Origin of the sequence: Enterobacter sp. BRE11, from assembly GCF_031844285.1 — a bacterium.
Lineage (GTDB): Bacteria > Pseudomonadota > Gammaproteobacteria > Enterobacterales > Enterobacteriaceae > Pantoea.
Window position 1 is genome coordinate 1 of record NZ_JAUZUX010000004.1, and the last position, 56537, is coordinate 56537.

Sequence of the window (56537 nt, forward strand, 5' to 3'; positions counted from 1 at the left end):
TCCGTAATCATCCATGAGAGATTACGGATTTTCACACAGCCACCGGATCGTTCAACCGATCATTTCTGCCTTAACTGATCGGCATTAGGCCAGGCGCCCGGTTTTTTTATGGCTGCAAAAGCGGATCAGTGGTGCGGCGTGCGGCGGCAGCGCTCGTCATAATGGCGGTGCCAGAAGTAGCGGTCTTCGATTTTTTCGCGCCCGCTGACGCGCGCACCGGCGAGCCACAGCAGCGCGCCGATAAAGATGCCGAGGATGGCACCCTGTGCCAGCAGCGCCGGCATCTGAATGCTCGGCAATTGATTCAGCACGGAAAAGATGATGCTGGAGACCATCACGACCAGTCCCACGATCATCAGGGCGTTTCCTGCTTTGCGACAATGTTGATGTTTCATCATTCACCTCTGTCCATATGAACAAGCCAGACAAACCGCACATAATGTTAACTTGTCATAAGCTTAGGCAATGACCCGCGGACAAATTGCGTCCAGGATCACAAACTCTACTAAATGCTGGCCTGCATTCACCTTCAGAAGCTTGATTTAAATAACAAAATAGTTAATCACGTGACGTAACCATATCGCTTTAGCTAAGTTTGTTCTCTTCCCTGCCGCGAAGTACACTAACGCCTTTTCACCACCTGAGCAGGATAATCATCGTGAGCAGCATTAAACTGATTGTGGGCCTGGCCAATCCCGGCGCGGAGTACGCCGCCACGCGGCATAACGCAGGCGCCTGGTATCTCGATTTACTGGCGGAGCGTCATAATCAGTCGCTAAAAGAAGAGGCGAAATTCTTCGGCTATACCGCGCGTATCAGCCTGGCGGGCGAAGATGTGCGTCTGCTGGTGCCGACCACCTTTATGAACCTCAGCGGCAAGGCCGTGGCGGCGATGGCGACCTTTTTCCGCATCGCGCCGGAGGAGATTCTGGTGGCGCACGATGAGCTCGATCTGCCGCCTGGCGTCGCGAAGTTCAAACAGGGCGGCGGTCATGGCGGCCACAACGGCCTGAAAGACATCATCAGCAAGCTGGGCAACAACAATAACTTTCACCGCCTGCGCATCGGCATCGGCCATCCGGGCGATCGCAACAAGGTGACGGGATTTGTGCTGGGCAAGCCGCCCGCCAGCGAGCAGAAGTTGATTGACGACGCCATTGATGAAGCGGCGCGCTGTACCGAAGTGTGGCTGAAAGAGGATCGCCTGAAGGCGATGAACCGGCTGCACGCGTTCAAGGCGAGCTAAACGCCCTGCCCGCGCGATTTCTGTGTATAATGCGCCAAATTTTTCGTTTCCGGCAATGCCTGCAGCAGGCGTTGCACCTCAAGTTAGAAGGGTAACCAACCATGGGATTCAAATGCGGTATCGTGGGCCTGCCGAACGTCGGTAAATCCACCCTGTTCAACGCGCTGACTAAAGCGGGCATCGAAGCGGCTAACTTCCCCTTCTGCACCATTGAGCCCAACACCGGCGTGGTGCCGATGCCGGATCCGCGCCTTGATCAGCTGGCGGAGATCGTCAAACCGCAGCGCCTGGTGCCGACCACCATGGAGTTCGTCGACATCGCGGGCCTGGTGAAAGGTGCGTCGAAAGGTGAAGGCCTGGGCAACCAGTTCCTGACCAACATCCGCGAAACCGAAGCGATCGGCCACGTGGTGCGCTGCTTTGAGAACGAGAACATCATTCACGTCGCGGGCAAAGTGGATCCGGCGGAAGATATCGACGTCATCAACACCGAACTGGCGCTCTCCGATCTGGAAACCTGCGAGCGTGCCATTCAGCGCGTGCAGAAAAAAGCCAAAGGCGGCGATAAAGACGCGAAGGTCGAGCTGGCCGCGCTGGAGAAGTGCCTGCCGCATCTGGAAAACGCCGGTATGCTGCGCGCGCTGAAGCTGGACGCCGATGAGAAAGCGGCAATCCGCTACCTGAGCTTCCTGACGCTGAAGCCGACCATGTATATCGCCAACGTCAACGAAGACGGTTTCGAGAACAACCCTTACCTCGACCAGGTGCGCGCCATCGCCGAAGCGGAAGGCTCCGTGGTGGTGCCGGTTTGCGCCGCCGTTGAGTCAGATATCGCCGAGCTGGACGATGAAGATCGCGCCGAGTTCATGGCCGAACTGGGTCTGGAAGAGCCGGGCCTGAACCGCGTGATCCGCGCCGGTTACGCCCTGCTGAACCTGCAGACCTACTTTACCGCGGGCGTGAAAGAAGTGCGCGCCTGGACCATCCCGGTTGGCGCGACCGCGCCGCAGGCGGCGGGCAAGATCCATACCGACTTCGAGAAAGGCTTTATCCGTGCGCAGACCATCGCGTTTGAAGACTTTGTCGCCTATAAAGGCGAACAGGGCGCGAAAGAAGCGGGCAAGATGCGTTCTGAAGGGAAAGAGTACATCGTTAAAGATGGCGATGTGATGAACTTCCTGTTTAACGTCTGAGCCGCGGTTGTCTGATGAGGGGCCAGCGCCTCTCATACAAACCGCTCGATATAAAAATCCACGCCTGCGCGTGGATTTTTTTGCCCGCAAAAGAGACCGACCAATCAGTATGCTGTAACTAAGTAGAGCTATACTCTATCCCCCTCACCCCGCTTCGCGCTAAAACCCTTTGCAAAGCCCACCAGAAAGGGATAATACCCCACCGCTTTCCGACAAAGGACCGACGATGCGCGATACCCCGCAAGGCTACCGGACCCGCAAAAAACCTATGAAGCTCAGCACGCTGGTGACGCTGATGATCGGCGCGGTCGTCACCTTCGTGCTGCTCAGCGTGCATTTGCTCTACTTTTTTCAGATCGGCAACGCCACGCAGAAGCAGCTGGAGGATAAGGCGATGGCCGTGGCGCGCACCCTGGCGGACGTGCCCGCCATCCAGCAGGCGCTGGGCGGGCCGCCGGACGCCGGCATTATCCAGCCTATTGCCCGCGCGGCGCAGCAGCACAATAATCTGCTGTTCGTGGTGGTGACCAATATGCAGGGCATCCGCTACTCTCACCTCAATCCGGCGCTGATTGGCCAGCACTTTATCGGCGACGATATCAATCCGGCGCTGCAGGGCAAAGAGAACGTCTCGGTAAATCGCGGCTCGCTGGCGGAGGCGCTGCGCGTCTTTACGCCGGTTTATAACGCGCAGCAGAGGCAGATAGGCGTGGTGTCGATAGGCATCTCGCTGGAGGCGGTCAGCGATCAGATCAACCAGAGCCGCTGGAGCATTATCTGGACCATCCTGATCGGCGCGCTGGCGGGCGCGCTGGGCACGCTGGCGCTGGTGAAAACCCTGAAGCGCATCCTCTTCGGGCTCGAACCCTGGGAGATCTCCTCGCTGTTCGAGCAGCGCCAGGCGATTCTGCACTCCGTCAAAGAGGGCGTCATCGCGGTGGACGCTCATGCAGAGGTGTCGCTGATCAACGAGGCGGCGAAAAAGCTGCTGACGGAGGAGAGCTCCGGCAGCATGGAGGAGGCCAGCGTTATTCACGCTCAGCTGCAGGAGACGCTGGCCACCGGCCGCGCGCGGCGCGACGAAGAGCTGAATATCAACGGCCACGTGCTGCTGAGCAACACCGTGCCGGTCTACAGCCAGCAGCGGCTTATCGGCGCGGTCTGCACCTTCAGAGATAAAACCGAAATCACGCGGCTGCTGCAGCGCCTGAGCGGCATGGTAAACTACGTCGACGCGCTGCGCGAGCGCTCGCATGAGTTTATGAATAAGCTGCACGTGATCCTTGGCCTGCTGCACATGAAAAACTATGCGCAGGTCGAAGCCTATATTTTAAAAACGGCGAACAACTACCAGACCGAAATCGGTTCGCTGCTCGACAAAATCAAGTCGCCGGTGATCGCCGGCTTCCTGCTGAGTAAAATCAATCGCGCCTCGGACAGCGGCCATCGTCTGACGCTGAGCGACGCCAGCTTCCTGCCCGATATCGGCAACGAGCAGCAGATCGCCGTGCTGATCACCGTGCTCGGCAATCTGATCGAGAACGCGCTCGACGCGCTGGGCAGTGAACACAACGGCGATATCCATGTGATGCTGCACTACCAGAACGGCTGGCTGGCGTGTGAGGTCAGCGACGACGGGCCCGGCATCCCGACCAACCAGCTGGATGCTATCTTTGACAAAGGCTTTTCAACCAAAGGTGAGGAGCGCGGCGTCGGGCTTTATCTGCTGAAGCAGCAGACGGAAAGCCTCGGCGGCAGCGTCAGCGTGGAGTCGGAACCCGGCGTATTTACCCAATTTTTTGTACAACTTCCCTGGGATGGAGGCAACAAAACCGCATGATCAATGTGTTAGTGGTCGATGATGACGCTATGGTCGCCGAGCTGAATCGCGTTTACGTCGGGCAGGTGCCGGGCTTTCACTGCGTCGGCACGGCGTCGACGCTGCAGCAGGCGAAAGAGATGATCCTTCACAGCGAGCCCGCCGTGGATCTGGTGCTGCTCGATATCTACCTGCAGCATGAGAACGGACTGGATCTGCTGCCGGAGCTGCGCGAGGCGAAGCAGCCTGTTGAGGTGATCATTATTTCATCCGCCGCCGACGCCGCCACCATCAAAACCTCGCTGCACTACGGCGTGGTGGATTATCTGATCAAACCCTTCCAGTTCCCGCGTTTTGAAGAGGCGCTCACCAACTGGCGGCAGAAGAAGTCGCTGATGGATAACCATCTCTACTACCAGCAGGCGGAAGTTGACCAGCTGATCCACGGCAATCCGCCCACCACCAACGACAGCAAGCGGCTGCCGAAAGGGCTGACGCCGCAGACGCTGCGCACCCTCTGCCAGTGGATCGACGCCCATCCCGGCAGCGAATTCTCTACCGACGAGCTGGCGGCGGAGGTGAATATCTCGCGCGTCTCCTGCCGCAAATACCTGATCTGGCTGGCGCAGATCAATATCCTCTTCACCAGCATTCACTACGGCGCGACCGGCCGTCCGGTCTATCGCTACCGCCTGCAGCCGGAATACCATTCGCTGCTCAGGCAGTACTGCCAGTAGTCAGCCGGTAGCGGCGGTCGTACAGACGAAACGCGAACTGACGCGACGAGGAGCAGAGCACCTGCTGGTCGCGCGTCACGAATATCGCCTCAATGTGCGGCGCGTCGCGCAGCGCCGCGAGGCTCTGCTCCACCCCCAGCCCGTAGAGCAGCGTGGTGTAGATGTCGCCATCTATCGAGCGGTCGGAGATCATCGTGACGCTCAGCAGTTCATTGTCGAGCGGATAGCCGCTACGCGCGTCGAGGATATGGTGATAGAGACGCCCGTCCAGCTCGAAGTAGCGCTCGTAGACCCCAGAGGTCACCACCGATTTTCCCGCTACCTCGATCACGCCGATTAACTCGTCAGCCTGGCCGAACGGCGCTTTCAGGCCGACAGCCCATCCAGCGGCCTGCGGCGGCGCGCCGAGCGTCTGTACGTTGCCGCCAAGGTTAATCAGCGCCCTTTCCACCCCCTGCTGGCGCAGAAAACTGCGCACCAGGTCGGCGATATAGCCTTTGGCGATGGCGCCCAGGTCAATCTCCATGCCAGGCTGGCGCAGAAACACGCTGCACCGCGCGGGATCCAGCACCACCTCGCGCGGATCGGTCAGCGCCATCAGCGTTGCCAGCTCGCCCTGCGGCGGCACGCTGCGCCCCTGAAAGCCGATCTTCCAGCGCTTGACCAGCGGTCCGATGGTGAAATTGAACAGGCTGTGCGGCAGCAGGCTCACCTGGTGCGCGCACTGGATGAGGTCGAACAGGTCGCGGCTGACGCAGACCGGTTCTTTGCCAGCGGCGTGGTTAATCGCCATCACCTCGGAGTGGGCGCGGTTGACGGTGAGGATATTCTCCTGATGGCGGATAAGGCGGAAGACCTGCGCGGCCAGCGCCGCATTATCCTCGAAAAGCTTAAGCAGAATGGGCGAACCCATCAGAACTGCGGAATAGGCGTAAACGCCTTCGTCGGCTGACATACTCGCCTCGACTGTTGAAGTGGGCCGGCAACGGCGTGCCGGGTCTGTTACCCGGTGCGCCGTCACCGACAGCGGACTAGCCGCGCGCCAGCGCCGCCGCGTTACGTCCGGCAAGGATACCAAAGATGATAATATCCGCCACGGCGTTGCCGCCGATACGGTTGGCGCCGTGGATGCCGCCGACCACTTCCCCCGCCGCCCAGGCGCCGCGAATCACCTGTTTGTTGCTGTCGAGCACCGCGGTGTCGGTATTAATGGTCACGCCGCCCATGGTGTGATGCACCCCAGGCGCGATGCGGATGGCGTAGAACGGCCCCTGATTTAGCGGATGACGCAGCGCGGTGGTGCGGCCGAAATCCTCATCCTTCTGATCCACCACGAACTGGTTGTAGCGCGCCAGCGTCTCCTCAAGGGTGGTGTGCTCCATATTCAGCTTCACCGCCAGCTCGCCCACGGTCGGCGCGCTGATCACAAAGCCTTTGGCGAGATACTCATCGGCCGCTTTATTGTTGGCCCGCACCTGCTCGTCGAAGAGCACCCAGGCGCTTTTCTCCGGCAGCGCGATAATCTGCGCGGAAACCTTGTCGCGGGTCTCCATCTCGTTGAAGAAGCGCCTGCCCGCCTGCGACACCAGGATGGCGCCGCCGCCGCGAATCGATTCAGAGATCAGATAGGAGGTGGTCTGCTCGACGGTCGGATGGATCTGGATTTCGCCCATATCCACGGTATCCGCGCCCAGCTTCTGCAGCATGGCGATACCGCTGCCGGTCGCGCCTTTGTGGTTGGTGGTCACGAAGCCATCCAGCTCAGGGCGGTATTTCACCACCATCTCGCGGTTGGCGCTGAAGCCGCCGGTGGCGACAATCACGCTTTTCGCATAGAGGATGCGGCTGTCGTAGTACTCATCCACCACCTTCACGCCGGTTACCGCGCCGTTCTCGGTGAGGATCTCAGCGACCGACGTATCCAGCAGCACCTCGATATTGCGCTTGTTGATGTTTTTCACCAGCCCGCTGATCAGGTAGCCGCCTACCGCCGAACGGTCCGCCGGGCGGTGGGTGCGGTCGATGCTCATGCCGCCGGTGATGGTGATATCGTTCAGCTCGATGCCGTGATCCGCCAGCCAGTCGATCGCCTCCGGCGCCAGCTCGACGAACTCGCGCAGCAGCACCGGGTTATTTTTATGCTGGCCCCCTTTCAGCGTCTCCTGATAGAAGAGCTCTTTGCTGTCTTTGATGCCCTTCATCGCCTGGAAGCGGGTCTCCGCCGCGTTCATGCCCACCGAGGCTTTGATGGTGTTGCCGCCGATGGTCGGCATCTTCTCGATGATCACCACGCGCGCGCCTTCGTCGTGCGCCTGGATTGCGGCCGCCAGGCCAGCGCCGCCGCTGCCGATCACCACCACGTCGTAGTTCTGCGGCGCAGCGGGGTTGCCGCCCTCTTCAATCACATACTCTTTGCTGGAGGTGGAGAGCGCGCGCGATACCGCTTTTTTCAGCGCCTCGCTCTGGGTGGTGGCGCCGCTGATGGCGTCGACATGCGGGCTGTTAGCCACCAGAATACGGTTACGCAGGCTTTCAAAGGTCTCGGTAAAATCGACGTCCAGCGTATCGTCCGGCACCATCGAAATATCGGTGATGCGGTCGGTATCCAGGGTGACGTTGATTTTGAGCTTCAGCGCTTCCGCCTCGACTTTCTCCTGATAGACGCCCGCCTTGTATTTGCGGCCCGGCGCGCTGACTTCGCGGATCATCGCGTCCACCAGCGAGAAGCGCCACAGCGGCTCCGGGATCATCAGCGCTTCGCGCTGGGTGCTGTCGATATAGAGGTCGAGATGCTCGTTGTTCAGCACGCGATCCGCCCAGTCCGGATAGGCGATGCAGGCTTTGCCGATCGCCACTAAATCGTAGCCGTGCTCCAGCGCCCCCTCTACGTCGGCTTTGTTCACCACGCCGCCGACGCCGATCACCGGCACCTTCGCCAGGCGTTCGGAGCGCTGCGCAATATATTTATCGATCAGCGGCGTCGGGTCGCGGGTATCGACGATAGAGGGACGCAGCAGCTGGCCCATGGAAAAGTGCACGTAGTCGAGGCCGCGCTCCGCCAGTTTTTCCAGCAGATAGAGCGTGTCGGCAAAGCGAATGCCGGGCACTTCGATCTCTTCCGGCGAGAAGCGATAGCCGATGATAAAGGTGTTGTGCGCGATGCGCTCCGCCATTTTATGGGCGATATCCAGCACCGCCAGCGGGAAACGGGCGCGGTTTTCGCGGCTGCCGCCCCACTTGTCGTCGCGCTGGTTAGAGTTAGGGGAAAAGAACTGCTGAATCAGATAGGTGTTGGCGCCGTGCAGCTCAACGCCATCGAAGCCCGCCTTGATGGCGCGGTTTACCGCGTCGCCAAATTTGGTAATCATCACCTCGACGTCATCGGCGGTCAGCGCCTGTGGCGTGGTGGCGCCTTCGCGCGGTGCGGCAATGGCGCTGGGACCCACCGGCGTTTTGCCGCCGATCAGCCCCGGTTCCACCATACGACCGCCGTGGTAAATTTGCAGGATAGCGGTTGAGCCCTGCGATTTAATCGCGTCGGCGATTCGCGCAAGCCCAGGGATCTTGTTGTCGCTGTCGATGCCGATAGCGCCGGGAAAAGCGGGACCTTTGTTATCGATAAAGCAGGACTCGACGATAACCGTACCCAGCGTGCCTGCGCGTGCGCGATAGTACTCCACAAGCTCGCTGGTCACGGTGCCGTCGTAGAATCCTGTACAGGTAGTCATTGGCGCCATGACCAGCCGATTTTTTAATACCGCGCCGTTGGGCAACGTCAGCGGATTTAAAAGCGGGGTGCGAGTATTCATTTAGATTAACTCCGGAAATTAAAAGCTGAAGAATTCTGCGGACGGGGCACTCTGGCGATAATTAAAAGGTCCGGCTTGATGCCACTAATATACCAGTAACTTTGGCTACACAAGTAATGAATATAGTTTTAAAACTTTTTGAATTAGCAGGGCTATTTATTTTGCAAAGGCGACTATTTTAGTTATAGTAATGTTAGCGAAAGCGCTGAAAAAATCAAATTAGTGTTAAATTAAAAAATTAACCTATACTTTTCAGAGAGGTAAAAGGCGCAGGATTTGCAGAAAAAAACGCCATCACCGTTATTTTTCACTTAGGATTCTTCTTAAGAGCTCAGAATGAATTTTAACGCCGTTAATGCAATTAAAAGCCAGACTCACTCTTTGATCTAGATCAAAATTTACTATTATGGCTGGCGCATCATATAGCCATTAAGCAAAAGTTTATTTAATAAAGTTGTCACATGAAGACGTTATTCAATAAGGTTTTGCTGAGGCGTTCTCCGCGCGAGAATAATAAACAGCGCATCAACAAAGCCGACACCCTCTTCTTTTTAACTTGCAGACCTTCACTATGAACATGAAAACGACGCTGAACGAAGCCGCGCAACCTGCGCCCGTCCCGCCGCCGGGACAACATAAACGCTGGATCATGCTGGCCCTGCCTGTCGTGGTCGCCGCCCTGCTGCTGCTGGTGCCCACACCCGCCGGACTTGAACCTTATGCCTGGCACTTTTTCGCCATTTTCGTCGGCGTGATTGTCGGCCTGATCTTCGAGCCGCTGCCGGGTGCGGTCATCGGCCTGACCGGCGTGGTGGTTATCGCCCTCTTCAGCCAGTTCGTGCTGTTTAGCCCCGCCGAGCTGGCAAAGCCGGGCTTTAAGGTCGCCACCGAGGCGTTTAAATGGGGCGTCAGCGGCTTCGGCAACTCCACCGTCTGGCTGATTTTCGGCGCCTTTATGTTTGCCGCCGGCTACGATAAAACCCAGTTCGGCCGCCGTCTGGCGCTGATTCTGGTGAAGTATCTTGGCCGTCGCAGCCTGACGCTCGGCTACGCCATTACCTTCGCCGATCTGCTGCTGGCGCCATTTACCCCGTCGAACACCGCGCGCAGCGGCGGCACCATCTACCCGATTATCGCCAACCTGCCGCCGCTCTACGGCTCTAAACCCAACGACCCGAGCGCGCGCCGCATCGGCTCCTATCTGATGTGGGTCGCCATTACCGCCGCCTGTATCACCAGCTCTATGTTCCTGTCGGCGCTGGCGCCGAACCTGCTGGCGCTGGCGCTGGTGAAAAGCGTCGTGGGCTTCGATATCTCCTGGGGCATGTGGTTTCTCGCCTTCCTGCCGCTCGGCGTGCTGCTGATCCTGACCATGCCGCTGCTGGCGTACTGGCTCTATCCGCCGGAGGTGAAGGTCAACGACGAAGTGCCGCGCTGGGCCACCGCCGAGCTGCAAAAGCTGGGCAAACTGTCGCGCAACGAGATTCTGCTGCTGATTTTCGTGGTGTGCGCGCTGCTGATGTGGATTTTCGCCACCGCCTGGATCGAGCCTGCAATGGCTGCGCTGCTGGTTATCATACTGATGCTCTGGACCGGCGTGCTGAACTGGAGCGACATCACCAGCAACAAAGCGGCGTGGAACACCTTCGCCTGGTTCGCCACGCTGGTGGCGCTGGCGGATGGCCTGGCGCGCGTCGGCTTTATCGCCTGGCTGGGCAAAGAGGGCGGCATGCTGCTGCAGGGTTACGACCCTCAGGTCTCCGCGGTGGTGTTGCTTATCGCCTTCTATCTGCTGCACTACCTGTTCGCCAGCACCACGGCGCACACCACCGCCCTGCTCCCCGCGATGCTGACTATCGCCGCGGCGATCCCAGGCATCAATATGCCGGTGTTCTGCCTGATGCTCTGCACCTCGCTTGGCGTGATGGGGATTATCACCCCTTACGGCACCGGCCCCAGCCCGATTTACTACGGCAGCGGCTATCTGCCGACCAAAGACTACTGGCGTCTGGGGACCATTTTTGGCCTGCTGTTCCTGGTGCTGCTGATGCTGATCGCCTACCCGTGGATGGTATTGATGTTCTAAAGCAGGCGACGAAACAGGTTAATAAAGTGTAAAATCCTTTCCCTGCAGCTTACGCCAGCCGCGTTCCGCGCGGCTGGCGGAATAAAAACCAACAATATTTGCGGCTGTCTGCCTCGCGCTGCGCGAGTCGTCGCCGCCGCATAAGTGAGCCGAGATGTCGAACAAACCTTTCTACTATCAAGAGCCCTTTCCGCTGTCCCACGATGATACCCAGTACTATCTGCTGACGCGCGAGCACGTCTCCGTCGCCCGCTTTGAAGGCGAAGAGGTGCTGAAGGTCGATCCCAAAGCGCTGACCCTGCTGGCGCAGCAGGCATTTCACGACGCCTCTTTTATGCTGCGTCCGGCGCACCAGCAGCAGGTCGCCGCTATCCTCGCCGACGATGAAGCGAGCGAGAACGATAAATATGTCGCCCTGCAGTTTTTGCGCAACTCAGAGATCGCCGCCAAAGGGGTGCTGCCGACCTGCCAGGATACCGGCACGGCGATTATTATGGGCAAAAAAGGCCAGCGCGTCTGGACCGGCGGCGGCGACGAAGCCGCCCTGTCGCAGGGCGTCTATAACACCTTTATCGAAGACAACCTGCGCTATTCGCAGAACGCCGCGCTCGATATGTATAACGAGGTGAACACCGGCACCAACCTGCCGGCGCAGATCGATATCTACAGCACCGACGGCGACGAATATAAGTTCCTCTGCATCGCCAAGGGCGGCGGCTCAGCCAACAAAACCTATCTCTACCAGGAGACGAAAGCGCTGCTTTCGCCCGGCAAGCTGAAGAACTATCTGGTGGATAAGATGATGTCGCTCGGCACCGCCGCCTGTCCGCCCTATCACATCGCGTTCGTGATCGGCGGCACCTCGGCGGAGGCGACGCTGAAGACCGTGAAGCTCGCCTCGACGCACTACTACGATAGCCTGCCGACCAGCGGCAACGAGCATGGCCAGGCGTTCCGCGATCTGGCGCTGGAGCAGGAACTGCTGGCGGCGGCGCAGCAGCTCGGCCTCGGCGCGCAGTTCGGCGGCAAATATTTCGCGCACGATATCCGCGTGATCCGCCTGCCGCGCCACGGTGCCTCCTGCCCGGTGGGCATGGGCGTCTCCTGTTCGGCGGACCGCAATATCAAAGCGAAGATCAACCGCGACGGCATCTGGATTGAGAAGCTGGAGGACAACCCGGCGCAGTATATTCCGGAAGCGCTGCGCCAGCAGGGCGAAGGCGGCGTCGTGAGCGTCGATCTTAACCGACCGATGAAAGAGATTCTGGCGCAGCTCTCCGCTTATCCGGTCTCGACGCGTCTGTCGCTGAGCGGCACCATTATCGTGGCGCGCGATATCGCGCACGCCAAACTGAAAGAGCGTATCGACAGCGGCGAAGGGCTGCCGCAGTACGTGAAAGATCACCCGATCTATTACGCCGGTCCGGCGAAAACGCCAGAAGGCTACGCCTCAGGCTCGCTCGGCCCGACCACCGCTGGCCGCATGGATTCCTACGTCGATCTGCTGCAGTCGCACGGCGGCAGCATGATTATGCTGGCGAAGGGCAACCGCAGCCAGCAGGTGACGGACGCCTGCCATAAGCACGGCGGGTTTTATCTCGGCAGTATCGGCGGCCCGGCGGCGGTGCTGGCGCAGCAGAGCATCAAAAAGCTGGAGTGCGTGGAGTATGCCGAGCTGGGGATGGAGGCGATCTGGAAGATTGAGGTTGAGAATTTCCCGGCGTTTATCCTGGTGGACGACAAAGGCAACGACTTCTTTAAGCAGATTCAGGACAGCAGCTGCGCGCGCTGCGTGAAATAGCACTGAAGCACACTCTTAAAAACCGCACCACGTTTTGATAAGCGGGCGGCAGGGTCTGAAGAGCAAAGCGTCCCGCGACAAGGATGTCGCGGGCCGAGCGAGCATGGATGCCTTGAGCGACTTTGCGATCAGACCCTGCCGCCCGCGTCTGCGCAACGGCCAAAGGCGCCCTTACTGCAAACTATCTTTACCAGAAACGCGGCACTTCCGCTGCATCGCTCGCTTCTCCCGCCCGCAGTCGAGCGGCACCCTCGCCATCGCGCAGCGAAACCGGCAGATTAACCGCAATGATGCTGTACTCCAGTCCGTCCAGCACCTCGTCATGTTCAGTCAGCACGTTATAAAATTCGTTCATCAACATTCCTTATTCAGTTCGGCCTCAGGCCCGTCAGGAACCACCGTCCTGACCATGCCATTGCAATCTTACAGGGCGATGACAGTTAACAATGGGTCGAAAAAACGCGAAATGCGCCGGGATTAATATGAAACAAAAACGGCGCGTTGCCCAGAGAGCAGCGCGCCGCAGATTGCGAAATCAGAAGAAACCGAGCGGCTGAACGCTGTAGCTCACCAGCAGGTTTTTGGTCTGCTGATAGTGGTCCAGCATCATCTTGTGCGTCTCGCGTCCGATGCCCGATTTTTTATAGCCGCCGAAAGCGGCGTGCGCCGGATAGAGGTGATAGCAGTTGGTCCAGACGCGCCCCGCCTTGATGGCGCGACCGACGCGGTAGGCGCGGTTGATATCGCGCGTCCAGACGCCGGCACCCAGCCCGTAAATCGAGTCGTTGGCGATAGCGATCGCTTCCGCCTCATCCTTAAAGGTGGTGATGCCGACCACCGGCCCGAAAATCTCCTCCTGAAAGACGCGCATGCTATTGTCGCCCTTCAGCAGCGTCGGCTGAATGTAGTAGCCGCTGGCGAGCGAGCCTTCCAGCGTCTCTACGCCGCCGCCGGTCAGCACCTCTGCCCCTTCCTGACGCGCAATCTCCAGATAGGAGAGGATCTTGTCGAACTGCTGCTGCGACGCCTGCGCGCCGACCATGGTTTCGCTGTCCATTGGATCGCCGCGCTTGATGGTTTTGATGCGCTTCATCACCGCCGCCATAAAGGGCTCGTAGATGGACTCCTGCACCAGCGCGCGCGACGGGCAGGTACACACCTCGCCCTGATTCAGGAAGCCGAGCACCACCCCTTCAGCCGCCTTCTCGATAAAGCTCTCCTCCGCCTGCATGATATCTTCAAAGAAAATATTCGGCGATTTGCCGCCCAGCTCGACGGTCGAGGGGATCATGCTCTTCGCCGCCAGCTCGAGAATATGGCCGCCGGTCGCCGTGGAGCCGGTAAAAGCTACTTTGGCGATGTCGGGATGAGAGGCCAGCGCCTCGCCCGCCTCTTTGCCGTAGCCGTGCACCACGTTCAGCACGCCGGGCGGCAGCAGATCTTTGATCAGCTCGACAAACAGGGTAATGCTCAGCGGCGTCTGCTCGGCGGGCTTCAGCACCACGCAGTTGCCCGCGCCCAGCGCTGGTGCCAGCTTCCATGCCGCCATCAGCAGCGGGAAGTTCCAGGGGATAATCTGCGCCACCACACCGAGCGGCTCATGGAAATGGTAGGCGGCGGTAAACTCGTCGATCTCGGCGGCCGTGCCCTCCTGGGCGCGCACGCAGCCGGCGAAATAGCGGAAATGATCCACCGCGAGCGGCATATCGGCGGCCAGGGTTTCGCGCACCGGCTTGCCGTTATCCCAGGTCTCATTCACCGCCATATATTCCAGATTTTGCTCCAGCCGATCGGCGATCCTGAGCAGCGCCAGCGATCGCTGCTGCGGCGAGGTTTTACCCCAGGCTTCGGCGGCGGCGTGCGCGGCGGCGACCGCTTTATCCACATCCGCCTTGTCCGAGCGCGGGAATTCCCCCGCCACCGAACCGTTGACCGGCGACGTGTTGGTAAAGTAGTTGCCGTTCACCGGCGTCACAAATTCGCCGTTAATGAAGTTGCCGTAGGTTTTCTGCAGCTGAATCAGAGAACCCTGTTCCCCGGGAGAGGCGTAACGCATGGTGAATCTCCTTAACATGGCTGGAATCGAAACAACAATGAAACTTGCTGTTAACAATGAATGAACAAACCCAGCCTGTCAGATGTTGCAGTCGGAAACTGTGACCGCCGCAAAGGAAAAGCGCGCCGTCCGTGCGCACGGATAATTCTGAGAATAAGCCGAGGCGGCAAAAAAAAGCGAAACCTCAGGCCGAAACAGGGTCAACAGAAAAGGTTAATCACAGGAGAGAGTGACATGCTGGCTTCGGCTTTTACCCTTATGCGCGCAAAAGCAGACTTTATACATCAGTTTATTCGCCATCCGCGCAAGATGGGCAGCATTACGCCCTCGTCGGCGGCGCTGTGTCGCGCCATGAGTGACAGCGTCTGCTGGCGCAGCGCGCTGCGCGTCGCTGAACTGGGTGCGGGCGACGGCGTGCTGACGCGTCATCTGCTGGCGCGCATGCAGCCGCAGGCGACACTGGATGCGTTTGAGATCAGCGCGCCGCTGGCGGATAAGCTGCGCGCGCTGGAGGATGCGCGCCTGCAGGTGCGCAACTGTTTGGCGGCCTCTCTGACCGGCGAATATGACGCGATCTTTTCCGGCCTGCCGCTGCTGTCGCTGCCGCCGACGCTGCGCGACGAGATTCTGCGCGCCGCGTTCAATGCGCTCGGCCCGGGCGGCCTCTTCGTGCAGTTTCAGTACACCTCGATTACCCAGCCCGATCTCTCGCGCTACTTTATCTGGCAGCGTCAGCGGGTGCTGAAAAACGTGCCGCCCGCCTGGGTTTATCGCTGTCGGCGCAGCTACGCGCCCTGAGCCTGGCTCGCCTGCGGGCGCGTCTGCAGCCAGAACGCCGTCAGCAGCTGCCGCGCCCAGTCCGCGCCCTCAATATCCGCGCCGCTGTCGCTGACGCCCGGAGGCAGGCAGGCGCTCATAATGCGGCGTGAGAATTCCGGGTGAAACTGCACCGACAGCGCCTGCGGCGAGTAGCGCAGGATCTGACAGGGATCTTTCTCCGAGGTGGCCAGCACCTGCGCCTGCGGCGGCGGGGCGATCACCGACTGACGATGCGACAGCCAGGCGCTGAAGCGTGCCGGCAGCGCCGAAAGCAGCGCATCGCGCTGCATCGCCGGGTTGCACGTCAGCGGCAGCAGGCCGCGCTCCCAGCCGTTAGGGTTGTCCGCCACCTTCCCGCCCAGCGCGTAGGCCATCAGCTGGTGTCCGTAGCAGACGCCCAGCAGCGGCAGCTCAGCGTCGATCGCCGCCCTTACCCACGCCGCGCTGCGCTCGCTCCACTCGGCGTGGTCAGTTACCATCGCCCAGGAGCCGCTCAGGATAGCACCGCTGATCTGGTCAAACTGCGGCAGCGATTCGCCAAGGTGCGGGCGCACAATGAGGTACTCATCAGGTTGCAGATCAAGCGCGTCAATAAACCAGCGCGGCTGCTCGCCGATACGTGCGGCAACCTCGGCAGGCGGGACTTCTAACTGAATCAGGGCAAGGGGCAAAACGGAAGTGGATGTCATACCGAATCGGATCCTCTACGGGTGAACGTCTCGGTGAGTCAGTCTGACAGCAAAGCGGCGCCCTGTCTTATGATTTTCCTGCTGCTGTCATAACAGAAAAATATTTGTCATCGCCTGTCGGCCTCTCCCCCCTTCGTGCCATCATTAGAGCGTGGCGAAAAACAACAGCGAAGGACGGGATTGTGGCTCTGCGGCATTTTTTTCTTATCTTGATGGTGGTTTCTATCTGGGCATTCAATAACGTGGCGGTGAAGTGGGGCCTGCTGGAGCTGCCGCCGCTGTTTCTCACCTGCATGCGCTTTGTGGTGGTGGCGATTGTGTTGATCCCCTTCTGCCGCATCACCCGCCAGCAGCTTCCCTGGCTGCTGGCGCTCGCCTTTACCTTCGGCTTTATGCACTTCTCGCTGCTGTTCGTCGGCATGCGCTATACCGACGCCGGCACCGGCGCGATTGTGGTGCAGCTCGGCACGCCGATCGCCATGCTGCTGGCGATGGCGGTGCTGAAAGAGCGGCTGAGAGCGATTCAGCTGGTCGGCATTGCCATCTCCCTGTGCGGCGTGGCGGTGCTCTCCGGCAGCCCGACCATCCCCGCCTGGTGGGTGCTGGCGATCCTGCTCTGCAGCGCCACCGGCTGGGCGGTCAGCAACCTGATTGTGAAAAAATCGCCGCCGATCAAGCCGCTGACCATGACCGGCTGGATCGCCTTTCTGGCGGTGCCCATCGTCGGCCTGTCGAGCTTCGTGATGGAGTCGCACCAGTTCTACGCTCTGAGCCAGGCGGGATGGCGCGGCTGGTTCGGCATTCTCTACAGCGCGCTCGCCTCGTCGATTGTTGCCTATACCCTCTGGTATGGGCTGCTGAAGCAGTACAACGTCAATCTGATTATGCCCTACTCGCTGCTGACGCCGGTGCTGTCGGTGCTGATGGGCATCGTGGTGCTGGGCGACAGCCTCAACAGTTTTAAAATCATCGGCGCCTCGCTGGTGGTGTGCGGCACGGCGATAGCGGTTATCAATCTGCGCAGCCTGCGCATGCACGCGCGCTTTCCGCGTCTGCGTCGCCGCTGAAAAAGCGGTGCTATGCTCTGGATACCGTCTGTTTCTGGAGAATGCTTATGGATTATCAGCTTGCCGCGTCGCTGTGGCAGCAGCTGTGGCAAGGATTGCGTGGCCCCGGCGACGCAACCGCCCCACCTACTTTTCTTGATACCGCGACCTTCTCATCCGCTTTCGCCGTCAGCGAGCTGGCGGCCGCCAGCATCGGGCTGGCAACCCAGGCGACGGCGGATTTTATCGGCGCCCGCCAGCCGGTGAGCGTCAATGTACGCCTCGCCTCGCGCTGGTTTCAGACCAGCTTCTTTCCCCGCAATCGCCCTGCGCCCGCGCTGTGGGACGCCTTTGCCGGCGACTATCGCAGCGCCGACGGCTGGATCCGCCTGCACACCAACGCGCCGCCGCATCGCGCGGCAATGGAGCGCGTACTGGGCCAGCATCCTGACCGCGACGCGCTGGCGCGGCAGGTGGCGCGCTGGCAGGCTGACGCGCTTGAGCAGGCGGTGGTCGACGCAGGCGGCTGCGCCGCAACGATGCGTGGCGAACAAGCGTGGCGGCAGCATCCGCAGGGCCAGGCGGTGCGCGAAGAGCCGCTGATCGCCTGGCGACAGGGCGCCGCTGCGCCCGCGCGCATCTGGCCGATGCTCGCCGCGCGACCGCTGCTCGGCGTGCGGGTGCTGGATCTGACGCGCGTCATCGCCGGGCCGGTAGCGACCCGCTTTCTCGCCAGCCTCGGCGCGCAGGTGCTGCGTCTCGACCCGCCCGGCTGGCGCGAGCCGACGCTGGATGAAGAGATCGCCTGCGGCAAACGGCGCGCCGTGGTAGACTTTAAAACGGCGGCAGGCCGCGAGACGCTGCGCGCGCTGCTGCAGCAGGCGGACGTGCTGGTGCACGGCTATCGCGCCGATGCGCTGGAACAGCTGGGATTCGACGCCGAGGCGCGCGCCCGGCTGGCGCCCGGCCTGGTGGACGTGAGTCTGAACGCCTGGGGCTGGCACGGCCCGTGGCGCAACCGCCGCGGCTTCGACAGTCTGGTGCAGATGGCGTGCGGCATCGCCGAGAGCGGTATGCGCTGGTCGCAAAGCGAGAAGCCAACGCCGCTGCCGGTACAGGCGCTCGATCACGCCACCGGTTATCTGATGGCCGCCGCGGCGTTGGAGGGACTGCGCCAGCGCCACACGACCGGCCACGGCGTGGAGGCGCGGCTGTCGCTGGCGCGTACCGCCCTGCTGTTGCAGCAGCATCCCAGCCGGGACGCGGCTCTGTCAGCGGAAATTAAAGCGCATGCGCACGATACGCTGCCGACGGTGGAGCTGACGCCCTGGGGCATCGGAGAACGGCTGCGCGCCGCTGCGCGGCTGCCCGGCACGCCGCAACTCTGCGCCACGCCGGGCTACGAGGCTGGCACGCACCCGGCGTGCTGGTAAAGGAGCGGGCGGGGTCAGGCGTCGCCGCCCTCTTCGTCGGCCTCGTTCAGCTCATCCCACATCGCCTGGATAGCCTCACGGCTGAGCATCGCCAGCGTGCGGTAGAAGGCGGTGGTGGCGTGCGCCTCGACCTTGCCAAGAAAGGCGCCGCACCAGGGGAGCAGATAGCTGTCGAACAGGGCGCACTGCGCCGCGCTCTCATCTTCCGCCGACTGATCTTCCAGCCAGGAGGCCGCCAGCATCAGCACGCCGAAGTGGTCGGCGGGCGCGTCGCTGAGCGGCATGCCGCGCGAGGCGAGAAAGGCGCGCACCTCCGGCTCCGGCTTGCCTTCCGGCCACTGTGAGGCGTAAGGCGGCACCTTACAGTCGGGGCCGACGAACAGCGCGTTGTAATCCGCCGCCAGCGCCTGCGGATCGCTGTTCTGCTGCAGGCGCTGCAGCAGTTCGTCCTGCTCAAGCGGCCACTGCGCGCCAAGTTTGCCCTCGCGCAGCAGCGTAAACAGCGGAACCAGCAGCGGATCCTGCGGCTGACGGTTAAACAGGGAGCCGATCACGCGGCAGAGGATGGAAAACTCGTTCATGCACTATTCCAGAGGCAAAAGGGTTAGAAATCCGCCAGTTCGGCAATCTGCTTGCCGGTACGCTGCTCCAGAAAATCGAGCAGGCGGCGCGGCGTGACATTTAACACGCGATCCTCGGGAAAATCCACTGCGCGCGTGATGCGCAGGCAGTGCTCGAAGTCGCCCAGGGTAAACGCGGTGTGGGAGTCGGAGCCGAAGGCCAGTTTGCCGCCCGCGTCGCGCACCGCTTCGGCGATGGCGCGGCAGTTCGGCTCGCTGCCGGGACGTGAGGTGGCAAAGAGGCAATTATTGATACATCCCGTTCCAGGCGCACGCGGAAATACCATGAAATAAACCGTCTTATCTCTGATTTCTTATGCACAAGACTAAGGCACAGAGCAATCATCATCCTTACTTCCTGATATTTCCTGTTGAACAATTTAAGTCTGCCTGGCCGATCAGACAATGGGCAGGGATATGTTCATTTATTTTACAATTTTGGTGGAAAGCACTTTTGAAATCGTCTCATCGGGGAGTAAGAAAGCCTGCTGATTGGTATCTTGTATCTTCAGTTTACTGAATATTACCGAAAAATAATCTGGACTCACGATAACTCTTATTAATTGTGTGGTTATTACTTATAAAATAAACTAAATTGGCTTTTTCAAGAACTTACCTGTCTATCAGCAAAGGATTATGCAAATGGATATCTGTTTTCCTGCCAAAAAAGCAAACGGCGACCATTACTCCACAGTCGATGAAATTATGGCCCGTATACTTCAGGAGCCTCATGGTTCCTGGCTTGCCGGGACAAATGCCATGTGGCATGGCGGACTTCATATTACAGATGTAAGTGCGCCCGAATCGGTACTCACTCGCGAAACAGCAGATACCGCCGTCCCGCTTCAGTTTATGGCAGGAGGCGAGGTGGTGGCCTGGCGACTGAATCAGGACTATCTCTCCAGCGATTACATGGGGAATGCGTTGCAGTATTCCAGCACTTTTGTACTGGTTAAATCCACCTGCACGCCGGATACTGAAAAACCGGAAAATGCCCTGGATTTTTACGCGCTCTACATGGGGCTTGCCCCGCTGTCTGCCTTTCCTGTGCATCAGATATATCAGGTCACGAAGCGGGGAAATAAACTGCGGAAACGCCAACAAATCGGGCAGGAAAAAACGGGAGAGCACTCTCTCGAGCCATCCGGAGGGCATCTTAAGACAGGTGATCGCGTGGTGGTGCTGCGGGAAAACACGTTTGAACTGGACGGCGTGCACCAGCGGTTCGGGCTTGCCCGGAAGCTGAACAGTAAGTCAGAGATGAACGGCGCGGCATTCTGGGTATCGCTTAATCCAGCGTTTATGCGCCCGGATGGCCAGCAACGGTCGCACTTGCCCGCGTGGATGCAACAGGCTATCGCGGAGGGAGCTTATGATAAAGCGATCACGCTCACCACTAAATACACTGTTGCCGCCGGGGATGCTGTGGGATATCTGGCGGAGGACATTGCGCCGAATGGGATGCAGGGGGTGGAAAAAAGCAACTTTGTACATATCGAACTCCTGAGCACCGACAGCCGTATGCGGGATTTTCTTAACAACACCGCCCGAGTAAAACGTGGTCAGACATATATGCATATCCAACCGGGGAGCTACCTGTACCAACGCAGCGGCGACACGTTTATCCGTACAGCCGTACAGCCGTACAGCCGTACAGGTAAAAAAAGATATTCACAAAATCATGCCGCAGGAAAAATGCCATTCGTTCAACGACAACAGCGGGAAACGCTGGTTTGAGATCGAGGAAGGTGCCTGGCTGAGTGAGGCGGATGTGGATGCAGACATTGCTCAGTACGATCTGATAAAGCTCGGTTTCTCGGCTTTTGAAGAACCACCTACGGCTGACATGACACAATCCCTGCGTGAGGGCTGGATAAAATCAGCATTTACGCACCTTGCGGAGTGGGTGAGGCCTGAACGCAGCATTCAGGAAAAACAGGTTTCCACCTGGTATAAGGCTATCCTCCGAAAAATGGACGGTGACAACAGTGGCGACCTGTCCGGGGCGGAGCTGTATCACGCGGTCCACTTTCCGGAGATGGATGTAAGGGATATCGCGGCGCGGATGATAGTGAAACATGACAGTGAATGGTTTGGCGGCAGTCAGCATCATCGCTGGAAAACCTTTCTGCAACGCATCGATCCCCTGTATGTGGAGTATGTGCGCCAGTGGTTTGACAATATGGAATGGATGAAACAAGTGGCAGCGTTTAGCAGTGGTGAATCTGTCTGGCATATGCACCCGGTTGTGTTTTTGGACGCGATAAAGTTTTCTGCACTGTCTCTCGCAGAAGCAAGGGTAAGAGCATTCATGCGTATGCTTCGAGTTGGAGAAGGAACTGTTGGTGAATCTGGCTATGAAACTTTGTTCGGTGGACAGTCGTTCATTAGTGATTACCATAAAAACTTTAGCAATCACCCGCAGATTTCTATTACAAGGGGCAATCTAACCTCATCAGCAGCAGGAGCATACCAGGTAATGGGATATACCTGGAGTGATCCCACAATGGTTTCTCGTCGGGCCGATAGGGACATTACTGATTTTACACCTAAATCCCAGGATGAATTTTGTGTTTTGATTTTTAAATATAAAAGAAAACACGCTTTAGACAAAATCATGTCTGGTGATATTGAAGGGGCGTTAGATATACTGAGCTACGAGTGGGCGAGCCTTCCTCCGGGTAGATATGGACAGCCTGCAAAATCAGAACAAGAAGCACTTTCATTGTACAACCATTACCTTGAGGAAGAACTAGCAGGACGGTCAGACCTTCATCTTGATATTGGATTTATTTCAACCATTGCGGAGTCTATACAATGAAACGCTGGACAATTTTTCTATTATTCATTTCTATGGCAACACATGCCAGCTCAGGCTTGGGGTTGTGGGGTACCACGTGTGACGAAAAAGGCTTCTCTATAGAGATTAATAATAAGCCTAATACACTTATTGTTAATGACAATCAAATAGTTATTAACTTTCACTTAAAAGAAGTCGATAATAATAATTTTAATATTTTTTATGATGGTGTTGCAGACCTCGGTAGAGGAGGTATGAATCTCGACTGGAGAAATATAAGCCTCATAAAACCAGTTGCAGAACTCAGTATTATCAATCAACATGGCAAGTTGCACTGGAAAGGCTTTTACGATGATAAGAAAATGAAATATTTTTGGACCAACGATCCCGATTTTGTGCAGTCTTATGCTGAAGATGGCGTTATTAATTTACATAAATGTGAAAAATAATTTTCACCTGGCCTTAGCCTTACAACTGCAACATTTCTCAGGACTACCGATAAAAAACTGGCACGTCAGATATTTTTATATCTCAGTGTAACTTTTCTTTTTTTGGATAGGGATACCCTATGGTATCCCCTCTTCTACTTTCCAAATTTATGTCATTGGCTTTGAATCTCACCTTTACCAGTCATAATACCAACAAAGCATCACTCTTCCTCAAACGCCTTCCTGCACCGCTTATCAGGCTTGCCCTGGGGGTACTCAGACAATCACAGCAGCACTGACCACCCCTTTATTCCCATCGCCCTTTTGCCTGATCTTGCCTCTCTGCCGAACGTAACGCCCTTGCAGTAAGGGTTAGAAATCCGCCAGTTCGGCAATCTGCTTGCCGGTGCGCTGCTCCAGAAAATCGAGCAGGCGGCGCGGCGTGACATTTAACACGCGATCCTCGGGAAAATCCACTGCGCGCGTGATGCGCAGGCAGTGCTCGAAGTCGCCCAGCGTAAACGCGGTGTGGGAATCGGAGCCAAACGCCAGTTTACCGCCCGCGTCGCGCACCGCTTCGGCGATGGCGCGGCAGTTCGGCTCGCTGCCGGGACGTGAGGTGGTAAAAGAGGAGTTGTTGATCTCCAGCGCCACGTTGTAGTGCGCGGCCGCTTCGGCGACGGCACGGATATCCACCGGAAACTTCGGGTTGCCCGGATGGCTGATGATATGCGCCACGCCGTTCGCCATGGTGGCGATCATCGCATCGGTGTGATGGCTCTTGTCGCGCGGCGCATAAACCGGCTCGTGAAAGCCGGCGATAATCAAATCCAGCGAGCCGAGCATCGGGCCGGAGCAGTCGATTTCGCCCTGCTGATTTTTAATATTGGCTTCGATACCGCGCAAAATGCCGACGCCGTCGATGACGCGCGGCCAGATTTTCATATTGACGAAGTGCCAGTAGTGCGGCGCGTCGGCCATGTCGGGGCCGTGGTCGGTAATGGCGAACAGCCTGATGCCGTTATTTTTCGCCTGCGCGACGTAGTCGTGCAGCGTGCTGTAGGCGTGGGTGCTGGCGACGGTATGCATATGCAAATCAACGGGGTACATTATTTTCTCCTCTCTGCCGTCCGCTCGAACGGCCAGTCAGTTAACCGGAATTCAATAGCCGCGCTGGCGATCGACGTAGCCTGAGGGCCGTTCGCCCGCCTCGATGGCGCGGATGGCGCGGGTAATGGTGTCCATCGCCTCATCTGCCAGGGTCAATGCCGCAATATGCGGGGTGATGGTGACGCGCGGATGACGCCACAGCGGATGCTCCTGCGGCAGCGGCTCCTGCTGAAACACATCGAGCGCGGCAGCGCGCAGCTGCCCGCTCTCCAGCGCCGCCAGCAGATCCGCCTCCACCACCTGCGCGCCGCGCGCCATATTGAGGAAGCAGGCGTGCTGCGGCAGCTGGCTCAGGGTGCGCGCGTCAAACAGGTTGAGGGTTTCCGGCGTGGTGGGCAGGAGATTGATCGCTACCTGCGCGCCGCGCAGAAAGTCGTCAAGGCTTTCGCGTCCGGCAAAGCTCTCGACGCCCGGGAGGCGCTTCGGCGTTCGGCTCCAGACGCGCAGCGGAAAGCCCCAGGGTCGCAGCGCCTCGATCACGCTCTGCCCCAGCACGCCCGCGCCGAGCACGCCGATGCTGAACCTCTCGCGCGTCGTCGGCGGCAGAGGGTGCCACTGCGCCTGCTGCTGCTGTCTGGCGTAGTCGTCGAAGCGGCGGAACCAGCCCAGCACGCAGCAGAGCGCATACTCCTGCATCTGCCGCGCCATACCGCTATCCTCCAGGCGGACAAGCGGCACCGACGGCGGCAGCATATCGGGATAGCGCGCCAGCCGGGTGAGCATATCGTCTACGCCCGCGCCCATCACGAATACGCCCCGCAGTCCGGCGCGATGCGCCAGCATCTCGCGCGGCGGCTGCCACAGAATAGCGTAATCGGCGGGTGCCTCGTCACCGGGCTGCCAGCGCCGCACCTGCGCCTGCGGCAGACGCCGCCGCAGGCCCGACAGCCAGATTTCGCCGTCCTGCGTCGGGTGATACCAGATAATATCCATCTTTATCCTCATTTTTTTGCCCTCAGCCTCCGGCAAAAGCGCCGCCAGGGCAAGCAAAAACCACCTCTCCGCCCTCACGCTTACGCCTGGTCTGCTTCACATTTCCGCAGCGTCGCCGCGCCACGTTGTCAGATTGCGACTAAAGTTGTTTGAGTGGTCAATGCGTTACGCGCGGCCGCCTTTCGGACAAGGAGAAAAACCGATGAAGAAAACTGTCGTAACCGCGCCTGTCGGGCGTCAGGGCGTCGCGCCAGTGCTGCTGACGCTGCTGCTGGGTCTGCCTGCGCTGACGGCGCACGCAGAGGATAACTCACGTATGCTCAGCAGCCAGCCGCAGCCGCCAGATGTTCGGCTGGGTCCGTTGTTTAACGCGGTGCAGCAGGCGCAGTTCTATCCCGACCAGAAAACCTTCGCCGACGCGGTGCCGAAGTTCGATCCCGCGTCGATTCTGGCAGACTGGCAGATGCAAAAAAATCAGCGCAACTTCGATCTGAAGCGCTTTGTCGACAGCAACTTTACCCTGCCCGCCGCGGGCGAAAAATATGTGCCGCCCGCCGGTCAGAGCCTGCGCGCACATATTGACGGCCTGTGGCCAGTGCTGACGCGCACCGCCAAAAGCGCCGGGCGCTACGATTCGCTGCTGCCGCTGCCGAAACCCTATGTGGTGCCGGGCGGCCGCTTCCGCGAGGTTTACTACTGGGACAGCTATTTCACCATGCTCGGTCTGGCTGAAAGTGGCCACTGGGATCGCGTGCAGGATATGGTGGATAACTTCGCCTGGGAGCTGGATACCTACGGTCATATTCCCAACGGTAACCGCAGCTACTACCTCAGCCGCTCGCAGCCGCCGTTTTTTAGCCTGATGGTTGATCTGCTGGCAACACACGCAGGCGACGCGGCCTACACCAAATACCTGCCGCAGCTGCAGAAAGAGTATGACTACTGGATGGCGGACAGCGATAGCGTCGCCGCTGGTCAGGCGAGCAAGCGCGTGATGAAGCTGGCGGACGGCACCGTGCTTAACCGCTACTGGGACGCCCGCGACGCGCCGCGCACCGAATCCTGGCTGGATGACGTCAAAACCGCGAAGAAAGCGCCGCAGCGCGACAAAGGCGAACTCTATCGCGATCTGCGTGCCGGCGCCGCGTCCGGCTGGGATTTTAGCTCGCGCTGGTTCAGCGACGCGCATAATCTCGCCTCAATCCGCACCACTCAGCTGGCACCGGTGGACCTCAACAGCCTGATGTTCCATCTGGAACAGACGCTGGCCAAAGCGTATCGCCTCGATAAGCAGCAGGATAAGGCGAAGCAGTTCGCCGATCGGGCGGAGAAGCGCCAGGCGGCGGTCAACCGCTACCTGTGGGATGAGAAGCAGGGCTGGTACGCCGACTACGACAGCAAAACGCGCCAGGCCAGCCCGCAGCTGACCGCCGCAGCGCTCTTCCCGCTCTATATGCAGCTGGCCAGCGACAAACAGGCCGACCGCACCGCCTCGGCGGTAGAGAAACAGCTGCTGAAAGCGGGCGGTCTGCTCACCACCACCGTGAACAATGGCCAGCAGTGGGATGCCCCTAACGGCTGGGCGCCGCTGCAGTGGGTGGCGGTAGAAGGTCTGGAGCACTACAACAAGCCGCAGCTGGCGCAGCAGGTCGGCATGCGCTTCCTGCAGAACGTTCAGACCACCTACGACAAAGAGCATAAGCTGGTTGAGAAATATGTGGTCGATGGGCCGAATCTCGGCGGCGGCGGCGGCGGCGAATATCCGCTGCAGGACGGCTTCGGCTGGACCAACGGCGTGACGCTGATGCTGCTTGATAAATACTGTCCGAAAGAGAAAACCTGCAACAGCGCGCAGGATATTCCTCAGACCGCGGCGACAGCGAAGTAACCTCCCCCCAGACGAAGGGCTGCTCTCGGCCCTTCGTTCTCTTTTTTACCTGTTCCTGTACAACAAACCTTGAAACACTTTTCACATATCGATAATAATTCTCACTCTGATTATGAGACGCTTTATCAACATGTGCCGCCTGCTGAGGGCGGACCGAACAAGGACAGGACATGACGCTGCCGTTTCCCCCTCACCGCTGTGCGCTGCTCTGCGCGCTGGCGATTGCTCTGCCCGCCGCCAGCCTGGCGGCCGACACGCTGACGGTGACCGCCTCGCCACAGGAGCGCGCCGACGGCCCGACGCAGGGCTATCTCGCCACCACCAGCGTAGGTGCCACCAAAAGCGATCGCCCGCTGCTCACCACGCCGCAGTCAGTTTCGGTGATTACTCGCCAGCAGATCGACGATCAGGGCGCAATCGATCTCAACCAGGTGCTGAACTATACGCCAGGGGTGTTCTCCAACTTTGGCGGCGCGGCGACCCGCTACGACACCGTTTCGCTGCGCGGCTTCCACGGCGGCGACGTGGATAATACCTTCCTCGACGGCCTGCGCCTGATGAGCGATGGCGGCAGCTATAACGTGTTGCAGGTCGATCCCTGGTTTCTGGAGCGCGTCGACGTGATAAAAGGTCCCTCCTCTGCGCTGTACGGCCAGACGGTGCCGGGCGGGCTGGTGAACCAGACGACGCGCCGCCCGCAGTTCAGCGAGGCGGGCCACTTCCGGCTGACGGCGGGCAGTCAGGATACGCGCGGCGCGGCCTTCGACTACACCAACGCCATTAACAACGAGTGGGCGTTTCGCCTGACCGGCATGACGCGCAACAGCGATACCCAGTATGACCACACGCGCGAGGAGAAGTACGCGCTGATGCCGCAGCTGCTGTGGCAGCCTACGGAAGATACGCAGCTGCTGCTGCGCGCCTATCTGCAAAAAGATCCGTCAGGCGGCTACCACGGCTCGGTGCCGGGAGACGGCGCGCTTAGCGCCCACAACGGCGCGAAACTCAGCACCGGTTTTTACGATGGCGATCCCTCCCTTGACCAGTTCAAGCGGCGCGAACAGATCTACAGCTACGATTTCCAGCACCGCTTTAGCGACGTCTGGTCGTTTTCCTCGACCGGCAGCTACAGCCACTCCAGCGTCGATCTCGACCAGGTTTATCAGGTCGGCTGGCAGGCGCCCGGCAGCACTATCCTGAATCGCTACTACTCCGGCGAACGCTCGTCGCTTTCCGCGTGGGCGACGGATAACCGCGTCACGGCGGAGTTCGACACCGGCGAGCTGGCGCACCGCCTGTCGCTCGGCGCCGAATATCATCGCTATAAAAATGATTTAAGCGACGCGGGCGGCGCAGCCAGCGCGCTCAACGCCGATACCGGTGAGGCGCTCGCGCCGATGCCGGACTATAGCTGGACGCGCAAGACGCGCCGCTACTACCAGACCGGCCTCTACCTGCAGGATGAAATGAGGTGGGATCGCTGGCATCTCGATCTCTCCGGCCGCTACGACCGCATCGTCGCCGACAACAGCGGCACGGCGCGCCGGCAGGACGATCACGTCAGCGGGCGCGCGGCGCTGCTCTACGCCTTCGACAACGGCCTCTCGCCCTACGTGAGCTACAGCCAGGCGATCACGCCGACCGCGCTAACCGGCACCGACGGCAACCTGCTGAAGCCGACCACCTCGGAACAGTATGAGACGGGCGTAAAATATCAGCCGGCAGGCACGCGCGATCTCTATACCCTGGCGCTCTACGATCTGACGCAGAAGGATGTCGCCACGCGCAATATCGTCGACTCCACCTACACGCCGACCGGCAAAGTGCATTCGCAAGGCATCGAGCTGGAGGCGCGCAATCAGCTGACGCCGCGCCTGAGCACGGTGGCGGGCTATACGCTTAACCACCTGCGCTATAAAGAGACGGTAGACGGCAATGATGGCCACACGCCTTACGTCACGCCGAACAGCATGGCATCGTTCTGGGGCCACTATCAGTTTGACGGCGGCATCAGCGCGGGCGCGGGCGTGCGCTATATCGGCAAACAGTGGGCGGACAATGAGAACAGCCGACGCGTGCCGTCGGTGACGCTGTTCGACGCCTCGGTGCGCGCCGATCTCGGCGTCTGGAACAGCGCGCTGCGCGGCGCGTGGCTCCAGGTCAACGCGAATAACCTGACCGATCGTCACTATGTGGCGGCCTGTTACGGCACGGGCTACTGCTACTGGGGCGCGGAGCGTTCGCTGCTGGTGTCGGTGGGATACGATTTCTAGCGGGGAGAGTAAAACGGGACGACCATGTCGTCCCGTTGCAGTTCTTAGGCTATGCGTATTAGCTACGGACTTTACGGTAGATAAACAGCACGACCAGGGCGCCGATGACCGCCACCACAAAGCTGCCGAAGTTAAAGCCGTCTACTCGGCCGAAGCCAAACAGGGTACTGATCCAACCGCCGACTACCGCACCGATGATACCCAGAATAACGGTTACGATAAAACCGCCGCCATCTTTACCAGGCATGATCCATTTAGCGAGAATACCGGCGATTAAACCAAAGATGATCCATGAAATGATACCCATCTACGACTCCTTGCTTATTGTTTAGGTTGTGACCGCCTGATTAATCAGGAGAATTACAGGGCTAAGTATAGACAGGAAATCATGGAATGCAGGCTAAACCGCGACAAAAATTGACTTAAAACGTAAAGCTTTTATCCCCACCGCCGATAACGGAGAGAGAATAAAGCATTAGATAACAGTTAATTTACCCTGTTTTGGAGCCAGTAAGTGAAAGACGCCGACAAAGAACAGTATCTCAAACGTGGCACGCTGGCGGTTCTCGGCGTGATAAAGGATTTGCTACGGTTTCAGACGCCTTTAATGGTCACTTTTTCGCGCGGACAGTTTATCAGCCGTATGCTGGATGCCGACGAGGATCGCATCGTTTTCGACCTCGGCAGCAATAATCTCGACAACGAGTATGTGCTTTCCTGTGATGATGTGAACATCTTCGCTGAAACCTACGGCGCCAAGGTCGAGTTCAGCCTCGCGTCGCTGGAGAGAACCACCTTCGAGGGGCTGCCCGCCTTTAGCGCGCCGCTGCCCGACCTGCTGTGGCAGATACAGCGCCGTGAGTTTTTCCGTATCTCTGCGCCGCTCGATCCGATCTTTTACTGTCACAGCGAGTGGCCTGACGGCCAGAAGGTGCGTTTTCGCCTGCAGGATTTGTCGCTGGGCGGCATCGGCGTGCTGGTGGACGAGGCGCTGCCGGAGGGGCTGAGCAGCGGCGACAAGTTTAACAAGCTGCGCGTCGAGCTGGGCGAATATGGCCAGTTCGAGGTCGGCGCGCAGCTGCTGCATATCGGCGAGCGCAGCGTGGTGACCAGTAAAAACGAAACGCGCGTGACCCCACGTCTCAGCTTCCGTTTTACCGCCATCGAGCCGCTGCAGGAGCGTCAGCTGCAGCAGGTTATTTTCGCCCTTGAGCGCCTTGCGCGCGACAAAGCGAATCGATTTCAGTAATTATTCAGTGATTTGCGCCGCCTCCTGACGCATCCAGGCTATGCTTCTCCTTGCTCTCTTTTTTAAACCGGCTCCCAGCAAGGAGAAACTCCCCAATGGAAAACTGGCTCTCATCTGGCTATTTTCAACGTCTTTTTCTGAATCAAACTTTCTGGATCAATAGCGCTATCGTGGTCGCGGGCACGCTGGTGATCTACTGGCTGCTGCGCAGCGCCATCCGCTTTATCTCTGGCCGCATCGCGCGCTACAGCGAGCAGCGCCACGTGCGCTTCACCTCAATTCTGGTGGAGATCCTGCGCAGCACCAGCCAGCTGCTGCTGCTGATATTTTCGCTGCTGATCGCCCTGCGTTTCGTCGACGTGCCCGCCAGCTGGGACGGCTTTATTTCTCACGGCTGGTTCCTCGCGTTCGCCGTGCAGTTAGCCATGTGGATCGACTGTGGCATCCGGCTGTGGCTGCATAATCTGCTGCGCGATCCGGTGCACGTGCGCAATCCGGTGACCACGGTGATCCTCGGTATTCTGCTGCGCGTGGTGGTGTGGGTAATGATGCTGCTCGCCATTCTGTCGAATATGGGCATCAATATTACCGCGCTGGTGGCGAGTCTCGGCGTGGGCGGTATCGCCATCGCGCTGGCGATTCAGACGGTGCTGAGCGACGTTTTCGCCTCGCTGGCGATCGGCTTCGACAAACCTTTCGAGCACGGCGATTTTATTGTGTTTGGCGATATTGCCGGCTCTATCGAGCATATCGGCCTGAAGACCACGCGCCTGCGCAGCCTGAGCGGCGAGCAGATTGTCTGCTCCAATACCATTCTGCTGCAGCAGACCATCCACAACTACAAGCGCATGCAGCAGCGGCGCATCGTGTTTCGCTTCGGCCTGAGCTACGGCACGCCTTCGGCGCAGGTGCGCGAGGTGAGCGATCTGGTGAAGTCGATTATTCAGGGCATTGAGCTGACCCGCTTCGACCGCGCGCATTTTTTCGCGTTTGAGGATTCGAAGCTGACCTTTGAGGTGGTCTATTTTGTGCTCGACGCCGACTACAACAAATATATGGATATCCAGCAGGAGATTAACCTGCAGCTGATGGCGGCGCTGGAGCAGCGCGATGTGCGCTTCGCCTTCCCGATCCGTCAGGTGGAGTTCAGCGGCGGCCGCATTCCGCCAGTGGAGATGCTGCGCGCGGAGAACGACGAGGAAGAGGCGCGGCGGGCGTAATTTGCCAGTACCCGCCGCTTTGAGTTTCGCGATGGGTCAAGGGCATTTCGCCCGATCGCAAAGACGGCATAAAGCATCCCTGCGCCTCGTCGCGGGCCATCCCTGGCCCGCGACGCTTTGCTCTTCGGGCGAAACGCCCTTTCCCTTTGGCTATGGTGCGGCTGTTTGAGGCGTGATGAGCCATTTCTGACGTTTCAGGCGTCATAAAGCCATTATTGAGTAGGCTGAAACCGGCAGCGCGCCACCGCCTCTACCCAGCCCTGATAGCTCTCCTGCATCGCCTGCGCCTGCTCGCGGCGCGGCTCGACGCGCGTGCCGCCCTGCAGCGCCTGCATCTCGCTGCCCTGCTGCCACCAGCCCAGCACCTTGCCCGCCAGCAGCGCCGCGCCGAGCGCGGAAACCTCCGCCGTGGGGGCACGCAGCAGCGGGCGCTGTAAGAGGTCCGCCTGCAGCTGCATCAGCCAGTCGTTGGCGGTCGCGCTGCCGTCCACGCAGAGCGCAGACAGCCGCTGGCCGCTCGCCTGCTCCATGGCGAAAAAGACGTCCGCGATCTGATAGACAATCGACTCCAGCGCCACGCGCGCCAGCACCGCAGGCGTGGCGGCGCCGGTCAGGCCGCACACCATGCCGCGCGCCTGCAGATCCCACCAGGGGGCGCCCAGCCCGGAAAGCGCCGGCACAAAATAGACGCCCTGATTGCTGTCGGCGGTGCGTGCCAGCGCGGTCAGCTCGCGCGGGTCCTGAATGCCGAGCATCCTGCCCAGCCAGGCCGCGCCGGAGCCGGTATGGGTGATATTGCCCTCGAAGGCGAAGCGCAGCGCGCCGTCGTGCCAGGCAACGGTGGTGCTCAGGCCGTTATCGGTCAGCAGCGGCGTCGCCATCGACATCATCAGCGACGAGCCGGTGCCGTAGGTCGCCTTCACCACCTCTTCGTCGCCGCGCCGCTGCGCCTGCAGCGCCGCATGGGAATCGCCGATGCGCGCCAGAATCGGCGTGCCCGGCGCCAGGCCGGGAATATCGCTAATCGCCACCGCGCCCTGTGCGCTGGCCGACGGCACGATAGTCGGCAGCGCGGCGCGCGGCAGCTGAAACAGACGCAGCAGCTCATCGTCCCAGCCGCCGCTGTGCAGACTATAGAGCTGAGTGCGCGCGGCGTTGGCGTGATCGGTAATGAACACCTCGCCCGCGCTGAGCTGCCAGGCAAGCCAGCTGTCGACCGTGCCGATGCAGAGTTCGCCCGCCGCCGCACGCGCCGCGCCGTCCGGGATCGCCGCCAGCATGCCGGTGAGCTTCGCCGCCGGGAACATCGGATCCACCGCCAGCCCGGTCAGCCCGGTGATGCGCGAGGCGTTGCCCGCGGCGCGCAGATCGCGGCAAAAGGCTTCCGAGCGACGATCCTGCCAGCTCACCAGCGGCGTGAGCGGCTTGCCGTCGCGCCGCTGCCAGATCAGCACCGACTCGCGCTGATTGCTGATCGCCACCGCCGCCACCGGCGCGCCATCGCACTGCGCCAGGCAGTCGGCCACCGCCTGCTTCACCGCCTGCCAGATAGCGAGCGGGTCCTGCTCCGCCAGCCCCGGCTGCGGATGCGACAGCGTCAGCGGCTGACTGCCGCGCGCCACCACGCGGCCCTGGCGACTGACGGCGATCGCCTTGGCATTGGTGGTGCCTTCGTCAATCGCCAGAATAAGGGCGTCTTCCATGGTCAGGCTCCCGCGCAAATGCGCACTGCGCTGTTGACGACGCTTGCGGCGTCGATGCCGTGACAGGCGCGCATGGAGGCGCGATCGCCCGCGATGGCGTACTGACCGTCCGGGATGCCCAGGCGCAGCAGCGGAATGGCGCAGCCCCCTTCCGCCAGCACTTCAGCCACCAGACTGCCGACGCCGCCGTTAACGTTGTGCTCTTCCACGCTGATAACGGCTGGATAGTGATTTAGCAGGTTGCGCAGCTGTTGGGTATCGCAGGGTCTGATGGATGGAACGCTGATCACACCCGCCGAGATCCCTTTCTCCGCCAGCTGCTCCGCCGCGTGAACGATCTCATGCACCGTCGAGCCCATCGCCACCAGCGCGATATCCTTGCCTTCGCGCAGCTGGTCGATTTTACCCGGTTCGAAGCGGTAATCCTCGCTGTGGAGCTGCGGCAGATCTTTGCCGTCCAGGCGGATATAGACCGGGCCAACGTGCTCAAGCGCATAGTCGATGATCTGGCGACACTCCAGCGGACAGGCGGGCGCGTAAATTTCGATGTTGCCGAAGCCGCGCATCACCGCGATATCGTCGATGCTGTGGTGGGTGCTGGCGAGCGGACCGTAGCTGGCGCCGGCATTAAGGCCGAAGAGCTTCACGTTGGTGTTGTTGTAGCATACGTCGACCTTGACCTGCTCGTTGGCGCGCGACACCAGGAACGGCGCGGCGTTGCAGGTCACGGCGATCTTACCGCCCAGCGCCAGCCCGGCGGCGGTGCCGACCAGCGTCTGCTCGGCGATGCCGACGTTCACTAGCCGGTCGGGAAAGGCTTTGATAAAGGGCGCAATTTTTGCGGTTGAGGTGGAGTCCGCCACCACCGGCACCAGATCCACGCCGCGATTCACCGCGTCGATAAAGGCGGTCACCATTACGCTGGCTAAATGTTGTGCGTTACTCATCTTTCAGTTCCTCCAGTGCCAGTTCGATCTCTTCGCCTTTTGGCACGCGGTGATGCCACTCCGCTTTACTCTGAATAAAAGAGACGCCATAGCCTTTTTCGGTATGCGCCACGATGACCTGCGGCTTGCCGTTCTGCGGCAGGCTTTCAAGGGTGTCGACCACCTGCGCCATATCGTTGCCGTTGCACTCCGTCACCTCCAGGCCGAAGGCGCGCCATTTTTCCGGCAGCGGGTCGGTGTTCATGATGTCGCGCGTCGCGCCCGCCAGCTGCAGCTTATTCTTGTCGTTGATAATGATCAGGTTGTCGAGGCCGTAGTGCGCAGCGACCAGCGCCGCCTCCCAGTTGCTGCCCTCCGCCAGCTCGCCGTCGCCGGTCACCACAAAGATGCGCCGCTTGCTGCCATCTTTTTTCGCCGCCAGCGCCAGCCCCACCGCGACCGGCAGGCCGTGGCCGAGCGCGCCGGTATTCAGCTCCACGCCTGGGGTTTTCTGCCGCACCGGATGGCCCGGCAGAGGCGAATCCGCATGCTGGTAGGTGGGCAGCCAGTCGACCGGAAAATAGCCCGCCTCCGCCAGCACGCAGTAGTAACCGCCGACCGCATGGCCTTTGGACTGGATATAGATGTCGCGCTGCGGATCCTCGGTGCGGTCCGGCGCGCAGTTGAGAATGCGGAAGTAGAGCGCGGTTAAAATATCCGCCTGGGACAGATCTGCGCCGGTATGGCCGCCGGCCGGGCTGCCTGCATTAAGCTGGATAATGCGGCGGCGCACGGCGCGCGCCTTACGCTGCAGTTCGTCGACCGGAAGTTTGAAAGGATTCATACATCACCTCTGAATTAAAAATCACACTCGAATATATATTCGTAAGGGGTAAAAAAAGGGGGTGCAGCAAAACCACCCGCCTGCACCGCCACCGATTAACTTTTTGCCTCTGCGCCCTCCTCGATCAGCGCCTTCTGCGCCACCACCGCCGCCTTCTGCTGCATGCGGTTTTGCATCTGGTCGATGATGACGGCGATGATAATCACGATGCCCTTGATCACCATCTGCCAGAATTCGCTGACCCCCATCATGATCAGGCCGTCGGCGAGAAAGCCGATAACAAAGGCGCCGACCAGGGTGCCGAGAATGGTGCCGCGTCCGCCTGCCAGCGACGTGCCGCCCAGCACTACCGCCGCAATGGCGTTCATCTCGAACGAGGTGCCGTTAGCCGGATGACTGGCGACCAGCTGCGACGACACCACGATGCCCGCTATCGCCGCGCAGAAGCCGGAGAGCGTGTAGACCCAGATTTTCACCTGCTTCACTTTGACGCCGGAGAGCTCCGCGGCGCGCTCGTTGTCGCCGATGGCGTAGACCTGGCGGCCGAACGGCAGGCGACGAGCGATATAGGCGATCGCCAGCGCCAGCACGATCATCATCCAGATGGCGTACGGCAGGCCGAGCAGCGATCCGGCGCCGATGCGGTCGAAGCCAGTGTTGCCGAGCAGCGGATTGCCCTGCAAGCCGGGGAAGGTTTCGCCGCCCGAGGTGAGCATCGCCGCGCCGCGCAGGATATACATGGTGCCGAGCGTGCAGATAAAGGGGGCGACGTTGTAGCGGGTGATGATCCAGCCGTTGGCCGCGCCAATCACGCCGCCCACCAGCAGCACCAGCGGCACAATTACCCAGACGCTGGGAAAGATGGCGATGCCGAACATCGGCAGCACGATCCCTTTGGTGATCAGCCAGCCGGCGATCATGCCGCACAGCCCCAGCGTCGCGCCGATCGAGAGGTCGATACCGGCGGTGATAATCACGAAGGTAATGCCCAGCGCCAGAAAGGCGTTGATGGCGATATGCTTCACCATAATCACCAGGCTGCCGAGCGCGAGAAAGTCCGGCACGGTGATGGCGAAGAAGCCGACAATCAAAAACAGCGCGATAAAGGTGCGCAGCTTCAGCAGCAGCAGGATAATGCTTTCGCGCGAGTTGAACGCCTTCGCCGGTTGCACTGCCATCGTCATAGCGTTATTGCCTTTCATGCTCAGAACCCCTGTGCGCTTGCTTTTACCAGCGCTGACTCTTCTGCGTCGCCGCGCAGAATATCAGCCGTAAGTTTGCCGCCCGACATCACCAGGATGCGGTCGGCCACCGCCATGATCTCTTTCAGATCGGAGGTGGAGAAGAGCACCGCAATGCCCTGCTCCGACAGCTGCACCATCATGCGGAACACTTCCCCCTTGGCGCCGACGTCGATGCCGCGGCTTGGTTCGTCCAGCAGCAGCAGGCGCGGGTTGGTCAGCAGCGAGCGGCCAATCACCACCTTCTGCTGATTGCCGCCGCTCAGGGCGCTGATCGCCACCTCCGGCGAGGAGATCTTGATCGCCAGATTACCGACGGTGCGCGTCACCGCTGCGCGCTCCTCCTGCTGCGCAATGGCGAAGCGGTGCGTCAGGCGGCGCCACAGGCTGGCGATGGTGAGGTTGCTCGCCACCGAGGAGCCCGGGAAAATGCCGGCGCGCTTGCGATCTTCCGGCACCAGGCTCATGCCCATACGAATGCGCTCGGCGGGCGGCAGCCGCGTCGGCACCGGCTTGCTGTCGAGCCAGATTTTGCCCAGGTAGTTGCGTTCGCTGCCGAGCAGGCACTCGAAGAGTTCGGTGCGCCCCGCGCCCATCAGCCCGTAGATGCCGACAATCTCCCCGGCGCGCACGTTAAAGGTGACGTCGTCCACCAGGGTGTTGCCGTTGGGGCTGACGCAGGTAATGTGCTCCGCCTCCAGCACCGCCGCGCCGAAGGTGCGTCCGTCCGGCAGAAAGTTGCTCATCGGCTCGCTGCCGAGCATTTCGCGCACGATCCAGGGCACATCGATATCGCTGACCTGCGCTTCCGCCTGAAAGCGGCCGTCGCGCAGAATGGTGATCACGTCGCCGATCGCCATCAGCTCTTCGAGGCGATGCGAGATATAGATCAGGGTGACGCCCTGTCGCGTCAGCTCGCGGATGACGCGGAACAGGATCTCCACTTCGGTTTTGCTGAGCGCCGAGGTGGGCTCGTCGAGGATCAGAATATCGGCGTCTTCCGCCAGCGCCTTGGCGATCTCCACCAGCTGCTGCTGCCCGACCTTGAGATTGCCGACCGGCTCTTTCGGCGAAATCGGCTGGTCAAGGCGCGCCATCAGCGCGGCGGCGCGGCGCTCCTGCTCCGCTTCGTTAATGGGGCGAATGCCGCGCTGCAGCTCGCGGCCAAGAAAAATGTTCTCCGCCACCGACAGGTTTTCAAACAGGTTCAGCTCCTGATGCACCATGCCGATACCGAGCTTTGCGGCGGCGCGCGTGCTGCTCAGCACCACCTTCTCGCCGTTGAGGAACAGCTCGCCGCTGGTGGGCTGCTGCACCCCGGCGAGGATTTTCATCAGGGTCGATTTGCCCGCGCCGTTTTCGCCGATAATCACGTTGACCTTGCCGCGCCAGACGCGGTAGTCGACGCGGTCCAGCGCCAGCGTGCCGGGAAAGAGCATGGTGATATTGCTGGCCTGCAGGATGATGTCGTCGCTCATGGCGCACCTCCCTGCTTCAGCGCTACCGCCATCACGTCGTTGACCACGCCGTGGCCCATCTCCACCGCCAGCAGCGCCTGCGCCGGTTTGCCGACCCAGCTGGCGTCGACCTTCGGCAGCTGCTGCACCGCGTGGCGGTTAAGCGCGCGCGTCAGCTGCGCGTACTGCACCTGATTGGTGAACTCCTCGAAGCGGAAACCCGCCGCATCGCGCAGCGCGTTGCTGCGGATCACCGGCCCGAGGCTCACTTTGACCGGCTTGCCGTTCAGGGTCAGCGTCAGGGTGCGCTCGCGGCTGTTGCTCTCGTCCACCGCCTCGACCATACCGCTGGCGCGCACAAAGACGCTTTCGCTGCCGCCCGCCTTCACCGTCTCGCTTTTGGTCTCCATATCGGCCCAGCTCATGGCGCGCTGCTGCGCGGCGTCGAGCACCCGGCTCTGCCAGCTCGACTCTGCGATCTGCTGCGGCGTCTGGCTGCTGTAGCTCGGTTTCGCATGGGGATCTTTCGGCATGATCGGATTGCCGCTGGCGTCGAGATCCACCACGGTACAGCCGCTTACTGCGAACGCCAGGGTGATGGCCAGAAGGGCCCCAGTCCGTTTCATGCCGCCTCCGGTCACTTCGCCAGGTTAAAGTTTTTCAGCTTCGACGCGTTGCTGTCGTCAATCAGCACGCAGTCCATCAGCTGCTTCTCTTCTTTCTGCGCTTTGCCGTTTTTCAGGTAGTAGTCCGCCTGCTCGACCGCCATCTGCGCCTGCGCCCAGCCCGGCTGCAGCACCGTCGCCTTGATGTTGCCTTTGTTAAGAATGGAGTCGCGGGTGTAGTCGCTGCCGTCAAAGCCCACCACGATAACGTTGGTTTTGCCCGCCGCCTTCAGCGCCGCCTCCGCGCCCAGCGCCATGGTGTCGTTGCCGGAGATTACGCCGACGATGTTGGGGTTCTTCTGCAGGATGGTCTCCATGCGGCTGAACGCCTCGGTCTGGCTCCAGTTGGCGCTCTGCTGCGCCACCATCTTCATGTCGGGGTAGTCATCCAGCACGTCGTGATAGCCCTGCGAACGGACGCCTGCGTTGGTGTCGGACTCTTTGCCCAGCAGCTCGACGTAGCTACCTTTGCCGTTCAGCAGTTTGGCGAACTTCTCTGCGCCGAGCTGCGCGCCCTGATAGTTGTTGGAGACGATCTGCGCCACGGCGATGCCGGTTTTATTGATTTCGCGGTCGATAAGAAAGGTGGGAATGCCGGCATCTTTGGCTTTCTGCACCGGGCCGACGGTGGCGTCCGCCCCGGCGTTATCGAGAATAATCGCTTTGGCTTTGCGCGCGATGGCGGTTTCGATCAGCTGGTTCTGTTTGTTCACGTCATCGTCGTGCGACGCCACCAGCGTGGCGTAGCCGAGCGCCTTAGCCTTTTCCAGCGCGCCGTCCGCTTCCGCCTTAAAGAAGGGGTTATCGTGCGACGGGGTGATGATCGCCAGCAGGCCTTTATCGGCGGCAAGCGCGGCGGTCGAGAGAGCCATCAGTGAAGCCAGTAGGGTAATTTTGACGAGAGGTACGTTCATCAGTTATTCTCCGCTTGAATAAATATTCAATTGCGATTTTATATGCAAGATGACTATGCACCTGCTTCAGGCGGGCGCGCAACCCCGATTGTTTAAAAAGCGAAAAGGATCACAAAATGTCCCGCGTTGTGATTTCCCCCATCCTGGTTAACAATACCAGGCCGACACAGAGAGGAAGGATGAATGGCGAAACAGGATGAGCAACGGCTGATGGTGAAGATTGCCACGCTTTACTACAGCGAAGGGATGAAACAGTCAGATATCGCGCAGATGCTGAAGTTATCGCAGTCGTTTGTCTCACGCATTCTCAACCGCAGCGTGAAAGAGGGCGTGGTGAAGATCAGCGTCGTGCCGCCCGCCAATATCTTTCCGGCGCTGGAGAAGGCGATCGAGCAGACCTATGGGCTGCCGCAGGCGATTGTGGTCGACGTGCCGGAAAACGCCTCCTCATCGCAGATCAAGCAGGCGATCGGCTCAGCGGCGGCGCACTATCTGGAGACGCGGCTGCGCGCCGACGAGCTGATCGGCATCTCCTCCTGGAGCGGCACCATCCGCGCCATGGTGGATGCGCTGCACCCCTTCAACGCCGCCTGCAAAGGGGTGATCCAGCTGCTGGGCGGCGTCGGCGCCAACGGCAACGTGCAGGCGACGATTCTGACGCAGAATCTCGCGGCGCTGCTGAACTGCCCTTCCTGGCTGCTGCCCTCGCAGTCGATCGAGCATTCGGTGCAGGATCGCCAGCGGCTGGCGGCCAACCCGGACGTTGCCGAGGTGCTGGAGAAGTTTGATCAGGTGGATCTGGCTATCGTCGGCATCGGCGATCTGGAGCCGTCGGCGCTGCTGCGCAACTCCGGCAACTATTATGACGAGGAGATGCTGCGCACCCTGGCGCAGCGCGGCGCGGTAGGCGATATCTGCCTGCACTACTTCGACGCGCAGGGCGAACCGGTGCTGAGCCCGGAGGAGGATCCGGTTATTGGCATGGAGCTGGCGCAGGTGCGCAACTGCCCGCAGGTGGTGGCGCTGGCGGGTGGCAAAGAGAAGGCGCACGCCATCCGCGGCGCGCTGCGCGGCGGCTACGTCAACGTGCTGATCGTCGATTACCCCACCGCGCGGCTGCTGGTGGAGTAGCCGTTAAATGGTGCGGTACGCCGTGGTGACCTTCCACAGGTAGCGCGGCGCCTGCGCGGCGGGATGCTTGTTCTGCACGTGCTGGTAGAACTCGTCCGGCGACATGGCGTTGATCATGGCGATAGCCCGGTCGCGGTCGCGGGAAAAGGTGCGCAGCAGCGCGCCCGCGCCGTTGGCGTAGGAGACGATGGTGGCGTAGCGCAGCGTCAGCGGGTCGCGAATGCCGGAGAGCGCCGACTCCTGCAAGATTTTGATATAGGCGGCGCCGATATCGATATTTTTCGCCGGATCGCGCAGTTCAGCGTTCGACGGCTGACCGCGACGCCCCTGCATGCGATAGACTTCCCTGCCCGCCGTGGCGGCTTTAATCTGCATCAGTCCCACCGCATTGGAGCGGCTGACGACGCCGGGATTACCGCCCGATTCGACAGTGATAATGGCGCTGAGCAGTTTCTCATCAACGCCATAATGACTGGCAGCATCTTCGGTGAACATCGCCCAGGTGGCGTTGATATTCGACGGCGGCGCCTGAGTAAGCGGCGTATTGCGTTGCTTAACGACCTGTTTTGAGGGTTCGCTGGCGCAGCCCGCCAGCAGCAGCACAGAAAGGGCAAGGTATCGAAATTTCACCAATTTTTTCATCCTGATGCAGTATGGTCGCAGGCTATCATACCTGGCGCGCGCCGCAGCAAAATTACCGTTTATCCTAATTGCGTAAAAAAGCGTGTCGCGCAGTGACTTCCGTCGCGCTTTTCGTCATTATCGGCCCGTTAATCGCCCGCTAACCGCAGGAATAGCCTTATGATTTCTCGTTCCGTTCATCTCATTTCGCCCTCCGGATATTGTCATAACCAGCCTGCCGCCTGGCGCGGCGTCGAACGACTGCGCGCGGCGGGCCATCAGGTCGATAATCTGGAAACCATCGGCCGCCGCTTTCAGCGTTTCGCCGGCACCGACGCCGAACGCCTCGCCGAATTCAACCGGCTGGCGCAGCTTGAGACGCTGCCCGATATCGTGCTGGCGGTGCGCGGCGGCTACGGCGCCAGCCGCCTGCTGGCGCAGATCGATTACGTCGGGCTGCAGCGCCGCCTGCTGAATCAGCCGCTGGCGCTGTGCGGCCACAGCGACTTCACCGCGCTGCAGCTCGCCCTGCTGGCGCAGACCGGCCTTATCAGCTTTAGCGCGCCGATGCTGGCCGGCAATTTCGGCGCGGAGGTTTTATCTGATTTTACCCTGACGCACTTCTGGCAGGCGCTGACTTCGCCTACAGTCACTGTTGGCTGGCGCAGCGAGACGCCGGACGCCGGCGAATGGCACGGCACGCTCTGGGGCGGCAATCTGGCGATGATCTGCTCGCTGATCGGCACCCCGTGGCTGCCGCAGTTCGACGACGGCATTCTGGTGATCGAGGATGTCAATGAGCATCCGTTCCGCATCGAGCGCATGCTGATCCAGCTGCAGCAGAGCGGCATTCTGGCGCGGCAGCGCGCTATCATCACCGGCAGCTTTACCAGCAGCGCGCTCAGCGATTACGACAATGGGTTTGACTTCGCCAGCGTCTGGCGCTATCTGCGCGACGTCACCGGCCTGCCGGTGATAAGCGACCTGGCCTTCGGCCACGATGCGGATACCGTCACGCTGCCGCTCGGCGCGCGCGCCCGTCTGCGCGTGGCGAACCATCAGGCCGAACTGCAGGCCACTGGCCATCCCGTATTACCCGAGCATTAAGCCGTTCTCAGGGAGATCGCCATTGAAGCCGCTGTACGACGATTTGTGGATCTCCACGCCGGAATTTCCGGCGGAAGATGCCGTTAATGATTTAATGATGCACGGCTTTATGCTGCGCCATCCGCGCGGCAACCTGCTGATTGGCCGCGTGGAGCACCCGCTCGATCACGAGGTGCTGGCCGACGAGGGCGGCGTGATCCGCCACTACCTGACCCACTGGCACGAAGCGGCACCCGGCGCCGTGGCGATCCAGCAGCGCTTTAACAGCGCGCTCTACTGCCACAGCCGCTCTCTCGGCCCCGTCAGCCGGGTAGTGGAGCCAGACGACACCTTTAGCCAGCAGGAGACGCACTTCGGCGATTTCCACCTGCTGCCGACGCCGGGCCACACGCCTGGCAGCAGCAGCTTTCTTTACCATTCACCGCCTGGCCGCAGCTATCTGTTTGTCGGCGACACCCTGACGCGCGATCACCATCGCTGGATCACGGTACTGGTGGCGGAGAGCAATCCGCACGAGCTCAGGCAGTCGCTGGAGTTTTACCGCACGCTGCGGCCCGACGTGGTGCTGATGAGCACCACGCGCGGCCATCTTTCCTGGGTCGAGGTCACGCTGCAAAGCTGGCTGGCGGCGATTGACGAGGCGGAGCAGCAGCCGCTGGATATGCGCCAGCAGCCGCCTTTATGACTACAGCTTCTTGCTGAGATAGTGGCGCTGATGGTGACGCGGATAGTTATCCAGGCTGAAACGCAGGCGGTAGCCTAATTTTTCATAGAACGGACGCGCCTGAAAGCTGGCGGTATCGACCTGCGCGTAGCGGCAGCCGCGTCGGCGTGCCTCCTCTTCCGCCGCCCTGATCAGCTGCGTGCCGACGCCCTGCCCGCGCAGCGCGTCGCTGACCCACAGCATATCGATACGCAGCCAGTTGCCGGTGGTCGAACCGGTCAGCCCCGCCCGTTTTTTGCCGTGCTCGTCGGTGACAAATACCCCGATGGCTTTGATCTCATCGATATTGATAAAGCGACTGTTGAAGGCGTTCAGGCCGAGGCGCACTTCATCCAGATCCTGATGCGTGACCGCATCGGTAACGTTCAGTTGCATAGACTCTCCGGCTAAAGCGGGTCAGGAGTGCGGGTGGGCGCGATCGTCGTAAGGCTCCAGCGACAGCTGATCGACATCGCGCGTTTCGCTGCGGCTACAGGGTAACAGCCGGTCGCTGTCGCGGTAAACGAAGAAGGTCTCCTCGCTCGCTTTATTGACAATCAGCTGGTCACCGTTGCGAAAGCGAGTGATGGCGACGCGGTCGCCGCCCTGTAGCCGGGTGTGCTGCTCGCCGGCGGCAATCTGAAAATGGTGCTGCGGCCAGGTCAAGGTGCTCAGCCCATAGGCAGCGCGTGAGATGGTCATGGTGGAACGGCCGGGACAGGTGATCTGAAACTGGGTTTCGCTCCAGGCGGGCGCAATGGCGCAGCTCAGCAGGCCGAGCGTGAACAGAGTGGCTTTCATTTTCGGGCTCCGTCGAAGTTATGCTCTGATTTGTTTAACAATTCTCAGAGTAACACATCAGACGGCGGGAAAAAGTGGAACGGCCCGCGCGGGGCGGGCCGAAGTGTGACAAAAGCTGTCGTTACTCCCCAACCTGCGACATATCTTTGATGCTGTCGCGATTAATTTGCTGCTCTTTGCCGTAGACATCTTTGTAGGTGATCATACCGGTGTCGTCATCCACCTTCGGCTTGCCCTGCGCTACAATGGTGCGGCCATCGTTGGTGTGCAGCACGTGGTCATTGGCGCAGCCGGCCAGCATCAGGCCCGCGCTCAGGATACCGATTGCTATAACTGTTTTTTTCATCTTTCCTCCTTCCTGGGTTCGCTTTAGGTTTAGCACAGCCTCGCCAAAGCGAAACCAGGATGAGGCCTAAAACGCATTGATTCCTAAAGGAGATTGTATGGACCGCCAGGATGCCCTGTTTCAGCGGCTGGCGCAGTCGCCGTTTCGGCGGCGCTTTCATCTGGGCGTGAAGGAGCGTGAATATTGTCTGGCGAAAGGGCCGGAGGTGATCGATCGGCATGCGGCTGATTTTGTCGCGCAGCGTCTGGCGCAGGCGGAGCCGAAGAATGACGGCAGGCAGACGCCGATGCGCGGCCATCCGGTGTTTATTGCCCAGCACGCTACGGCGACCTGCTGTCGCGGCTGCCTGGCGAAGTGGCACGGCATCGCGGCTCACCAGCCGCTGGACGACGCGCAGCAGGCGTGGATTGTCAGCGTGATCCACCGATGGCTGGTGAGTGAGATGAACCGCTAAACGCCCGGCGCCGCATCATGCAGCACCGGGCTGAAGATTATTCCGCCGCAACCTCGGCGGCGACCAGCATTAACGCCAGCGAGGCGTCCTCTTCGTCGTATCCCTGCATAACATCGCGGATGGCCGCCACGCAGGAGATCACCTGCTGCTTCTTTTCCGCTTCAAGCCTCTCGATCGCATGACGGATAATCATTAGACTGGCTTCTTCTTCTTTCATTCAGTTTCCCTTAAATCGCCCAACTGGTGCGCAAAGATGGCAAGAATACCTTTAATGTGCTACTCAAGTCACCCTCTGGCACGTTTAACGCTTAACTATTAATCGAACTACAAATGGGACGCCGCGCCAGACCTGCTATGATCACAATAGCCGCGACGCAACGCGTCAAAATCAGCGCCACGGGATAACCAGGGATTGAAGCAGGTACAGGATATGTTGCGACTCACCGTTTTCATTTTTATTACGCTGCTTGCCGGCTGCGCCTCCGGCCCGAAAGGGGTCGAGTGCGCTGGCGAAGTCACTACCCTCTACGGCCAGCCGATGGGGCAGACTCAGGCGACGATTTTCGACCTCGTCAGCGCCTTTACCGTCAGCCGCGATGGCGTTCAGGTGCAGAGTGGGACACTGCAGTCGCTGGATCGTTTCAAATATGTTCCCTCGGCTGTGACGGCCGAAGGCTACTACGCCCAGCGGCTGTCGGATAAGCAGTTCCGCCTGATCAATCCATACCAGGACACCATGATCACCTGGACGTGCCCTTAGGCGTGCGTCCGGCGGCGAGATCGTTTATTGTCGTGGCTCGTCAGGCTGCAGGCTCACCCTCCATGGAAAAGCGACTGGACAACAACGGCTACATCGATTTCCCCTTTCCCGCCACGCGTAACGAGGACGGCTCTCTCAACCCGTGCGGCATCGATCTGACACTGCAGACCGAGCGTATCGACGAGATTGCGGTGCTGACGCAGTCAACAAACCTGCGGCGTCTGCTGGAAGAGATTAATCTGCAGGATGGGCTGTTTATGACGCTGGCCTGTGACTGGCAGCAGCGCGCCGATGCGGTATGCGGCTTTATCGATTTCGCCTTTCGTCCCGATCTGCCGGTCGATCGGCAAGAGACGCTGACGCTCGACCAGGCGTTCGGACGCTACCTGCGCGAGCAGGCGACGCAGCACGATATGCAGCCAGACGTGTTGATCAACTACGCCCGCTGCGTGCTGGACTGGGGCTGGTCGCCGCTGCGCCAGCGCGCACGCGAGTATGAAAAGATCACGGTGATGTACTACTGCCAGCAGCGCGACGAGGCGGAGTGGTGCCTCGATCATCTGCGGCATTTTCTGGTGAGCTGGTACCCCGCCAGCCGGCCGGGGCTGCTGGCCCAGCAGGCGTAGCATTATCTCTGCCGCACCGCCTCCCAGCTTAAATCAAAACGCTTGAGGTATTTTCGCAAGCGATCCGCATCGTTGGGCTGCTTTTTTTGCTGGCGGGAGTGGGCGAAAAGCTCACGTCCGGCTTCCGAGAGCGAGGCTGAGCGTCGGCACACGGCGATGACCGTTTCCAGCTGCGCGCGATCGAACAGGTCGATAGCCTGCTCAACCGGCAGAGTGGCCTGCATCTGCTCAGCGGGCTGCCATGTGGTTTGCAGTCGGTTAATCTCCTCCTCCACCAGCGCTGCGGTGATGCGACCGTTTTCAGCGAGCGTGGCCATCCGCGCGACGCTCGCCCCCAGCTCACGAAAGTTGCCGGGCCAGGCGGCGGCCTCTGAGCTGGCGAAGCGCAGGTAGCGGGCGCGCGCCTCTTTGTCGAAGCGTATCTGGCTGCGATTGTCGCGAATAAAGCGCTGCAGTTCATAATCGACGTTAGGCTCAATATCCTCTCGCCGGTCAGCGAGGCCCGGCAGCCGGAATGTCCACATATTGATACGCGCGTAGAGATCTTCCCGGAAGCGCCCTTCCCTGACCCACTGACGCATATCCCGGTGGGTACCGGCAATCAGTTGAAAATCGCTGCTCACTTCGCGGTCTGCGCCAAAAGGAAAAAAGCATTTATCTTCAATCGCGCGCAGCAGCATGGCTTGTTCATCCAGCCCCAGCTCGGCAATTTCATCCAGAAACAGAATGCCGCCGTCAGCCTCGCGCAGCAGACCCGCGCGCGCTGCCAGCGCGCCGGTAAAGGCGCCTTTCACATGGCCAAACAGCGTAGACATGGCGTTATCCCCGCGCAGCGTCGCGCAGTTTACCGCCACAAACTTTCCCTGCACCTGATGCCGTGTCTGCCGCAGCTGGAAAATGCGCCCGGCCAGAAAGGATTTACCCGCGCCCGTTGGCCCGGTTAGCAGCACTGGGGCGCCCGATCGTTGCGCAACGCGTTCAATCTGTTCGATAAGCGCGTTAAAGGTGGGGTTTCGCGTTTCAATGCCCGATTTGAGAAACGAGACTGAGCTCTGCTGCTCGCGCTGAAAACGGCTGGTTAATGTCGCATAGCGGCTCAAATCGAGATCGATAACCGAATAGACGCCCTGCGGCGTGGCCTCTCCCTGCCGCCCCGGGCCGGTCTGTAACAGACTGGCTGGCAGGTAGTGTGCTTCAGTAAGCAAAAACCAGCAAATCTGCGCCACATGCGTTCCGGTGGTGATGTGCACCAGATACTCTTCGTTCTCGGTATCGAAAGCATAGCGGGTAGCGAAATCGAGAAACGCGCTGTACACCTCTTCAAAATCCCAGGGATCGTTAAGGCTCACCTCATGCAGAATCACCGTTGTGTGCGGCGAGACGGCGGCAATATCTTCTGTCAGCCGCTGCGCCAGGCTCAGGTCGCCCGGCTGATGCAGCAGTTCAAAACGGTCGACGGGCAGATCATCGTGCTGACATAACGCGACGCTAGGGCGCCACTTCGTCCAGCGATGTTGGCGCTTGCCGCGCCTGTCGAGCTGCGTGCCCAGAACGCCAATAACAACGCGCCTTTTCATACTTTATCCTGCTGTATAAATCCCTGTCCAGAAAGATAAGATTATCCGCCTCCACGCTGTCTGGCAAATCTTCCTTTTAAAATCATCTCTTTTAAATACAAGAGATTAGGTTTATTTCTTGCCAGCTGCGCACTCTGGCACGCTATTCGCTATCTATTACGTCGCGCCGATAGCAAATGATGAGAAAAATGATGAACATTCAGTTTGAACTGCTCCAGTCTGGCGCGGGCGCGCCGATAAAAATGTGGACACAAGGGGTCCCTGTCGACCCTGAAGCTAAACAGCAGCTGCTCAAGACGGCCAGCATGCCGTTTATTTTTAAACATATGGCCGTTATGCCTGATGTGCATCTGGGTAAAGGCTCTACGATTGGCAGCGTGATCCCGACGCTGGGCGCCATTATTCCAGCGGCGGTCGGCGTCGATATCGGCTGCGGCATGATTGCGGTGCGCACCTCCCTGGTCGCCGCCGATTTGCCTGACAGCCTGCTGGGCCTGCGCAGCGCCATTGAGCAAGCCGTGCCACACGGGCGCAGCAGTAGCCGCAGCAAACGGGATAAAGGCGCATGGCACCAGACGCCGTCTGACGTCGATGCGCACTGGTCGCGACTGGCCGGACGGTTTACGCGCCTGACGGAGCGCTATCCGCAGCTGCTGAAAACCAATCATCACCAGCATCTGGGAACGCTCGGCACAGGCAACCACTTTATCGAGATCTGCCTCGACCAGGCCGATCGCGTCTGGGTCATGCTGCACAGTGGCTCGCGTGGCGTGGGCAACGCGATCGGCACCCTGTTTATTGCGCTGGCGCAGAAAGATATGCAGCAGCATATTGCCCACCTTCCCGACCGCAATCTCGCCTATTTCCGGGAAGGCAGCCGTCATTATGACGACTATCTGGAGGCGGTAGGCTGGGCGCAGGATTATGCGCACCACAACCGCGAGGTCATGATGAATCGGGTGCTGGCAGCGCTGTCCGCCACCATTACTAAACCTTTCGCCACCCATCAAGAGGCGGTGAACTGCCATCACAACTATGTGCAGAAAGAGAAGCATTTCAATCAGCAGGTACTGATTACGCGCAAGGGCGCGGTGTCGGCGCAAAGGGGCGAGATGGGCATCATTCCCGGCTCAATGGGTGCCAAAAGCTTTATCGTGCGCGGCCTGGGCAATGAAGAGAGCTTCTGCTCGTGCAGCCACGGTGCGGGGCGCACCATGAGCCGCACCGCCGCTAAAAATCGTTTCACTCTCGACGATCAGATCCGCGCCACGGCCCACGTTGAATGCCGCAAAGATCGTGACGTCATAGATGAAATCCCTATGGCTTACAAAGACATTGATGCCGTGATGGCGGCGCAGTCCTCGCTGGTGGAAATCGTTCACACGCTGCGCCAGGTGGTCTGCGTAAAAGGATAAAAGGAAAAGAAGGATGAAAATAGAAACGGGATTACACGGCGTTGACGAACCGATGCGCGCCCGCGTTCGCGCTGTTCTGGCGCAAACGGAAGCTGAGCACGATATCCGGATAGTATTCGCCTGCGAATCAGGCAGCCGGGGCTGGGGCTTCGCCTCCCCGGACAGCGATTATGATGTCCGTTTTCTCTACGTGCACAAACCTGAATGGTACCTGCGCGTTGAGTCGCCGCGCGACGTTATTGAAAAGCCCATCGATGCCGAACTTGATCTCTGCGGCTGGGAGTGGCGAAAGGCGCTGGGTCTTTTAAAGCGCGCCAACCCGACGCTGATCGACTGGCTCGATTCGCCCGTTATCTATCGGCAGGACGAGGCGGTTATGACTGGCTTGCGGGCGCTCGGCGAGCGTTTCTTTTCGCCCGAGCGGGCGCGCTGGCACTACCGCTCAATGGCCCACAAGAACTTCCATCACTATTTGCAGAGCGATACCGTCAGGCTGAAAAAGTACTTTTATGTGCTGCGTCCGCTGCTGGCGGTACGATGGATAGAAGCGGGCAAAGGCGCACCGCCTATGCGCTTCGATCGGTTATTAGCGGGCACCGTGCAGGCGGGACCGTTACTTGAGGAGATCGCGGCACTGCTTAGCGCCAAACAGCGCGCCGGCGAGGCGCAGTTTGGGCCGCGCCGCCCCGTGCTGCACGCCTTTATCGAGCATGAGCTGGCGCGTGATGAAACCACGCTCGCGCCGCCGCCTCACCAGCGCGATGATGCGTTACTGGATGCACTGCTGTTTAACACCGTCATGGGCAAGATGACTTAAAAGGGAATGCAGATGAAAAGCTGGCTTGTCAGGTTGCTGAACATCAAAACAAAAGAGACTTTTCCGGTGGTATGGGATGCGCAACGGCCCTCCCTCTACGCACGTCTCGAACAGACGTATGAGCAGGCACACCCCCTGCCCTGGGATAATAACGTGCTGCCATGTCAGCCTTTGGAGGGCTCGGATGAAGTATTCTGGGCGCCGGGCGCGCTTGAAGGCACCATGATTTATCACTTCGGCTCAGGCGGTGGCGATACTGGCGCAGAAGAGATTTTGTCCCGTTTACAGCAGGCGACAGGGAAACCAAATGCAACAACGATGCAGGCGCTGTATGACTTAATTATTCAGGGCTCTCCGCTGCATTATATCGATGAGCTGCTAAAAACTATCCCCACCGCAGAGGGCCTGCGAGCGGACCGGCTCAATGCACTGCTGTTATTTCTGTGCACCCGCAGTCCGGATCAAAATGCGATAAAGTTCGCTATGGCTCTGCTGGTTTTCTTTCCGCAGCAGCAAAGCGTGGATCTCTTACAGGTGCTGGGACGCCACGATGAGTTCACGCTTTACGCGGTTGTGGCACTGCGTTCTATGCTCACTCCAGAGCACTATGCAGAACGCTGGTTCGCGATGGCACAACGCGTAGACGGCTGGGGCCGGGTTCATTTAATGGAACGTATGCCTGAGATGCTGGATGACAAGATGCGCGGCTGGCTTTTACGCGAAGGGTTCTCTAATTCAGTTATGAATGAATACACTGCGGTGAATTGCGCGGTTCACGGCGAACTGTGCAAAGCCCTGGCGAGCGAACATGACGATGCGCTTCTACTGGGTGCGGCCGAGATAGTGTGCGCTTTGTTAAATGAAGATTCGGTTCCCGGCATGTCGGTTTATGACGACGCGGTGGAAACCTGCCAACGCTATTTACAAAACGTGATTGCCCAGCAGCCAGCGCATCCTTTGCACTACCTTACGGCCAAACGTATTGGTGAGTGGGCACGGCAGGAAGCCTCGCTCCCTCCCTCACTCTCCGCCAGACTGGCGACAATGAGCGCGGAGATTCTGGCATTAAATCTCTGGGATGACGTCATCCTGCAGACTCTGGCGGGTGAAGAAGGTTATGCATTCAATCTGGCGATCGACGTATGCCGCGATCGTCAAAAAGATCCCTTTCCCCTCCTGTTTGCACGCCAGCGTGATATGCCTGAGTCAACCCTCTGGTCTCAACTTATGCAAACTGAGGATATCAACCAGGCTATTCAGGTCTGTTCTCTGGCTGAGACGCAGTTTGACCTTAATGCCCTCGCCAGCGGGCCGACGCTTAGCAGCGGTACAGGACCCAAATGGAACGTTCACCGCCATCTGGATTCGCTATTACAGGAATTAAAGCGCTTTCCGGAAACAGGCTGGCCTTTACTTAAAGCAGCACTCCGGAGTCCAGTGATAAGAAACCGTCAAATGGCGCTCAATGCTCTTGAAGCATGGCCACTAAATAGCCTGCCTGTTCATCTTCACTACATTGAAGAATGCGTTGAAAGTGAACCATACGAAGAAGTGCAGCAACGACTAAAGGGCCTGCGGGATCGCTTGTGCCAACACGGCTGACCGACAGGCAAAGCCCGCTTTCAGCGGGCTTTTATTCAGTCGTGAAGTGCAGCTGCGCCGCCAGCATTTAAGGCTTAACCAGACGGATCGCGTGCTCCAGCATCCGCTGCTCATCGCGCTCGCTGTGGGAGCGGTGCTGCCGCGCGCGTTTCAGCAGCGCGGAAATCTCTTCCCGTTTGGTCTCATGGCCCGATTCAGCCAGCACCACCACCGCATCGCCAATAACCCGGCAGACTTCGTCGTAATCCTCTTCATTTAATGCATCGCGCTTCATCGCTCCTCCTGCCAGGCTTCGCCAGTCGTCGTAAAAGAGTATTCAGAAACAGTAGTCAGGATCGTCGCGCGCCGCAAACCCGCGGCGGGCGGAACCGCATCTGAGGCTTAGGGCTTCGCTTCGTCATCGGCGCAGCTCTTCTCCAGAGAGCTGCGCCGGTTGTGCCTTACCGGCGGGTTGAGAGCGTTTGCAGCACTTTCAGCTCCGCCACCGCTTCCTGCATAGCGTCCATGCCAGCGGTCAGGGTGCGCAGGCTATCCAGCTGTTTCGTCATGTCTGCGCGCTCCTCGCGCGTGTGATGGCTCATCGCCGCGATGGTATCGGCCGCGTGGATGCTGCGCTCGGCCATATCGGTGGCGGTTTGCACCGTATTGGTGGCCACGTCGCGAATGCGTGAAATGGTGCTCACCGCATCGTTGATATTGCTTGCTGTGGCTTCCGCCTGCTCTTTAGACGAGTGGGCCAGACGGCGCACTTCGCCCGCCACCACGGCGAATCCCCTGCCCGCTTCGCCCGCGCGCGCCGCTTCAACCGCCGCGTTCAGCGCCAGAATATTGGTCTGGAACGCGATATTGCTGATGCCATGCGTGATGACATTGATGCCGTTTGATATCTCCTCCAGATCGTCCAACCCTTCGCCTAAACGGCCCTGTGCCTGCTGGCTTTCTCTGGCAAGATCGCTGATGGCGCGGATAGCGCTTTCAGCCATGGTAAGCGCTTCGTTCTGGCTCTGGGTCGCCGCCTCCAGCACCGGCAGCGCCTTCACGATAGGCGCCAGCTCCTGCTGATAATTCACCACGCGCGCCAGCACGCCGGACTGCACGCGGTTCAGCGCCTCCCAGCGACGCAGCGCGCGCTGGGCGTAATGCGCCGCATAGCTGGCATACTCCACGGGAAATTGCGCCATCGCATTGGCGTCGTGATTAAAAAACACCAGCGCAGAGAGGGTCTGGTTAATCGGCACCCCCAGGATTTCGCCGAAGCTGGAGAAGCCGGCGGCGGGAATGCCTTTAAAGAAGTGGGCGTCGTGTAGCCGATCGGCGTTGCCGACGCGGCGCAGTATGCAGTCGTTCATCAGGATCGCCGCCGGTTTGCCGTGGCGTGCGGTGAACGCCTGCCAGTCGCGCAGCGTCGCCTGCTTAAAATCGGTTTCGCGCATCAGATAGAGCCGGTCGCCGAATTCCAGGTCGCAAAAAAACTGCACGCTGTGGCTCGTCATTTTCGCCACGGAGCGAATAAAGAACGCCTCGCCCACCTTAACGGCGAAGGTCAGCCCCTTCAGCCGCTCGGTAAGCTGCTGTTCGTTGCACGCCAGATGTTCCGCCAGCGCCTGGGTAAACGGCTGCTGCTGCCCCTGCTGATTGAACACCGAGGTCAGGGTGCGGGTAACGGGATCCGCTTCCGCAATTAGCCAGCTCTTATTCAGCGGCTCAAAGTTCTGGCTTTTAAAAGGCGCAAAGGATTTGCCCGCCGCCATGCGACAGAAAACGATCACCGCTTTCCCCTGCAGCACGCGACCGCCTACGCCGATCCAGGTGCCGTCAAAGGTAACGCGCCCGCCCGCCGAGCCACCAATCGCCAGGCAGGGAAAGCGACCGCTGTTGTACCACGCCTGCATCAAAGCCTTCCGACGCCGACAGCCCGTCGCAGTAGATCATGGCAAAGGTGCGATCGGCAGAGAGCGGCATGCGCAGCCTGAGCGCGGCCAGCTCCTGCTCAATCGCGCTGATGCGATCGGTCGCCGTGTGGGTGTCACTGAGATGCAGGTCAACGATATGGGTTTCATGTTCCGCGATCAGGCTGCGCGGCAGCCAGAGCCAGCTTCCCTCCTGGCTATCCCCTTTGCAGTAGGTTGTCTGCCTGCCGCTGGCGCTGAGCGCGCCGTTAGAGGAGAGGGTAATGACGGTTAAATCCGCCGAGGTAAAGCGCTGCCAGGCCTGGCTGACCCTCTGAAAATCGGCCTCGGGCGGCACGAACGTCAGTAATACCCCTGCCGCGCGCGGGCTGAGGCCTGCCGCAGCGAGCGAGGCCGGCAGGCTTTCGCAGTTAAAAATGTTGTTGGCGGGCTGAGACGCGCCTGCGAAACCTGAACCGAAAAAGCGTTTACCCATTGCCTTGAGAGCAGACATATTGTTATTTCCACTGTGATTAAAAGTTGTGCATAGGCTGGTGTTGTAAAAAAGGAGGGCTAAAAGCAGGTCCGTTCGCAATCAGTACTTATGATCCCTGGTCAGCGTCAGAAAATGCGCTGAGCAAGGGGTTATCGACCCATAGAGCCAGAGCTTCAGCGATTAATGTGACTGGCATCACTGATAAGAGGAGTTAAATATGTATTGGAAAGAGGCATTCGCGCGCGCTTTTAGTGGTTACTTCCGCATTTAATTACCTGCTTCGCGCTTTACCTTATATTGCTCTGCGCCTCCCCGCCTTCACATCATAAGCTGACGAATTAAACAGTCTGGTAACATTTGGCTTGCCGCCGCCAGATAATAATTTTATTAATATTTAGTTAGTTATGTTCATCAGCGTTTCAGCGTGTTAATAAAAACCATTACAGGGATAACGTATGCCGATTAAACACGCCGCTGCCGCGAGTGCAGATCCGGGTCTGTTCCAGACGCTAAAATCCTTCCCGGCGGCTGTCCATGCGCTGCTCTTTTTTACGCTTGTTATACGGTTTAGCTATTTTATGGCGTGGCCGTTTATCGCCGTCATCATGACGCAAAATTATCACCTGTCGCCGGTCGCCATAGGCATGGCGATGACCAGCAGCGCGCTCTTCTCGGTGGCGCTGGGTATGTACGGCGGCCAACTCTCGGACCGGCTGGGACGACGCGTGATTTTGCTGCTGGGCTGCGCCTTCTCCGGGCTAGGCTATATCATCCTGGCGCAGGCCACCGGGCTGGGGCTGTTTATCGTTGGCCTGATGATTACCGGCGTCTCCTTTGCGTGGGTTGATCCCCCTTTGCGCGCGCTGATGAGCGATTTGCTGGGCGATCGCCGTCGCCGTGCGCTTGCGCTGCAAATGCGCTACTACCTGATTAACGTCGCGGCGGTGTTTGGTCCGCTGGTGGGGATCGTCTTTGGCCTGACCTCACAAAAGGGAACCTTTCTGATCACCGGGCTGAGCTACCTCCCTTTTTTCGCTTACGTGCTGCTGTTTATCCCGGCGGGCAAACTGCTGAGCGAGCAGCAGGCTGGCAATGAGCCGCCGGTAAAGCTGAATCAGATGGTGGCGATTATCGCCAGAGACAGAACCTATATGGCAGCGCTGCTGTGCAGCATTTTATGCAGCGTGGTGTTTATCCATTATGAAGCGATACTGCCTCAGTACCTGCTGTTGCTTGACGGCAACGCGGCAGTGAAGCTGATCACCCTGATACTGGTCACCAATGCCTCTACCGTGCTGCTGTTTCAGACATTTATTGTGCGGTTTATGGCGCAGATGACTCTGCCGAAACGCATTCTGTTGGGCGGGCTTATTTTCGCTCTGTCGCAGCTCCTTTTCTTTTCCGTGCGCTCAACGGAAATCTGGCTGTGGCTCGCGGTGACCGGCGTCTTTAGCCTGGGGGAAGCGATTCTTATGCCGAACCTGAATATCCTGCTCGATCAGCTGGCGCCGGCAAAGCACAGAGGCGCCTATCTGGGCGCCTCTATGCTGACGACGCTGGGGATCGCGGCCGGGCCGTTGATTGGCGGCGTTATGCTGGCGCTGACCGGTGCTGGCGTCTTTCTCTGCACCGCCCTGCTTAGCCTGATGCTGTGCGCGCTAATTTACCTCTTCAGGATCAGCATTCTGAGCCGTTTACAGGATGTTTAGCTGCGTCGCTTACCCCTCTGCGATCGGCGAGCCCGTCTGCCTGGTGGACGGGCCGAAACGATCCCGCCCCTGAGCCTCCCTGTAATATGCCCCTTGCCAAAGACGAAGCGGACCGCCGCAGGCAGATATCACCTTCCTGTCTGGAGTCGCTTTCTAAATATGAGGTGAAGATGAAATAACCGGCCGGGAAACGGCTGCTTAGCTGAAACGATTTAACAAAACACCTCTTTTTCGGTTCTCTGCTGCTTAAAGCGCGCTGTATCGATGGTTTATCAAGCGAAAAGCTGTGACGCAGATCTGATTTATTTCATCCTCCCGATGAAAAATCGTGTCAGGTGAAGCTCATCACGTTTTCATACGGCCGCAATTAATACTCTTGGCCGACTCAAGCTAAATCAATTCAGCAACGGGATGCATAAAATGAAAAAGGCACTTTTAGCAGGCATGGTTATGGCGGTAATCAGTGGTCAGGCAGCAGCGCAAACGTGGGTACTGACGGATGCTGAAGCCGGTGCGGACAAGGGAAACTGGCAGATTGACAGTAAAGCGCTGAAGCTCTCTGGCGACGACTTCAGCTTACAGCAGAAAGTCCTGCACGGCGGCAAACAGGAAGGTTCAAAGGTGCTGACCATCACCAGCAAAAATGGCCTGACTATCGCCCTGAGCCCGACGCGCGGTATGGACTTGCTGCATGTAAATGGCGATGGCGTTCGTCTGGGATGGGATTCGCCGGTCAGCGAGGTGGTCAACCCTGCCTATATTAATCTTGAAAGCCGCAACGGATTAGGCTGGCTGGAAGGATTCAATGAAATGATGGTGCGCTGCGGCTATGAGTGGACCGGGCATCCCGTGACGAAAGATGGCAGAATCTATACCCTGCACGGGAAGGCGGGCAATACGCCAGCCTCACGCGTTGAAGTCGTCATTGATGATAAGGCGCCGCATGAAATTCGCGTGCGCGGTCTGCTGAAAGAAAGCACCTTTAAAAAAGCGAATCTGGAAACCTGGACCGAACTGCGTTATGTGCCCGGCGCGAAATCCTTTACGCTGCATGACGTGCTGACCAACCGCGGCGACTATCCGCATGACTATCAAATTATTTATCACAGCAACTTCGGCACGCCGATTCTGGAAGAAGCGGCGCGCTTTATCGCCCCGCTGAAGTCGGTTTCGCCTTTTAATGACTATGCAAAAAGCGGCCTGAAAGCCTGGAATATTTACGACGCGCCGACCAAAGATTTCGACGAGATGGTGTTTAACCTGGTGCCAAAAGCGGACAGCAGCGGCAAAACGCTGGCGGCGGTGATCAACAGCAAAGGCGATAAAGGCGCCTCGATTGAGTTCGATACCCACCAGCTTCCCCTGCTGACGATGTGGAAGAACACGGATACGCTGAAACAGGGCTACGTCACCGGCAT

Annotated in this window: 51 protein-coding genes and 2 pseudogenes (1 of these 53 running past the window's edge); 27 read left to right on the forward strand and 26 right to left on the reverse strand. The window is 59.5% G+C overall.

What is annotated here, in order from left to right; all coding sequences use genetic code 11:
- Nucleotides 1-125: 125 nt before the first annotated feature.
- Nucleotides 126-395, reverse strand: a complete 270-nt coding sequence (gene ychH / locus Q9R34_RS05190) for a stress-induced protein YchH (protein WP_434125433.1) — start codon at nt 393-395, stop codon at nt 126-128.
- A gap of 263 nt (nt 396-658) precedes the next feature.
- On the opposite strand from ychH, the gene pth reads away from it, so the two are divergent.
- The 4 genes from pth (at nt 659) to dcuR (ending at nt 4995) form a co-directional block, all read left to right on the forward strand.
- The gene (gene pth / locus Q9R34_RS05195; protein WP_033747682.1) at nt 659-1246 is read left to right on the forward strand and encodes an aminoacyl-tRNA hydrolase; all 588 of its coding nucleotides are present in this window, start codon (nt 659-661) and stop codon (nt 1244-1246) included.
- A 101-nt stretch (nt 1247-1347) separates the two neighbouring features.
- Nucleotides 1348-2439, forward strand: coding sequence for a redox-regulated ATPase YchF (gene ychF, locus Q9R34_RS05200; protein ID WP_434125431.1), 1092 nt, complete (start codon nt 1348-1350; stop codon nt 2437-2439).
- Nucleotides 2440-2665: 226 nt separating this feature from the next.
- Nucleotides 2666-4279 (forward strand): sensor histidine kinase, encoded by a 1614-nt coding sequence (locus Q9R34_RS05205; protein ID WP_485892643.1) that lies wholly within the window; start codon nt 2666-2668, stop codon nt 4277-4279.
- On the forward strand, nt 4276-4995 hold the full coding sequence (gene dcuR / locus Q9R34_RS05210; protein WP_033747696.1) for a two-component system response regulator DcuR: 720 nt from the start codon (nt 4276-4278) through the stop codon (nt 4993-4995). The genes Q9R34_RS05205 and dcuR overlap by 4 nt, the downstream gene beginning before the upstream one ends.
- Here dcuR and Q9R34_RS05215 read toward each other — a convergent pair.
- Together Q9R34_RS05215 and Q9R34_RS05220 are read right to left on the reverse strand one after the other, a co-directional pair.
- On the reverse strand, nt 4976-5950 hold the full coding sequence (locus Q9R34_RS05215; protein ID WP_485892645.1) for an FAD:protein FMN transferase: 975 nt from the start codon (nt 5948-5950) through the stop codon (nt 4976-4978). The genes dcuR and Q9R34_RS05215 overlap by 20 nt on opposite strands.
- Before the next feature lie 76 nt (nt 5951-6026).
- A complete protein-coding gene (locus Q9R34_RS05220; RefSeq protein ID WP_485892647.1) occupies nt 6027-8804 on the reverse strand; it encodes a flavocytochrome c in 2778 nt (925 codons plus the stop codon).
- Between the two features lie 577 nt (nt 8805-9381).
- Here Q9R34_RS05220 and Q9R34_RS05225 point away from each other — a divergent pair.
- Both Q9R34_RS05225 and fumA read left to right on the forward strand, forming a co-directional pair.
- A complete protein-coding gene (locus tag Q9R34_RS05225; protein ID WP_434125533.1) occupies nt 9382-10890 on the forward strand; it encodes an anion permease in 1509 nt (502 codons plus the stop codon).
- Between the two features lie 154 nt (nt 10891-11044).
- On the forward strand, nt 11045-12691 hold the full coding sequence (gene fumA, locus Q9R34_RS05230; RefSeq protein WP_434125424.1) for a class I fumarate hydratase FumA: 1647 nt from the start codon (nt 11045-11047) through the stop codon (nt 12689-12691).
- 187 nt (nt 12692-12878) lie between these two features.
- Here fumA and Q9R34_RS05235 read toward each other — a convergent pair whose 3' ends face one another.
- Together Q9R34_RS05235 and exaC are read right to left on the reverse strand one after the other, a co-directional pair.
- On the reverse strand, nt 12879-13046 hold the full coding sequence (locus Q9R34_RS05235) for a hypothetical protein (protein ID WP_485892649.1): 168 nt from the start codon (nt 13044-13046) through the stop codon (nt 12879-12881).
- Between the two features lie 180 nt (nt 13047-13226).
- Complete coding sequence (exaC, locus tag Q9R34_RS05240; RefSeq protein WP_434125420.1) at nt 13227-14747, reverse strand: acetaldehyde dehydrogenase ExaC; 1521 nt, start codon at nt 14745-14747, stop codon at nt 13227-13229.
- Between the two features lie 234 nt (nt 14748-14981).
- Here exaC and Q9R34_RS05245 point away from each other — a divergent pair, with 234 nt between their 5' ends.
- Nucleotides 14982-15545: a class I SAM-dependent methyltransferase gene (locus Q9R34_RS05245; RefSeq protein WP_485892652.1), complete on the forward strand. Its 564-nt coding sequence runs from the start codon at nt 14982-14984 to the stop codon at nt 15543-15545.
- Here Q9R34_RS05245 and Q9R34_RS05250 read toward each other — a convergent pair.
- Nucleotides 15533-16255, reverse strand: a complete 723-nt coding sequence (locus tag Q9R34_RS05250) for a glutamine amidotransferase (RefSeq protein WP_485892653.1) — start codon at nt 16253-16255, stop codon at nt 15533-15535. The genes Q9R34_RS05245 and Q9R34_RS05250 overlap by 13 nt on opposite strands.
- A 182-nt stretch (nt 16256-16437) precedes the next feature.
- Between Q9R34_RS05250 and Q9R34_RS05255 the strand changes: the two genes are divergently transcribed.
- Both Q9R34_RS05255 and Q9R34_RS05260 read left to right on the forward strand, forming a co-directional pair.
- Nucleotides 16438-17322: a DMT family transporter gene (locus Q9R34_RS05255; protein ID WP_048784790.1), complete on the forward strand. Its 885-nt coding sequence runs from the start codon at nt 16438-16440 to the stop codon at nt 17320-17322.
- Between the two features lie 47 nt (nt 17323-17369).
- Complete coding sequence (locus Q9R34_RS05260; protein WP_485892655.1) at nt 17370-18734, forward strand: CoA transferase; 1365 nt, start codon at nt 17370-17372, stop codon at nt 18732-18734.
- 14 nt (nt 18735-18748) lie between these two features.
- On the opposite strand, the gene Q9R34_RS05265 is transcribed toward Q9R34_RS05260, so the two are convergent.
- Entirely contained in the window at nt 18749-19315 is a 567-nt protein-coding gene (locus Q9R34_RS05265) for a TorD/DmsD family molecular chaperone (protein ID WP_485892657.1), read from the reverse strand.
- Between the two features lie 23 nt (nt 19316-19338).
- Nucleotides 19339-19608 (reverse strand): annotated as a pseudogene (locus tag Q9R34_RS05270) (phosphatase); the annotation flags it as partial.
- A 388-nt stretch (nt 19609-19996) separates the two neighbouring features.
- On the opposite strand from Q9R34_RS05270, the gene Q9R34_RS05275 reads away from it, so the two are divergent.
- From Q9R34_RS05275 to Q9R34_RS05285, 3 genes are read left to right on the forward strand one after another with little or no spacing between them, the layout of a single operon-like run.
- On the forward strand, nt 19997-21091 hold the full coding sequence (locus Q9R34_RS05275; RefSeq protein ID WP_485892658.1) for a hypothetical protein: 1095 nt from the start codon (nt 19997-19999) through the stop codon (nt 21089-21091).
- Entirely contained in the window at nt 21036-22175 is a 1140-nt protein-coding gene (locus tag Q9R34_RS05280) for a glycoside hydrolase family 24 protein (protein WP_485892659.1), read from the forward strand. Before Q9R34_RS05275 ends, Q9R34_RS05280 begins: the two co-directional genes overlap by 56 nt.
- Nucleotides 22172-22603 (forward strand): hypothetical protein, encoded by a 432-nt coding sequence (locus Q9R34_RS05285; protein ID WP_485892661.1) that lies wholly within the window; start codon nt 22172-22174, stop codon nt 22601-22603. The genes Q9R34_RS05280 and Q9R34_RS05285 overlap by 4 nt, the downstream gene beginning before the upstream one ends.
- A 351-nt stretch (nt 22604-22954) precedes the next feature.
- On the opposite strand, the gene Q9R34_RS05290 is transcribed toward Q9R34_RS05285, so the two are convergent.
- Together Q9R34_RS05290 and ghrA are read right to left on the reverse strand one after the other, a co-directional pair.
- Entirely contained in the window at nt 22955-23692 is a 738-nt protein-coding gene (locus Q9R34_RS05290) for a phosphatase (protein ID WP_096073005.1), read from the reverse strand.
- Between the two features lie 51 nt (nt 23693-23743).
- Nucleotides 23744-24685: a glyoxylate/hydroxypyruvate reductase GhrA gene (gene ghrA / locus Q9R34_RS05295; protein WP_485892662.1), complete on the reverse strand. Its 942-nt coding sequence runs from the start codon at nt 24683-24685 to the stop codon at nt 23744-23746.
- 202 nt (nt 24686-24887) lie between these two features.
- Here ghrA and treA point away from each other — a divergent pair, with 202 nt between their 5' ends.
- The gene (gene treA, locus Q9R34_RS05300) at nt 24888-26573 is read left to right on the forward strand and encodes an alpha,alpha-trehalase TreA (protein ID WP_485892664.1); all 1686 of its coding nucleotides are present in this window, start codon (nt 24888-24890) and stop codon (nt 26571-26573) included.
- Nucleotides 26574-26743: 170 nt separating this feature from the next.
- Nucleotides 26744-28846, forward strand: coding sequence for a TonB-dependent siderophore receptor (locus tag Q9R34_RS05305; protein ID WP_485892666.1), 2103 nt, complete (start codon nt 26744-26746; stop codon nt 28844-28846).
- 58 nt (nt 28847-28904) lie between these two features.
- Here the strand turns inward: Q9R34_RS05305 and Q9R34_RS05310 are convergent, their stop codons facing one another.
- A complete protein-coding gene (locus Q9R34_RS05310) occupies nt 28905-29153 on the reverse strand; it encodes a GlsB/YeaQ/YmgE family stress response membrane protein (protein ID WP_033747725.1) in 249 nt (82 codons plus the stop codon).
- A gap of 207 nt (nt 29154-29360) precedes the next feature.
- On the opposite strand from Q9R34_RS05310, the gene Q9R34_RS05315 reads away from it, so the two are divergent.
- On the forward strand, nt 29361-30095 hold the full coding sequence (locus Q9R34_RS05315) for a flagellar brake protein (RefSeq protein ID WP_434125403.1): 735 nt from the start codon (nt 29361-29363) through the stop codon (nt 30093-30095).
- Nucleotides 30096-30190: 95 nt separating this feature from the next.
- Nucleotides 30191-31315: a mechanosensitive ion channel family protein gene (locus tag Q9R34_RS05320; RefSeq protein WP_048784984.1), complete on the forward strand. Its 1125-nt coding sequence runs from the start codon at nt 30191-30193 to the stop codon at nt 31313-31315.
- Between the two features lie 212 nt (nt 31316-31527).
- Here Q9R34_RS05320 and Q9R34_RS05325 read toward each other — a convergent pair whose 3' ends face one another.
- From Q9R34_RS05325 to Q9R34_RS05355, 7 genes are all read right to left on the reverse strand, one after another.
- Entirely contained in the window at nt 31528-33018 is a 1491-nt protein-coding gene (locus Q9R34_RS05325; protein WP_485892669.1) for an FGGY family carbohydrate kinase, read from the reverse strand.
- 2 nt (nt 33019-33020) lie between these two features.
- Nucleotides 33021-33965 (reverse strand): transketolase family protein, encoded by a 945-nt coding sequence (locus tag Q9R34_RS05330; RefSeq protein ID WP_485892670.1) that lies wholly within the window; start codon nt 33963-33965, stop codon nt 33021-33023.
- Nucleotides 33958-34788, reverse strand: a complete 831-nt coding sequence (locus tag Q9R34_RS05335) for a transketolase (RefSeq protein WP_485892671.1) — start codon at nt 34786-34788, stop codon at nt 33958-33960. The genes Q9R34_RS05330 and Q9R34_RS05335 overlap by 8 nt, the downstream gene beginning before the upstream one ends.
- Nucleotides 34789-34883: 95 nt before the next feature.
- A complete protein-coding gene (locus Q9R34_RS05340; RefSeq protein WP_485892673.1) occupies nt 34884-35990 on the reverse strand; it encodes an ABC transporter permease in 1107 nt (368 codons plus the stop codon).
- Between the two features lie 2 nt (nt 35991-35992).
- Nucleotides 35993-37507, reverse strand: coding sequence for a sugar ABC transporter ATP-binding protein (locus Q9R34_RS05345; RefSeq protein ID WP_485892674.1), 1515 nt, complete (start codon nt 37505-37507; stop codon nt 35993-35995).
- A complete protein-coding gene (locus tag Q9R34_RS05350; RefSeq protein ID WP_434125393.1) occupies nt 37504-38112 on the reverse strand; it encodes a DUF2291 family protein in 609 nt (202 codons plus the stop codon). The genes Q9R34_RS05345 and Q9R34_RS05350 overlap by 4 nt, the downstream gene beginning before the upstream one ends.
- An 11-nt stretch (nt 38113-38123) precedes the next feature.
- Nucleotides 38124-39065 carry a D-ribose ABC transporter substrate-binding protein gene (locus Q9R34_RS05355; protein ID WP_434125392.1) on the reverse strand — a complete coding sequence of 314 codons (942 nt, stop codon included), beginning with the start codon at nt 39063-39065 and terminating at the stop codon, nt 38124-38126.
- Between the two features lie 183 nt (nt 39066-39248).
- Between Q9R34_RS05355 and Q9R34_RS05360 the strand changes: the two genes are divergently transcribed.
- The gene (locus tag Q9R34_RS05360; protein ID WP_434125391.1) at nt 39249-40196 is read left to right on the forward strand and encodes a sugar-binding transcriptional regulator; all 948 of its coding nucleotides are present in this window, start codon (nt 39249-39251) and stop codon (nt 40194-40196) included.
- Nucleotides 40197-40199: 3 nt separating this feature from the next.
- Here the strand turns inward: Q9R34_RS05360 and emtA are convergent, their stop codons facing one another.
- The gene (gene emtA, locus Q9R34_RS05365; protein ID WP_434125390.1) at nt 40200-40838 is read right to left on the reverse strand and encodes a membrane-bound lytic murein transglycosylase EmtA; all 639 of its coding nucleotides are present in this window, start codon (nt 40836-40838) and stop codon (nt 40200-40202) included.
- A gap of 159 nt (nt 40839-40997) precedes the next feature.
- Between emtA and ldcA the strand changes: the two genes are divergently transcribed.
- Nucleotides 40998-41924: a muramoyltetrapeptide carboxypeptidase gene (ldcA, locus tag Q9R34_RS05370; protein WP_485892675.1), complete on the forward strand. Its 927-nt coding sequence runs from the start codon at nt 40998-41000 to the stop codon at nt 41922-41924.
- Nucleotides 41925-41946: 22 nt separating this feature from the next.
- Nucleotides 41947-42609, forward strand: a complete 663-nt coding sequence (locus Q9R34_RS05375; RefSeq protein WP_485892676.1) for an MBL fold metallo-hydrolase — start codon at nt 41947-41949, stop codon at nt 42607-42609.
- On the opposite strand, the gene Q9R34_RS05380 is transcribed toward Q9R34_RS05375, so the two are convergent.
- The 3 genes from Q9R34_RS05380 to Q9R34_RS05390 all read right to left on the reverse strand — a co-directional run bounded on the left by Q9R34_RS05380 (nt 42610) and on the right by Q9R34_RS05390 (nt 43774).
- Entirely contained in the window at nt 42610-43023 is a 414-nt protein-coding gene (locus Q9R34_RS05380; RefSeq protein ID WP_485892677.1) for a GNAT family N-acetyltransferase, read from the reverse strand. It abuts the gene before it with no gap.
- Between the two features lie 21 nt (nt 43024-43044).
- Nucleotides 43045-43428 (reverse strand): hypothetical protein, encoded by a 384-nt coding sequence (locus Q9R34_RS05385; protein ID WP_434125386.1) that lies wholly within the window; start codon nt 43426-43428, stop codon nt 43045-43047.
- A gap of 121 nt (nt 43429-43549) precedes the next feature.
- On the reverse strand, nt 43550-43774 hold the full coding sequence (locus tag Q9R34_RS05390) for a YgdI/YgdR family lipoprotein (protein WP_434125384.1): 225 nt from the start codon (nt 43772-43774) through the stop codon (nt 43550-43552).
- 97 nt (nt 43775-43871) lie between these two features.
- On the opposite strand from Q9R34_RS05390, the gene Q9R34_RS05395 reads away from it, so the two are divergent.
- A complete protein-coding gene (locus Q9R34_RS05395; protein WP_434125383.1) occupies nt 43872-44228 on the forward strand; it encodes a DUF4186 domain-containing protein in 357 nt (118 codons plus the stop codon).
- 37 nt (nt 44229-44265) lie between these two features.
- Here the strand turns inward: Q9R34_RS05395 and Q9R34_RS05400 are convergent, their stop codons facing one another.
- On the reverse strand, nt 44266-44445 hold the full coding sequence (locus Q9R34_RS05400) for a hypothetical protein (RefSeq protein WP_033747773.1): 180 nt from the start codon (nt 44443-44445) through the stop codon (nt 44266-44268).
- Nucleotides 44446-44658: 213 nt separating this feature from the next.
- Here Q9R34_RS05400 and Q9R34_RS05405 point away from each other — a divergent pair, with 213 nt between their 5' ends.
- Together Q9R34_RS05405 and Q9R34_RS05410 are read left to right on the forward strand one after the other, a co-directional pair.
- Complete coding sequence (locus Q9R34_RS05405; protein WP_485892679.1) at nt 44659-44988, forward strand: hypothetical protein; 330 nt, start codon at nt 44659-44661, stop codon at nt 44986-44988.
- A 62-nt stretch (nt 44989-45050) separates the two neighbouring features.
- Entirely contained in the window at nt 45051-45614 is a 564-nt protein-coding gene (locus tag Q9R34_RS05410) for a hypothetical protein (RefSeq protein WP_485892681.1), read from the forward strand.
- A gap of 2 nt (nt 45615-45616) precedes the next feature.
- Here the strand turns inward: Q9R34_RS05410 and rtcR are convergent, their stop codons facing one another.
- Nucleotides 45617-47191 (reverse strand): RNA repair transcriptional activator RtcR, encoded by a 1575-nt coding sequence (gene rtcR, locus Q9R34_RS05415; RefSeq protein ID WP_485892683.1) that lies wholly within the window; start codon nt 47189-47191, stop codon nt 45617-45619.
- Between the two features lie 191 nt (nt 47192-47382).
- Between rtcR and Q9R34_RS05420 the strand changes: the two genes are divergently transcribed.
- Genes Q9R34_RS05420 through Q9R34_RS05430 form a run of 3 tightly spaced genes read left to right on the forward strand, consistent with a single transcriptional unit; the run spans nt 47383 to nt 51025 of the window.
- Nucleotides 47383-48606, forward strand: a complete 1224-nt coding sequence (locus tag Q9R34_RS05420) for an RtcB family protein (protein WP_485892684.1) — start codon at nt 47383-47385, stop codon at nt 48604-48606.
- 13 nt (nt 48607-48619) lie between these two features.
- Complete coding sequence (locus Q9R34_RS05425) at nt 48620-49423, forward strand: nucleotidyltransferase domain-containing protein (RefSeq protein WP_434125375.1); 804 nt, start codon at nt 48620-48622, stop codon at nt 49421-49423.
- A gap of 12 nt (nt 49424-49435) precedes the next feature.
- Nucleotides 49436-51025, forward strand: coding sequence for a hypothetical protein (locus tag Q9R34_RS05430; RefSeq protein WP_485892685.1), 1590 nt, complete (start codon nt 49436-49438; stop codon nt 51023-51025).
- Between the two features lie 67 nt (nt 51026-51092).
- Here the strand turns inward: Q9R34_RS05430 and Q9R34_RS05435 are convergent, their stop codons facing one another.
- Together Q9R34_RS05435 and Q9R34_RS05440 are read right to left on the reverse strand one after the other, a co-directional pair.
- The gene (locus Q9R34_RS05435; protein WP_103795540.1) at nt 51093-51299 is read right to left on the reverse strand and encodes a DUF2767 family protein; all 207 of its coding nucleotides are present in this window, start codon (nt 51297-51299) and stop codon (nt 51093-51095) included.
- 166 nt (nt 51300-51465) lie between these two features.
- Nucleotides 51466-53428: pseudogene (locus tag Q9R34_RS05440) on the reverse strand (methyl-accepting chemotaxis protein).
- Between the two features lie 437 nt (nt 53429-53865).
- Here Q9R34_RS05440 and Q9R34_RS05445 point away from each other — a divergent pair.
- Nucleotides 53866-55119 (forward strand): MFS transporter, encoded by a 1254-nt coding sequence (locus tag Q9R34_RS05445; RefSeq protein ID WP_434125370.1) that lies wholly within the window; start codon nt 53866-53868, stop codon nt 55117-55119.
- Between the two features lie 420 nt (nt 55120-55539).
- Nucleotides 55540-56537: the 5' portion of an aldose 1-epimerase family protein gene (locus Q9R34_RS05450; RefSeq protein ID WP_485892688.1), read on the forward strand. The gene runs 211 nt beyond the window's last position; the window shows 998 of its 1209 coding nt (coding positions 1-998); the start codon lies at nt 55540-55542; its stop codon lies off the right edge, out of view.

Bases quoted from the DNA above. Each gene is read 5' to 3' on its own strand.
- ychH (WP_434125433.1), bottom strand. From the start codon at position 395: ATGAAACATCAACATTGTCGCAAAGCAGGAAACGCCCTGATGATCGTG.
- ychF (WP_434125431.1), top strand. From the start codon at position 1,348: ATGGGATTCAAATGCGGTATCGTGGGCCTGCCGAACGTCGGTAAATCC.
- Q9R34_RS05205 (WP_485892643.1), top strand. From the start codon at position 2,666: ATGCGCGATACCCCGCAAGGCTACCGGACCCGCAAAAAACCTATGAAG.
- dcuR (WP_033747696.1), top strand. From the start codon at position 4,276: ATGATCAATGTGTTAGTGGTCGATGATGACGCTATGGTCGCCGAGCTG.
- Q9R34_RS05215 (WP_485892645.1), bottom strand. From the start codon at position 5,950: ATGTCAGCCGACGAAGGCGTTTACGCCTATTCCGCAGTTCTGATGGGT.
- Q9R34_RS05220 (WP_485892647.1), bottom strand. From the start codon at position 8,804: ATGAATACTCGCACCCCGCTTTTAAATCCGCTGACGTTGCCCAACGGC.
- Q9R34_RS05225 (WP_434125533.1), top strand. From the start codon at position 9,382: ATGAAAACGACGCTGAACGAAGCCGCGCAACCTGCGCCCGTCCCGCCG.
- fumA (WP_434125424.1), top strand. From the start codon at position 11,045: ATGTCGAACAAACCTTTCTACTATCAAGAGCCCTTTCCGCTGTCCCAC.
- Q9R34_RS05235 (WP_485892649.1), bottom strand. From the start codon at position 13,046: ATGAACGAATTTTATAACGTGCTGACTGAACATGACGAGGTGCTGGAC.
- exaC (WP_434125420.1), bottom strand. From the start codon at position 14,747: ATGCGTTACGCCTCTCCCGGGGAACAGGGTTCTCTGATTCAGCTGCAG.
- Q9R34_RS05245 (WP_485892652.1), top strand. From the start codon at position 14,982: ATGCTGGCTTCGGCTTTTACCCTTATGCGCGCAAAAGCAGACTTTATA.
- Q9R34_RS05250 (WP_485892653.1), bottom strand. From the start codon at position 16,255: ATGACATCCACTTCCGTTTTGCCCCTTGCCCTGATTCAGTTAGAAGTC.
- Q9R34_RS05260 (WP_485892655.1), top strand. From the start codon at position 17,370: ATGGATTATCAGCTTGCCGCGTCGCTGTGGCAGCAGCTGTGGCAAGGA.
- Q9R34_RS05265 (WP_485892657.1), bottom strand. From the start codon at position 19,315: ATGAACGAGTTTTCCATCCTCTGCCGCGTGATCGGCTCCCTGTTTAAC.
- Q9R34_RS05275 (WP_485892658.1), top strand. From the start codon at position 19,997: ATGGATATCTGTTTTCCTGCCAAAAAAGCAAACGGCGACCATTACTCC.
- Q9R34_RS05280 (WP_485892659.1), top strand. From the start codon at position 21,036: ATGCCGCAGGAAAAATGCCATTCGTTCAACGACAACAGCGGGAAACGC.
- Q9R34_RS05285 (WP_485892661.1), top strand. From the start codon at position 22,172: ATGAAACGCTGGACAATTTTTCTATTATTCATTTCTATGGCAACACAT.
- Q9R34_RS05290 (WP_096073005.1), bottom strand. From the start codon at position 23,692: ATGTACCCCGTTGATTTGCATATGCATACCGTCGCCAGCACCCACGCC.
- ghrA (WP_485892662.1), bottom strand. From the start codon at position 24,685: ATGGATATTATCTGGTATCACCCGACGCAGGACGGCGAAATCTGGCTG.
- treA (WP_485892664.1), top strand. From the start codon at position 24,888: ATGAAGAAAACTGTCGTAACCGCGCCTGTCGGGCGTCAGGGCGTCGCG.
- Q9R34_RS05305 (WP_485892666.1), top strand. From the start codon at position 26,744: ATGACGCTGCCGTTTCCCCCTCACCGCTGTGCGCTGCTCTGCGCGCTG.
- Q9R34_RS05310 (WP_033747725.1), bottom strand. From the start codon at position 29,153: ATGGGTATCATTTCATGGATCATCTTTGGTTTAATCGCCGGTATTCTC.
- Q9R34_RS05320 (WP_048784984.1), top strand. From the start codon at position 30,191: ATGGAAAACTGGCTCTCATCTGGCTATTTTCAACGTCTTTTTCTGAAT.
- Q9R34_RS05325 (WP_485892669.1), bottom strand. From the start codon at position 33,018: ATGGAAGACGCCCTTATTCTGGCGATTGACGAAGGCACCACCAATGCC.
- Q9R34_RS05330 (WP_485892670.1), bottom strand. From the start codon at position 33,965: ATGAGTAACGCACAACATTTAGCCAGCGTAATGGTGACCGCCTTTATC.
- Q9R34_RS05335 (WP_485892671.1), bottom strand. From the start codon at position 34,788: ATGAATCCTTTCAAACTTCCGGTCGACGAACTGCAGCGTAAGGCGCGC.
- Q9R34_RS05340 (WP_485892673.1), bottom strand. From the start codon at position 35,990: ATGAAAGGCAATAACGCTATGACGATGGCAGTGCAACCGGCGAAGGCG.
- Q9R34_RS05345 (WP_485892674.1), bottom strand. From the start codon at position 37,507: ATGAGCGACGACATCATCCTGCAGGCCAGCAATATCACCATGCTCTTT.
- Q9R34_RS05350 (WP_434125393.1), bottom strand. From the start codon at position 38,112: ATGAAACGGACTGGGGCCCTTCTGGCCATCACCCTGGCGTTCGCAGTA.
- Q9R34_RS05355 (WP_434125392.1), bottom strand. From the start codon at position 39,065: ATGAACGTACCTCTCGTCAAAATTACCCTACTGGCTTCACTGATGGCT.
- Q9R34_RS05360 (WP_434125391.1), top strand. From the start codon at position 39,249: ATGGCGAAACAGGATGAGCAACGGCTGATGGTGAAGATTGCCACGCTT.
- emtA (WP_434125390.1), bottom strand. From the start codon at position 40,838: ATGAAAAAATTGGTGAAATTTCGATACCTTGCCCTTTCTGTGCTGCTG.
- ldcA (WP_485892675.1), top strand. From the start codon at position 40,998: ATGATTTCTCGTTCCGTTCATCTCATTTCGCCCTCCGGATATTGTCAT.
- Q9R34_RS05380 (WP_485892677.1), bottom strand. From the start codon at position 43,023: ATGCAACTGAACGTTACCGATGCGGTCACGCATCAGGATCTGGATGAA.
- Q9R34_RS05385 (WP_434125386.1), bottom strand. From the start codon at position 43,428: ATGAAAGCCACTCTGTTCACGCTCGGCCTGCTGAGCTGCGCCATTGCG.
- Q9R34_RS05390 (WP_434125384.1), bottom strand. From the start codon at position 43,774: ATGAAAAAAACAGTTATAGCAATCGGTATCCTGAGCGCGGGCCTGATG.
- Q9R34_RS05395 (WP_434125383.1), top strand. From the start codon at position 43,872: ATGGACCGCCAGGATGCCCTGTTTCAGCGGCTGGCGCAGTCGCCGTTT.
- Q9R34_RS05400 (WP_033747773.1), bottom strand. From the start codon at position 44,445: ATGAAAGAAGAAGAAGCCAGTCTAATGATTATCCGTCATGCGATCGAG.
- Q9R34_RS05405 (WP_485892679.1), top strand. From the start codon at position 44,659: ATGTTGCGACTCACCGTTTTCATTTTTATTACGCTGCTTGCCGGCTGC.
- Q9R34_RS05410 (WP_485892681.1), top strand. From the start codon at position 45,051: ATGGAAAAGCGACTGGACAACAACGGCTACATCGATTTCCCCTTTCCC.
- rtcR (WP_485892683.1), bottom strand. From the start codon at position 47,191: ATGAAAAGGCGCGTTGTTATTGGCGTTCTGGGCACGCAGCTCGACAGG.
- Q9R34_RS05420 (WP_485892684.1), top strand. From the start codon at position 47,383: ATGAACATTCAGTTTGAACTGCTCCAGTCTGGCGCGGGCGCGCCGATA.
- Q9R34_RS05425 (WP_434125375.1), top strand. From the start codon at position 48,620: ATGAAAATAGAAACGGGATTACACGGCGTTGACGAACCGATGCGCGCC.
- Q9R34_RS05430 (WP_485892685.1), top strand. From the start codon at position 49,436: ATGAAAAGCTGGCTTGTCAGGTTGCTGAACATCAAAACAAAAGAGACT.
- Q9R34_RS05435 (WP_103795540.1), bottom strand. From the start codon at position 51,299: ATGAAGCGCGATGCATTAAATGAAGAGGATTACGACGAAGTCTGCCGG.
- Q9R34_RS05445 (WP_434125370.1), top strand. From the start codon at position 53,866: ATGCCGATTAAACACGCCGCTGCCGCGAGTGCAGATCCGGGTCTGTTC.